The organism is Caulobacter sp. GW821-FHT09A05, assembly GCF_059418465.1.
This window is the reverse complement of sequence record NZ_JBWKPX010000031.1, coordinates 1-56,005: the sequence shown is the minus strand read 5'-3', so window position 1 is coordinate 56,005 and position 56,005 is coordinate 1. Positions and strand designations below refer to the sequence as shown.

The 56,005-nt window shown below is 69.2% G+C and carries 50 protein-coding genes and 2 pseudogenes; 40 read left to right on the top strand and 12 right to left on the bottom strand.

The features are described 5' to 3' along the window. The 11 genes from infB to AC07NX_RS22025 form a co-directional block, all read left to right on the top strand. The coding region (infB, locus tag AC07NX_RS22075; RefSeq protein ID WP_494644747.1) for a translation initiation factor IF-2 at positions 1-2,603 on the top strand (2,603 nt) is incomplete at its 5' end. 148 nt (positions 2,604-2,751) lie between these two features. Continuing rightward, positions 2,752-3,018, top strand: a complete 267-nt coding sequence (locus AC07NX_RS22070; RefSeq protein WP_494644745.1) for an AbrB/MazE/SpoVT family DNA-binding domain-containing protein — start codon at positions 2,752-2,754, stop codon at positions 3,016-3,018. Beyond that, positions 3,018-3,428: a type II toxin-antitoxin system VapC family toxin gene (locus tag AC07NX_RS22065; RefSeq protein WP_494644743.1), complete on the top strand. Its 411-nt coding sequence runs from the start codon at positions 3,018-3,020 to the stop codon at positions 3,426-3,428. Before AC07NX_RS22070 ends, AC07NX_RS22065 begins: the two co-directional genes overlap by 1 nt. Positions 3,429-3,473: 45 nt before the next feature. Further along, positions 3,474-3,989: a DUF2939 domain-containing protein gene (locus tag AC07NX_RS22060; protein ID WP_494644741.1), complete on the top strand. Its 516-nt coding sequence runs from the start codon at positions 3,474-3,476 to the stop codon at positions 3,987-3,989. An 8-nt stretch (positions 3,990-3,997) separates the two neighbouring features. Continuing rightward, positions 3,998-4,573: a hypothetical protein gene (locus AC07NX_RS22055; RefSeq protein WP_494644740.1), complete on the top strand. Its 576-nt coding sequence runs from the start codon at positions 3,998-4,000 to the stop codon at positions 4,571-4,573. Positions 4,574-4,636: 63 nt separating this feature from the next. Next, positions 4,637-5,437, top strand: coding sequence for a dienelactone hydrolase family protein (locus AC07NX_RS22050; protein ID WP_494644738.1), 801 nt, complete (start codon positions 4,637-4,639; stop codon positions 5,435-5,437). A gap of 110 nt (positions 5,438-5,547) precedes the next feature. Next, positions 5,548-6,051 (top strand): 30S ribosome-binding factor RbfA, encoded by a 504-nt coding sequence (rbfA, locus tag AC07NX_RS22045; RefSeq protein ID WP_494644737.1) that lies wholly within the window; start codon positions 5,548-5,550, stop codon positions 6,049-6,051. 3 nt (positions 6,052-6,054) lie between these two features. After that, positions 6,055-6,987, top strand: coding sequence for a tRNA pseudouridine(55) synthase TruB (gene truB, locus AC07NX_RS22040; protein WP_494644735.1), 933 nt, complete (start codon positions 6,055-6,057; stop codon positions 6,985-6,987). Between the two features lie 14 nt (positions 6,988-7,001). After that, entirely contained in the window at positions 7,002-7,271 is a 270-nt protein-coding gene (gene rpsO / locus AC07NX_RS22035; RefSeq protein ID WP_035081309.1) for a 30S ribosomal protein S15, read from the top strand. Between the two features lie 325 nt (positions 7,272-7,596). Beyond that, on the top strand, positions 7,597-9,747 hold the full coding sequence (pnp, locus tag AC07NX_RS22030) for a polyribonucleotide nucleotidyltransferase (protein ID WP_494644732.1): 2,151 nt from the start codon (positions 7,597-7,599) through the stop codon (positions 9,745-9,747). A gap of 249 nt (positions 9,748-9,996) precedes the next feature. After that, positions 9,997-10,167, top strand: a complete 171-nt coding sequence (locus tag AC07NX_RS22025; protein WP_494644730.1) for a hypothetical protein — start codon at positions 9,997-9,999, stop codon at positions 10,165-10,167. Between the two features lie 260 nt (positions 10,168-10,427). Here the strand turns inward: AC07NX_RS22025 and AC07NX_RS22020 are convergent, their stop codons facing one another. Both AC07NX_RS22020 and AC07NX_RS22015 read right to left on the bottom strand, forming a co-directional pair. Continuing rightward, on the bottom strand, positions 10,428-11,144 hold the full coding sequence (locus AC07NX_RS22020) for a ribonuclease T2 (protein ID WP_494644729.1): 717 nt from the start codon (positions 11,142-11,144) through the stop codon (positions 10,428-10,430). An 88-nt stretch (positions 11,145-11,232) separates the two neighbouring features. Continuing rightward, positions 11,233-11,865 (bottom strand): LysE family translocator, encoded by a 633-nt coding sequence (locus AC07NX_RS22015; protein WP_494644727.1) that lies wholly within the window; start codon positions 11,863-11,865, stop codon positions 11,233-11,235. A gap of 216 nt (positions 11,866-12,081) precedes the next feature. On the opposite strand from AC07NX_RS22015, the gene AC07NX_RS22010 reads away from it, so the two are divergent. The 5 genes and pseudogenes from AC07NX_RS22010 (at position 12,082) to AC07NX_RS21990 (ending at position 20,025) form a co-directional block, all read left to right on the top strand. After that, entirely contained in the window at positions 12,082-14,439 is a 2,358-nt protein-coding gene (locus tag AC07NX_RS22010; protein ID WP_494644726.1) for a TonB-dependent receptor, read from the top strand. A gap of 191 nt (positions 14,440-14,630) precedes the next feature. Further along, positions 14,631-15,314 carry a Fe2+-dependent dioxygenase gene (locus AC07NX_RS22005; protein ID WP_494644725.1) on the top strand — a complete coding sequence of 228 codons (684 nt, stop codon included), beginning with the start codon at positions 14,631-14,633 and terminating at the stop codon, positions 15,312-15,314. 87 nt (positions 15,315-15,401) lie between these two features. Next, entirely contained in the window at positions 15,402-18,089 is a 2,688-nt protein-coding gene (locus tag AC07NX_RS22000; RefSeq protein ID WP_494644723.1) for a PAS domain S-box protein, read from the top strand. A gap of 87 nt (positions 18,090-18,176) precedes the next feature. After that, the gene (locus tag AC07NX_RS21995) at positions 18,177-19,835 is read left to right on the top strand and encodes an MFS transporter (protein ID WP_494644722.1); all 1,659 of its coding nucleotides are present in this window, start codon (positions 18,177-18,179) and stop codon (positions 19,833-19,835) included. A gap of 12 nt (positions 19,836-19,847) precedes the next feature. Then, positions 19,848-20,025: pseudogene (locus AC07NX_RS21990) on the top strand (hypothetical protein). 13 nt (positions 20,026-20,038) lie between these two features. Here AC07NX_RS21990 and AC07NX_RS21985 read toward each other — a convergent pair. Further along, complete coding sequence (locus AC07NX_RS21985) at positions 20,039-20,917, bottom strand: precorrin-2 dehydrogenase/sirohydrochlorin ferrochelatase family protein (protein ID WP_494644721.1); 879 nt, start codon at positions 20,915-20,917, stop codon at positions 20,039-20,041. A 152-nt stretch (positions 20,918-21,069) separates the two neighbouring features. Here AC07NX_RS21985 and AC07NX_RS21980 point away from each other — a divergent pair, with 152 nt between their 5' ends. The 6 genes from AC07NX_RS21980 to AC07NX_RS21955 all read left to right on the top strand — a co-directional run bounded on the left by AC07NX_RS21980 (position 21,070) and on the right by AC07NX_RS21955 (position 25,853). After that, the gene (locus AC07NX_RS21980; RefSeq protein ID WP_494644720.1) at positions 21,070-21,627 is read left to right on the top strand and encodes a (2Fe-2S)-binding protein; all 558 of its coding nucleotides are present in this window, start codon (positions 21,070-21,072) and stop codon (positions 21,625-21,627) included. Next, on the top strand, positions 21,624-23,810 hold the full coding sequence (locus AC07NX_RS21975; protein WP_494644718.1) for a xanthine dehydrogenase family protein molybdopterin-binding subunit: 2,187 nt from the start codon (positions 21,624-21,626) through the stop codon (positions 23,808-23,810). The genes AC07NX_RS21980 and AC07NX_RS21975 overlap by 4 nt, the downstream gene beginning before the upstream one ends. A 134-nt stretch (positions 23,811-23,944) precedes the next feature. Further along, complete coding sequence (locus tag AC07NX_RS21970; protein ID WP_494644717.1) at positions 23,945-24,652, top strand: helix-turn-helix domain-containing protein; 708 nt, start codon at positions 23,945-23,947, stop codon at positions 24,650-24,652. Positions 24,653-24,727: 75 nt separating this feature from the next. Continuing rightward, positions 24,728-25,075 carry a hypothetical protein gene (locus AC07NX_RS21965; protein ID WP_035081333.1) on the top strand — a complete coding sequence of 116 codons (348 nt, stop codon included), beginning with the start codon at positions 24,728-24,730 and terminating at the stop codon, positions 25,073-25,075. A 64-nt stretch (positions 25,076-25,139) separates the two neighbouring features. Continuing rightward, positions 25,140-25,364: a hypothetical protein gene (locus AC07NX_RS21960; protein WP_035081335.1), complete on the top strand. Its 225-nt coding sequence runs from the start codon at positions 25,140-25,142 to the stop codon at positions 25,362-25,364. 72 nt (positions 25,365-25,436) lie between these two features. Continuing rightward, positions 25,437-25,853: a hypothetical protein gene (locus AC07NX_RS21955; RefSeq protein ID WP_494644716.1), complete on the top strand. Its 417-nt coding sequence runs from the start codon at positions 25,437-25,439 to the stop codon at positions 25,851-25,853. A gap of 19 nt (positions 25,854-25,872) precedes the next feature. Here the strand turns inward: AC07NX_RS21955 and AC07NX_RS21950 are convergent, their stop codons facing one another. Next, the gene (locus AC07NX_RS21950) at positions 25,873-26,499 is read right to left on the bottom strand and encodes a nucleotidyltransferase family protein (protein WP_494644714.1); all 627 of its coding nucleotides are present in this window, start codon (positions 26,497-26,499) and stop codon (positions 25,873-25,875) included. Positions 26,500-26,528: 29 nt separating this feature from the next. Here AC07NX_RS21950 and moaA point away from each other — a divergent pair, with 29 nt between their 5' ends. From moaA to AC07NX_RS21920, 6 genes are all read left to right on the top strand, one after another. Then, positions 26,529-27,575, top strand: a complete 1,047-nt coding sequence (gene moaA / locus AC07NX_RS21945) for a GTP 3',8-cyclase MoaA (RefSeq protein ID WP_494644713.1) — start codon at positions 26,529-26,531, stop codon at positions 27,573-27,575. 13 nt (positions 27,576-27,588) lie between these two features. Next, on the top strand, positions 27,589-27,828 hold the full coding sequence (locus AC07NX_RS21940; protein WP_494644711.1) for a MoaD/ThiS family protein: 240 nt from the start codon (positions 27,589-27,591) through the stop codon (positions 27,826-27,828). After that, positions 27,825-28,280, top strand: a complete 456-nt coding sequence (locus AC07NX_RS21935) for a molybdenum cofactor biosynthesis protein MoaE (protein ID WP_494644710.1) — start codon at positions 27,825-27,827, stop codon at positions 28,278-28,280. Before AC07NX_RS21940 ends, AC07NX_RS21935 begins: the two co-directional genes overlap by 4 nt. A 10-nt stretch (positions 28,281-28,290) precedes the next feature. Beyond that, on the top strand, positions 28,291-28,842 hold the full coding sequence (moaB, locus tag AC07NX_RS21930) for a molybdenum cofactor biosynthesis protein B (protein ID WP_494644708.1): 552 nt from the start codon (positions 28,291-28,293) through the stop codon (positions 28,840-28,842). Positions 28,843-28,855: 13 nt separating this feature from the next. Next, on the top strand, positions 28,856-29,326 hold the full coding sequence (gene moaC / locus AC07NX_RS21925) for a cyclic pyranopterin monophosphate synthase MoaC (RefSeq protein ID WP_494644707.1): 471 nt from the start codon (positions 28,856-28,858) through the stop codon (positions 29,324-29,326). A 423-nt stretch (positions 29,327-29,749) separates the two neighbouring features. After that, positions 29,750-30,058 (top strand): hypothetical protein, encoded by a 309-nt coding sequence (locus tag AC07NX_RS21920; RefSeq protein ID WP_494644706.1) that lies wholly within the window; start codon positions 29,750-29,752, stop codon positions 30,056-30,058. Positions 30,059-30,412: 354 nt separating this feature from the next. Here the strand turns inward: AC07NX_RS21920 and AC07NX_RS21915 are convergent, their stop codons facing one another. Together AC07NX_RS21915 and AC07NX_RS21910 are read right to left on the bottom strand one after the other, a co-directional pair. Continuing rightward, entirely contained in the window at positions 30,413-31,417 is a 1,005-nt protein-coding gene (locus AC07NX_RS21915) for a thymidylate synthase (protein WP_494644704.1), read from the bottom strand. Between the two features lie 787 nt (positions 31,418-32,204). After that, the gene (locus AC07NX_RS21910; protein WP_494644703.1) at positions 32,205-33,203 is read right to left on the bottom strand and encodes an XdhC family protein; all 999 of its coding nucleotides are present in this window, start codon (positions 33,201-33,203) and stop codon (positions 32,205-32,207) included. A 100-nt stretch (positions 33,204-33,303) separates the two neighbouring features. Here AC07NX_RS21910 and AC07NX_RS21905 point away from each other — a divergent pair, with 100 nt between their 5' ends. Then, entirely contained in the window at positions 33,304-34,179 is an 876-nt protein-coding gene (locus tag AC07NX_RS21905; protein WP_019847613.1) for a bifunctional regulator KidO, read from the top strand. Positions 34,180-34,244: 65 nt separating this feature from the next. Next, positions 34,245-34,949 carry a glycosyltransferase family protein gene (locus AC07NX_RS21900; RefSeq protein WP_019847614.1) on the top strand — a complete coding sequence of 235 codons (705 nt, stop codon included), beginning with the start codon at positions 34,245-34,247 and terminating at the stop codon, positions 34,947-34,949. A gap of 121 nt (positions 34,950-35,070) precedes the next feature. Here AC07NX_RS21900 and ald read toward each other — a convergent pair whose 3' ends face one another. Then, positions 35,071-36,183 (bottom strand): alanine dehydrogenase, encoded by a 1,113-nt coding sequence (ald, locus tag AC07NX_RS21895; RefSeq protein WP_494644702.1) that lies wholly within the window; start codon positions 36,181-36,183, stop codon positions 35,071-35,073. 120 nt (positions 36,184-36,303) lie between these two features. Here ald and AC07NX_RS21890 point away from each other — a divergent pair, with 120 nt between their 5' ends. The 5 genes from AC07NX_RS21890 to AC07NX_RS21870 all read left to right on the top strand — a co-directional run bounded on the left by AC07NX_RS21890 (position 36,304) and on the right by AC07NX_RS21870 (position 46,092). Then, positions 36,304-36,777, top strand: coding sequence for an Lrp/AsnC family transcriptional regulator (locus tag AC07NX_RS21890; RefSeq protein WP_494644700.1), 474 nt, complete (start codon positions 36,304-36,306; stop codon positions 36,775-36,777). 81 nt (positions 36,778-36,858) lie between these two features. Next, positions 36,859-37,692: a carbonic anhydrase gene (locus AC07NX_RS21885; RefSeq protein ID WP_494644699.1), complete on the top strand. Its 834-nt coding sequence runs from the start codon at positions 36,859-36,861 to the stop codon at positions 37,690-37,692. Between the two features lie 68 nt (positions 37,693-37,760). Further along, positions 37,761-42,794, top strand: a complete 5,034-nt coding sequence (locus tag AC07NX_RS21880; RefSeq protein ID WP_494644698.1) for an alpha-2-macroglobulin family protein — start codon at positions 37,761-37,763, stop codon at positions 42,792-42,794. Between the two features lie 154 nt (positions 42,795-42,948). Beyond that, entirely contained in the window at positions 42,949-44,985 is a 2,037-nt protein-coding gene (pbpC, locus tag AC07NX_RS21875; RefSeq protein ID WP_494644697.1) for a penicillin-binding protein 1C, read from the top strand. A 279-nt stretch (positions 44,986-45,264) separates the two neighbouring features. Then, on the top strand, positions 45,265-46,092 hold the full coding sequence (locus AC07NX_RS21870; RefSeq protein WP_494644695.1) for a flagellin: 828 nt from the start codon (positions 45,265-45,267) through the stop codon (positions 46,090-46,092). Positions 46,093-46,164: 72 nt separating this feature from the next. On the opposite strand, the gene AC07NX_RS21865 is transcribed toward AC07NX_RS21870, so the two are convergent. The 3 genes from AC07NX_RS21865 to AC07NX_RS21855 are packed head-to-tail and all read right to left on the bottom strand — an operon-like array spanning position 46,165 to position 48,113. After that, positions 46,165-46,791, bottom strand: a complete 627-nt coding sequence (locus tag AC07NX_RS21865) for a carbonic anhydrase (RefSeq protein ID WP_494644694.1) — start codon at positions 46,789-46,791, stop codon at positions 46,165-46,167. Beyond that, positions 46,784-47,425, bottom strand: coding sequence for a maleylacetoacetate isomerase (gene maiA, locus AC07NX_RS21860; protein ID WP_494644693.1), 642 nt, complete (start codon positions 47,423-47,425; stop codon positions 46,784-46,786). The genes AC07NX_RS21865 and maiA overlap by 8 nt, the downstream gene beginning before the upstream one ends. Positions 47,426-47,435: 10 nt before the next feature. Next, a complete protein-coding gene (locus AC07NX_RS21855) occupies positions 47,436-48,113 on the bottom strand; it encodes a fumarylacetoacetate hydrolase family protein (protein ID WP_494644692.1) in 678 nt (225 codons plus the stop codon). Positions 48,114-48,303: 190 nt separating this feature from the next. On the opposite strand from AC07NX_RS21855, the gene AC07NX_RS21850 reads away from it, so the two are divergent. From AC07NX_RS21850 to AC07NX_RS21840, 3 genes are read left to right on the top strand one after another with little or no spacing between them, the layout of a single operon-like run. After that, on the top strand, positions 48,304-49,182 hold the full coding sequence (locus tag AC07NX_RS21850; protein WP_494644691.1) for an ABC transporter ATP-binding protein: 879 nt from the start codon (positions 48,304-48,306) through the stop codon (positions 49,180-49,182). Positions 49,183-49,208: 26 nt separating this feature from the next. After that, positions 49,209-52,832, top strand: coding sequence for an ABC transporter permease/M1 family aminopeptidase (locus AC07NX_RS21845; protein WP_494644689.1), 3,624 nt, complete (start codon positions 49,209-49,211; stop codon positions 52,830-52,832). After that, complete coding sequence (locus tag AC07NX_RS21840; protein ID WP_494644688.1) at positions 52,829-53,263, top strand: PaaI family thioesterase; 435 nt, start codon at positions 52,829-52,831, stop codon at positions 53,261-53,263. The genes AC07NX_RS21845 and AC07NX_RS21840 overlap by 4 nt, the downstream gene beginning before the upstream one ends. A 42-nt stretch (positions 53,264-53,305) precedes the next feature. Here the strand turns inward: AC07NX_RS21840 and AC07NX_RS21835 are convergent, their stop codons facing one another. Further along, positions 53,306-53,905, bottom strand: a complete 600-nt coding sequence (locus tag AC07NX_RS21835; RefSeq protein WP_494644686.1) for a DUF4142 domain-containing protein — start codon at positions 53,903-53,905, stop codon at positions 53,306-53,308. Positions 53,906-54,030: 125 nt separating this feature from the next. Here AC07NX_RS21835 and AC07NX_RS21830 point away from each other — a divergent pair, with 125 nt between their 5' ends. Both AC07NX_RS21830 and AC07NX_RS21825 read left to right on the top strand, forming a co-directional pair. Then, complete coding sequence (locus tag AC07NX_RS21830; RefSeq protein WP_494644685.1) at positions 54,031-55,227, top strand: CaiB/BaiF CoA transferase family protein; 1,197 nt, start codon at positions 54,031-54,033, stop codon at positions 55,225-55,227. Further along, entirely contained in the window at positions 55,227-55,637 is a 411-nt protein-coding gene (locus AC07NX_RS21825; RefSeq protein ID WP_494644683.1) for a GFA family protein, read from the top strand. Before AC07NX_RS21830 ends, AC07NX_RS21825 begins: the two co-directional genes overlap by 1 nt. Before the next feature lie 282 nt (positions 55,638-55,919). Here AC07NX_RS21825 and AC07NX_RS21820 read toward each other — a convergent pair. Beyond that, positions 55,920-56,005: pseudogene (locus tag AC07NX_RS21820) on the bottom strand (hypothetical protein); the annotation flags it as partial.

Below are 56,005 nucleotides of genomic sequence, written 5' to 3'. Positions count from 1 at the left end.
CCCCGGCTCCGGTCGCCCAGGCTCCGGTCGCGCCCGCGCCCCAGGCTCCGGCGCCCGTCGCGCCGCCGGTCCGTGCCGAGGCCCCGCGCCCGGCCCCGACCCCGGCCCCCGGCCAGACCCGCACCTACGAGCCCAGCCGCGATCGCCGCGACGACCGCTCGTCGACCACCACCTACCGTCCGGGCCCGAGCGGCGATCGTCCCCAGGGAGACCGTCCGCAAGGCGACCGTCCCCAGGGTGATCGACCCAATTTCGCGGACCGGCCCTTCAACCAGCGCGCCCCGCGCCAGGACGGCCCGTACAACCAGCGCACCCCGCGTCCCGACGCCGGCGGCCCGTCGCGTGGTCCCCGTCCCGAGGGCGGCTTCCGCAACGACCGTCCGCAGGGTGACCGCCCGCAAGGCGATCGTCCCCAGGGCGACCGTCCGCAAGGCGACCGCCCGACCCAGACCGTCCGCTATTCGGCCCTGGCCCCGCGCCCGGCGCCCGGCGCCCGTCCGGGTCCCGGCGGCCCGCGCGGCGCCCGCCCCGGCGTTCCGGCCTCGGCTCCGGCCACTCCCGAGATCCAGCGCGCCACGCGCTCGGCCCCGCGCCCCGGCGGCGACGTCGGCCGCAAGCCGGACGACGAGGATGATCGCCGCAAGGCCGCGGCCCCCGGCAAGGCGGTCAGCCGCGCCAAGGGCGCCCCGCAGCGCCGCGAAGGCCGCCTGACGATCCAGACCGTGGCCGGCGACGGAGACTCCGCCGACCGCATGCGCTCGCTGGCCTCGGTTCGCCGGGCCCGCGAACGCGAGAAGGAAAAGCGCCGCGGCGGCGTGGCCGAACAGGCCCGCGTGGCGCGTGAGGTCGTCATTCCCGACGTCATCACCGTGCAGGAACTGTCCAACCGGATGGCCGTGCGCGGCGTCGACATCATCAAGTTCCTGATGCGTCAGGGCGTGATGCTGAAGATCAACGACGTCATCGACAACGACACCGCCGAGCTGGTGGCCACCGAGTTCGGCCACACCGTCAAGCGCGTGTCGGAAGCCGACGTCGAAGAAGGCTTCATCGGCGCCGAGGACATCGACGATCACCTGGAGCCCCGGCCCCCGGTCGTCACGGTCATGGGTCACGTCGACCACGGCAAGACCAGCCTGCTGGACGCGCTGCGCAAGGCCGACGTGGCCGGCGGCGAGCACGGCGGCATCACCCAGCACATCGGCGCCTACCAGGTGCGTCTGGAAAATGGCCAGAAGGTCACCTTCCTCGACACCCCGGGCCACGCGGCCTTCTCGCAGATGCGGGCGCGCGGCGCCAACATCACCGACCTGGTGATCCTGGTGGTGGCCGGCGACGACGGCGTCATGCCCCAGACGGTCGAGGCGATCAAACACGCCCGGGCCGCCAACGTGCCGATCATCGTGGCCGTCAACAAGATGGACAAGCCCGGCGCCGACCCGACCCGGGTCGTCAATGAGCTGCTGCAACACGAGATCGTCGTCGAAAGCCTGGGTGGCGACACCCAGATCGTCGAGGTCTCGGCCAAGACCGGCCAGGGCCTGGACGAGCTGATCGAGCGCATCCTGCTGCAGGCCGAGGTGCTGGACCTGAAGGCCAACCCCGACCGCACCGCCGACGGCGTGGTGATCGAGGCCAAGCTGGACAAGGGCCGCGGCGCGGTCTCCACCGTCCTGGTCAATCGCGGCACGCTGAAGCGCGGCGACATCGTCGTGGCCGGCAGCCAGTTCGGCCGGGTTCGCGCCCTGCTGAACGAGCGCAACGAGCAACTGACCGAAGCCGGTCCCGCCACCCCGGTCGAGATCCTCGGCCTGGACGGCGTGCCCTCGCCCGGCGACAGCTTCGCCGTCGTCGAGAACGAGGCGCGGGCTCGCGAACTGACCGAGTACCGCATCCGTCTCAAGCGCGAGAAGTCGATGCACCCGGTCGGCGCGGGCGCCACCAGCATGGCCGACATGATGGCCAAGCTGCAGGACAAGAAGCTGCGCGAGCTGCCGCTGGTCATCAAGGCCGACGTGCAGGGCTCGGCCGAGGCGATCATCGGCTCGCTGGAGCAGATGGCCACCGACGAGGTTCGCGCGCGGATCATCCTGTCGGGCGCCGGCGCGATCAGCGAAAGCGACGTGATGCTGGCCAAGGGCGCCGGCGCGCCGCTGATCGGCTTCAACGTCCGGGCTTCGGCCCAGGCGCGGGCGCTGGCCGAGCGCGAGGGCGTCGAGATCCGCTACTACGCGATCATCTACGACCTGCTGGACGACATCAAAGGCGTGCTCTCGGGCATGCTGGCCCCGATCCAGCGCGAAACCTTCCTCGGCAACGCCGAAGTCCTGCAGGCCTTCGACATCTCCAAGGTCGGCAAGGTCGCCGGCTGCCGTGTCACCGAGGGCGTGGTCCGCAAGGGCGCCAAGGTCCGGATCATCCGCAACGACATCGTCGTTCTGGAACTGGGCACGCTGCAGACGCTCAAGCGCTTCAAGGACGAGGTCAACGAGGTCCCGTCCGGCCAGGAGTGCGGCATGATGTTCGCGGGCTTCCAGGACATCAAGGTCGGCGACGTGATCGAGTGCTTCACCGTCGAGGAGATCAAGCGCCAGCTGGACTAAGGTCTGCTGGGGCCTGGGCGAGACGAGGGCGCGGACCGTGAGGTCCGCGCCCTTTTTCATTGGGCGCCGTCAGAGAGTTCGGCCCTTCTGGCTTGGCTCATGTCTCGTTTGAAGATATGCTGGGATATCTCAAATTCGGAGCGCGATGATGAGCCGCGTCACCGTCGGAACCTGGGGCAAGAGCTTGGCCGTCCGCGTGCCTTTGGAAGTCGCCCGCGCCGCCGGCCTGATCTCCGGTGAGCAGGTCGAGGTGGAGGCCAAGGACGGCGATATCGTCATTCGTCGATCAGACGCCCAGGCCCAGGCGCGCGCCAACGCCCTGGCGGCCCTGGAGCGGATCATCGAGAACAGTAAGGGCGTCACCTTGGGCGACGTCACGATCCGTGAATTGATCGACGAGGGCCGGCGAGGGTGATGCTGGTGCTCGACGCGTCTTTGACCATCGCGAGCATCCTGCGCGACGAAACCACCGACGCGGCCCAAGCGATCATGCGCCGCGTGGTCGAGGAGGGCGCTCATGTGCCGTCCCTCTGGCGACTTGAAGTGGCCAACGTCCTTCGCAACGCCGTCAGACGGGGCCGTTGCGATGTGGCGTTCGTTGATCAGGCCCTGAATGATCTGGCGGCTTTTCCGATCACGATCGATTCTCAAACCGATGCGCAGGCTTGGGGCGCAACCTCGGCGCTTTCCCGCGCCGAGGATCTGACCCTCTATGATGCGGCCTATCTCGAACTGGCGATCCGGCTGGAGGCGACCCTGGTTACCGTCGACAAGGCGCTCGTCACGGCTGGACGCCGGCGAAGGCTCGACATCCTCACGGCTTGACGCCCGGACTGGAAATCGCCCGATTTCGGGCCTACGCCTAGAGTCATGCGCATTCGAGCCCTTCTCGCCGTCAGCCTCGCCGCCGTCTCGCTGTCGGCCTGTGCGACCGCCACCCGCTACGACGCGGCCGGCGACGTCCACGCCCTGCTGGTGGCGATCCGCAACAACGACCACGCCGCCTTCGACGCCCGCGTCGACCGCCCGGCCCTGAAAGGCCAGATCGAGAGCGAGCTGGTGCGCAAGGCGCGCGGCTCGACCATGAGCGGCGGCTGGCAGGCGGCGGCCGTCGCCCTGGCCGGACCGGCCGCCGACATCGCCGGCGAGGCCCTGGTCCAGCCCGAGACCTTCCGCTACGCGGCCAACTACTACGGCTACACCCCCGACAAGCCGATCCCCGACCGCCTGACCATCGCCGCCGGCCTGCGCTATATCGGCTCCGACCAGGTCTGCGCGGCCAAGACCAAGAGCGGCCCCTGCCTGCTGACCTTCACGCTGGAGGGCGGCACCTGGCGGCTGTCGGGCTTCGATCCCGAAACGGCGAAGCTGCGTCTGAAGCTGTGAGGCCAGGGGTGTCGGGGACCGCTCGCCGGACGAGCCTGAAGGTCGCGCTGGGGCTTGGGCTGGCGTGCCTGGCGACCGCAGCGGCGGGCGCGGCCCACGCCGAGCGCAAGATGTACTCCTACGATCCGATCTCGGCCGACGCCAAGCGGCTGACCGGCGCGGGCCTGACCGTGCTGTTTGACAAGAAGCTGACGGGCACGCGGGTCGTGAAGGTGCTGGCCACCGGGGTGCCGGTGCAGGGACGATTGATCGACGGCCGCGAGAAGGACCTGGGCCCGGGCGGGCTGAAGGCCATGAGCGGCGCCGACGCCGACGCGGCGCTGTACGAGATCGATCCCAAGTTCGAGCAGGGCAAGATCTACATCCGCGCCTTCTGCCCGGGGGCCAAGCGCCTGTGGCTGAGCTTCAGCCGGCTGGCCGTCCATCGCGACCTGCGCGTCCAGGCGTTCGGCGACGACCCCAAGGGCGGGCAGACCAGGCTGTGCGGCACGCTGGACTTCTCGTACCGGGGCGAGTGGAAGCTGCCGGGCGGAAACCTGCCCGACCCGATGGAAGACTGGACCGGCGGCAACGGGCCGGGCTGACCGGTTTCCTTTGAGAACGGCGTCCGCCCCGTGCCATGCTCCGCGCAAGGACAGGGGGCGGACATGCCGAAAAGCAACGATGGGGCGCTGGCGGGCTTCACGCGGTTCGAGTTCGACGACGGCCGGTGGACGCGGCCGGTCTATCGCGCCGGGTCGGGCCCGGCGGTGATCATCATCCACGAGATCCCCGGCCTGCATCCCGGCGTGCTGGACTTCGCCCGCGACGTGGCGGCCGAGGGCATGACGGTGTTCTGCCCCAGCCTGTTCGGCGAGCCGGGCAGGCCGGTCTCCGACCTCTACATCAACGCCATGATCGTGAGGCTGGCCTGCGTGGGGCGCGAGTTCAGCCTCTGGGCGGCCGGCCGCTCCAGTCCGTTCGTCGACTGGCTGCGGGCGCTGGCCCGCCAGGTCCACGCCGAATGCGGCGGCAAGGGCGTGGGCGCCGTGGGTATGTGCTTCACCGGCGGCTTCGCCCTGGCGATGATGACCGAACCGTCGGTCGTGGCCCCGGTGCTGGCCGAGCCGTCCCTGCCCGCCGGCCGCAAGCGGGGCGCCGACCTGGACTGCTCGCCGGCCGAGCTGGCGGTCGTCAAGGCGCGGATGGAGGCCGAGGACCTGTCGATGATCGCCCTGCGGTTCGCGGACGACAAGCTCTCGCCCTGCGCCCGCTTCCAGACCCTGGAGCGCGAGCTGGGTCGTCGGGCCGAGCTGCACACCCTGGCCGACGCCTCGGCGCGGAAGGGGACCGGCCGCGCGCCCCATTCGGTGCTGACGATCCACCTGGACCGCGACGATCCCGGCGGCGAGACCCTGAAGGCGCATCGGCGGGTGCTGGATTTCTTCAAGGAACGCACCGGCGCCTGAAAACCCGCCGCGCTGGACTTTTCGGTTCCACGCGCCTAGACACCCCGCCTCCCATTTCTCCCCGCGACCCGGCGTTCGATCCGCCGGCCGGGCATCGAGGCGACCGCGCCATGAAGCGCCATTCCGACAACAAGAAGGGCGGGCCCGTCGGCCCGTCGCAACGCCAGCTCCGCGCCGGCGAACTGATCCGCCACGCCCTGGTCGACATCCTGCGCGAGGAGGAACTGGCCGACCCCGCCCTGCAGGGCGTGTCGGTCACGGTCTCGGAAGTGCGCATGAGCCCCGACCTCAAGCACGCCATCTGCTTCGTCGAGCCCTTGGGGGCCGGCGTGGCGCCGGCGGTCGCGCGCGAGCCGTCCTCGCCGTCGCGCACCGTGGTCGCGCCGGGCAGCCCCGACGAGGTGGTCGCGGGCCTGAACCGCGTGGCGCGGTTCCTGCGCGGTCGCCTGGGCAAGTCGATCGACATGAAGTTCACCCCCGACCTGAAGTTCATCCACGACGAGAGCTTCAACTCGGCCGCCTACATGGACCGGCTGTTCGACGATCCCCGGGTGCAGCAGGACGTCCGGCGCCTGTCCGATGTCGTTTCCGACGACCTGGGCGACGAGGACTAGGGCATGGCCCGCCGCAAGAAGGGCGACGCCGTCTCGGGCTGGGTCTGCCTGGACAAGCCCTACGACCTGACCTCGACCAGCGCCGTCTCCCGCGTGCGCCGGGCGTTCAACGCCCAGAAGGCCGGCCATGCGGGCACGCTCGACCCCCTGGCCACCGGGATCCTGCCCCTGGCCCTGGGCGAGGCGACCAAGACGGTTCCGTTCCTGATGGACGCCGACAAGGCCTATCGCTTCATGATCCAGTGGGGGCGCTCGACCACCACCCTGGACCGCGAGGGCGAGACCACGGCCAGCAGCGAGGTGCGCCCGACCCGCGAACAGGTCGAGGCCGCGCTCCCCGCCTTCATCGGCGAGATCGACCAGGTCCCGCCGAACTATTCGGCCATCAAGGTCGACGGCGAGCGGGCCTACGACCTGGCGCGCGAGGGCGTCGAGTTCGAGCTGAAAACCCGCAAGGTCACCGTCCACGGCTTGCGCGTGAGCGCCTGTCCGGACGTCGACCACATCGAACTGGAGATGGAATGCGGCAAGGGCACCTATGTCCGCGCCGTGGTCCGCGACCTGGCCGCGGCGCTCGGCGCCTGCGGTCACGTCGACCAGCTTCGCCGGACGCGAGTCGGCCAGTTCAGCGAGGATTCGGCGATAGGCCTGGAAACCCTCGAGAATTTAAGCTATGAGGCCCGGCTGTCGGAGGCATTGCTTCCGGTCGAGACCGCGCTGGACGACATCCCGGCGCTGGCCGTGACCGATGAAGACGCCTTCCGGCTTGCGCAAGGACGCGCCATCGTTCTGCTCCCAAGGCAGGTGGAATCGCTGAAAGCCGAGCTCGCGCCCGGCGATCGCACCGTTTCCGCCATGTCCGGAGACCGGTTGGTGGCCTTGTGCGAGATGCGCGCCGGAAAGCTCAATCCGGTGCGGGTCTTCCAACTCACCTGAGCGGAGACAACCCGATGTCGATCACTGCCGAGCGCAAGACCGCTCTCATCGCCGAACACGCCCGCTCCGAGGGCGACACCGGCAGCGCCGAAGTCCAGGTCGCGATCCTCTCCGAGCGCATCGCCAACCTGACCGAGCACTTCAAGACCCACAAGAAGGACAACCACAGCCGTCGTGGTCTGTTGATGATGGTTTCCCAGCGTCGCAGCCTCCTCGACCACCTGAAGAAGTCCGACGCCGCCCGTTACGCGGCTCTCATCGAGAAGCTGGGTCTGCGCCGCTAAGACGCAATTCCGCCGCCCTACTCGCGTAGGGCGGCGGAACGCTTTTCAGGATCATGACAGCCGAAGGCGGCTCCGGCTTCGGCGCCCGTCATGATCCAGGCCTAGAACAGGCTTCACGTTTCGAGACAGGCCGAAACGTGCAGTCGATCCGGATCGCTTCCGTTCAAGGATAAGCATCCGAATGTCCGTCCGAGGGTTTCCATCCTCAAACCCGCCTGTCGAACTGGATGAGGATCATCGGGCCGCCCATCGCTTATGAAGGCAGGCCGTCCGCCCCCTGTCCGCCCCCGACGGGAATCCGCCCGCGGGAACCGAAAGAAGAAAAATGTTCGATATCAAACGCAAGACGATCGAGTGGGGCGGCAAGACGCTGGTCCTCGAAACCGGTCGCATCGCCCGTCAGGCCGACGGCGCCGTTCTGGCCACCATGGGCGAAACCGTCGTCCTGGCCACCGCCGTGTTCGCCAAGACCCAGAAGCCGGGCCAGGACTTCTTCCCCCTGACCGTCAACTATCAGGAAAAGACCTTCGCGGCCGGCAAGATCCCCGGCGGCTTCTTCAAGCGCGAAGGCCGCCCTTCGGAAAAGGAAACCCTGGTTTCCCGCCTGATCGACCGTCCGATCCGCCCGCTGTTCGTCAAGGGCTTCAAGAACGAAGTCCAGGTCGTCGTCACGGTGCTGCAGCACGATCTCGAGAACGATCCCGACATCCTGGGCATGGTGGCCGCTTCGGCCGCCCTGGTGCTTTCGGGCGCCCCGTTCATGGGCCCGATCGGCGCCGCCCGCGTCGGCTACGTCAATGACCAGTACGTGCTGAACCCCACGCTCGACGAGCTGAAGGACAGCAAGATGGACCTGGTCGTGGCCGGCACCGCCGAGGCCGTGATGATGGTCGAGTCGGAAATCCAGGAACTCTCGGAAGAGATCGTGCTGGGCGGCGTCAACTTCGCCCACAAGGAAATGCAGACGGTGATCGACGCGATCATCGAACTGGCCGAGCACGCCGCCAAGGAGCCCTTCGAGTTCGAACCCGAAGACACCGACGCGGTGAAGGCCGAGATGAAGAAGCTGGTCGGCGACGACATCATCGCCGGCTACAAGATCCAGAAGAAGCAGGACCGCTACGAAGCCATCGGCGCGGCCAAGAAGAAGGCCATCGCGGCCCTGGGCAAGTCGGACGACCATCCGGCCGGCTATGATCCGCTGAAGCTGGGCGCGGTGTTCAAGGAACTGGAAGCCGACGTCGTGCGTCGCGCGATCCTCGACACCGGCCTGCGCATCGACGGCCGCACCGTCGACAAGGTCCGTCCGATCCTGGGCGAAGTCGGCATCCTGCCGCGCACCCACGGTTCGGCCCTGTTCACCCGCGGCGAGACCCAGGCGATCGTGGTCGCCACCCTGGGCACCGGCGACGACGAGCAGTTCATCGACGCCCTGGAAGGCACCTACAAGGAATCCTTCCTGCTGCACTACAACTTCCCCCCCTACAGCGTCGGCGAAACCGGCCGCATGGGCAGCCCGGGCCGTCGCGAGATCGGCCACGGCAAGCTGGCCTGGCGCGCCCTGCGCCCGATGCTGCCGAGCAAGGAAGACTTCCCCTACACCATCCGCCTGGTCTCCGAGATCACCGAGTCGAACGGCTCGTCCTCGATGGCCACGGTCTGCGGCAGCTCGCTGGCCATGATGGACGCCGGCGTGCCGCTGGTCCGTCCGGTCTCGGGCATCGCCATGGGCCTGATCCTGGAAAAGGACGGCTTCGCGGTCCTCAGCGACATCCTCGGCGACGAGGACCACCTGGGCGACATGGACTTCAAGGTGGCCGGCACCAGCGAGGGCCTGACCTCGCTGCAGATGGACATCAAGATCGCCGGCATCACGCCGGAAATCATGAAGCAGGCCCTGGCCCAGGCCAAGGACGGTCGCGCCCACATCCTGGGCGAGATGAACAAGGCCATGGACGCGCCGCGTGAAGACGTCGGCGACTACGCGCCCAAGATCGAGACCATCACCATCCCGACCGACAAGATCCGCGAAGTGATCGGCACCGGCGGCAAGGTGATCCGCGAGATCGTCGCCACCACCGGCGCCAAGGTCGACATCAACGACGAAGGCACGGTCAAGGTCTCGGCCTCGGACGGCGCCAAGATCAAGGCCGCGATCGACTGGATCAAGTCGATCACCCAGGAAGCGGAAGTCGGCGCGATCTACGACGGCAAGGTCGTCAAGGTCGTCGACTTCGGCGCCTTCGTGAACTTCTTCGGCGCCAAGGACGGCCTGGTCCACGTCAGCCAGATCAGCAACGAACGGGTGGCCAAGCCCTCGGACGTGCTGAAGGAAGGCCAGATCGTGAAGGTCAAGCTGCTGGGCTTCGACGATCGCGGCAAGACCAAGCTGTCGATGAAGGTCGTCGACCAGGAAACCGGCGAAGACCTGTCCAAGAAGACCGAAGTGACCCCGGAGGAAGCCGTCACCACCTGATCGGTGGCCGGCTTCTGAGATGAGCTAAGCGAGCGGGCGGTTCCGAAAGGGGCCGCCCGTTTTGCGTTAGGGAGATACGTCCGACCCCAATTTGACGAGGTGCGCCATCAGCCACACCCCTTGATCCCATCGGTATCCGCAGGGGTCTAAATTGGCTGACAAAGTGAATGGTTCGTCTATCCAAGAGGTCGCAACCCCCCCGTCTGCGACCTGCGCCCAAACTCCCGCTATGACGACGGGAGGCTGATGATGGACGATCAAGAGTGGAATGAGATCACGGCGCTCGATGAAATCGCAGTTGCATTGCGGGTGTTTGGGGAAACGGGACAGCCGCACGAACTTTTGTCTGCGCTGCGTTGGCTTCAGGTATTGATAAAGTTCCACGTGAAGCATTCGCCCGTGGATGCGACCCCGCCTTAATTCCTTGACACGGCCTGACCCCAGAGCAAGCTCGCCTTCAAGGATTTAAAGCGGGGCCTGTCCGCCGAGGGCGGATCAGGACCAACGCACCCGGCCACCTCTCGAATCGTCATTCCCGCCCTTGTGGCGGGAACCTCTCGTTCAGCTGACGGTGAATGGCCTTGGCGCGCTGGCGCGCCACCCCATGGCGCCTGCGGCGGACAGAGGGGTTCCCGCCACAAGGGCGGGAATGACGGTTGAAGAGTGAACGGGCGCGGGTCCTACCCCTTCGACGTCACCCGGACCGTCACCCTGTCCGGCGTTCCGTTCCCGCCTCGGCAGGCGGCCAGCTTGAACTTCAGGTCCATGCAGACCCAGACCTCGGTCAGGCGGTTGTCCTTGTTGACCCGCACGTTCAGCCCGTCGGCCGTCATGCCGCGGTTGCGCTTGAGGAAGGCCGCCCGCACCTCGCCGGCGGTCATGGTCCCGTTCGGGCCGGGCTTCAGGTCCGGGACCTTCAGGCGCTCGCGCACCTCGCGGGCCTTCTTGAAATAGGCCTCGGGGGTGTCCCACTGGCAGGTGCCGTGCGCCTGCCATTCGTGCTGCAGCAGCCAGGGCGAGGGGGTCATGCACAGATTGGCCAGCACCGTGGCGGCGCTGATCGGCGGGCTGGGCTTGCAGTAGCGCGGGTGGACCCTGTCCGGTCCGTTCGGCCACAGGCCATGCACCGTGAAACCGAAATTGTTGTTCCGGCACTGGATCGTCTTGTCCGACTCCGGGATGCCCGCCCGGCAGGCCTCCGGCGACCAGAACAGGGCCAGCAGGTAGGCGGCGGTCGGCACGTCGGTGTGGATCTGGTCGGCGGGCGGGACCTCGGCCGGGGCGGGGATCACGCTGGGCGGGACCGCGCAGGCCTTGAGGCTGGACGCCTGGGCGGCGCCGGCCAGGGCCAGGGCCGCGAGGGCGGCCACGATTGCGGTGATCTTCGACGACGCCATGCCAACCTCGCATCCGCTCGTCCCGCCGAAAGCCGGGACCCAAGCCGAGCTTGTCATTTACGCTCGGCGCCCGCTTCGGCCAAGCCGGCTACCGCCGCGCCTCGGTCGCCATCCGCACCGCCAGGCCGCCCAGCACCGAAGCCATCAGCCAGCGCTGGACCAGGGCGAAGCTGGGGCGGGTGGCCAGGAAGCCGGCGATCGTGCCGGCGGCCAGGCAGATGCAGCCATTCACCGTCAGGCTGATGGCGATCTGGCTGCCGCCCAGCGCCAGGGACTGGCCGAGCACCGCGCCCCGGTGCGGGTCGATGAACTGCGGCAGCAGCGACAGGTACAGCATCGCCGCCTTGGGGTTCAGCAGGTTGGTCAGGAAGCCCATGCTGATCAGCTTGGCCGCGCTGTCCTTGGGCAGGGCGCGCACCTGGAACGGCGAGGCGCCGCCCGGCCGGATCGCCTGCCAGGCCAGCCAGGCCAGGTACAGCGCGCCGCCGAACCGCAGGATGTCGTAGGCGATCGGGGCGGCCATCAGCAGGGCGGTGATGCCCAGGGCCGCGCAGACCAGATAGACCACGAAGCCGGCGGCGGTGCCGGCCAGCGACACGATCCCGGCCCAGCGGCCCTGGCTGATCGAGCGGCTGACCAGATACAGCATGTTCGGCCCCGGGGTCAGGGCCATGCCCAGACAGACCAGGCAGAAGGCGATCCAGGTCTTGGCTTCGGGCATGGGCGGACTCCTCGAGCGAACGGGGCTGTGTACACCGGTCCGCGGCCAAGGTTGAACCAGCTTTCCTGGCCCCGGCGACAGAACCTCGGCGGTGGGTTCCAATCGCGCCGATATTTCTGAGAATGATTATCATTGCATCGCAGCAACGCTCCAGATAAGAACGCCTCGCAATTACGAAAAGGCCGCGCGCACGTGACGGTCCGCTGGGGTTCCAACATGCAAAAGACTTCCAAGCCGGCCGTCGCCGGCGTTCGCAGCCAGGCCCGCGCCGCCCTGGGCGCCGCCGCCGTCGCCGGCCTGGCCGGCCTGACCCTGGTCCCCGCCCTGGCGACCGCCGCCGCCCCTGACGCCGACGCGCCCATGGCCACGGCCGGCCCCGCCGACAGCGCCACCGAGGTGTCGGGCGTCAAGGTCGACGGCAAGCGCGCGACCGCCGAGGTCCAGTCGCCCAAGCTGACCGCCTCGCTGGTCGACACCCCCAAGGCCATCACCGTGATCCCCGAGCGGATCATCCGGCAGACCGCCGCCACCTCGCTGCAGGACATCCTGCGCACCTCGCCGGGTATCACCTTCGGGGCGGGGGAGGGCGGCCAGCCCCTGGCCGACCGTCCGTTCATCCGCGGCCAGGCCTCGGGCAACAACGTCTTCGTGGACGGCATCCGCGACAGCGGCGGCCAGACGCGCGAGGTGTTCAACCTCGAGCAGGTCGAGGTCGTGAAGGGGCCCGACAGCGCCTATAGCGGCCGCGGCTCGGGCGGCGGCAGCATCAACCTGACCTCCAAGAGCCCCAAGGCCGACGATTTCGCCACCGGCTCGCTCGGCGTCGGGACCGACGAATATGTCCGGGCCACGGTCGACCTGAACCACAAGATCAACGACAGCGTCGCGGTGCGGCTGAACCTGCTGGGCACGCAGGGCAATACGCCCGGCCGCAAGGCGGTGGACTTCGACCGTTGGGGGATCGCGCCGTCGATCGCCTTCGGCCTGAACGGCCCGACCCAGCTGGTGGCCAGCTACTATCACCTCGACGGAAACAACATGCCCGACTACGGCGTGCCGCTGTTCACCAAGGTGACCGGCGTGGCGCGCGACGCCTCGGGCATCCTGCCGGTCGACCGCGACAGCTTCTATGGCCTGAAGGCCCGCGACTACCAGAAGACCAAGGCCGACATCGCCACGGTGTCGTTCGACCACCAGATCAGCGAGAACCTCGGCGTCCGCCAGGTGCTGCGTTATTCCAAGACCCTGAACGACTACATCCTGACCAATCCCGGCGACGCCGGCCCGGCCCAGCTGATCGACGGCGTCTGGTGGATGAAGCGGGGCACCAAGACCCGCTGGAACCCGACCACCACGATCGCGGCGGTCACCGACCTGCACGGCAAGGCCATGACCGGCGCCGTCGAGCACAGCTTCGACATCGGCCTGGAGCTGAGCCGCGAGAAGAATCTCAACGCCACCTATACGACCTTCACGACCTCGGGCTCGGCCTGCCCCACCGGCTACAAGTACGCGGCCAGCGGCGCGGTCACGACCCGGGAGGTGCTGGGGGCCGGCGACTGCACCAACGTCTTCGCTCCCAACGCCGGCGACCCCTGGACCGGGATCACCAATCGCGGCCCGGCCAACCGCAACATCGCCAAGACGGCGGCGATCTACGGCTTCGACACGATCAAGTTCGGCGACAAGTGGCTGCTGAACCTGGGCGTCCGCTACGACAACTACCAGAGCCTGGGCCACGACTACGCGACCACCAACGCCAATGGGGTGTTCACCGTCACCGGGATCACCTACCGCAAGGCCGAGTGGAGCTTCACCAACTACCAGGCCGGCCTGGTCTACAAGCCGACCGAAGCCTCCAGCCTCTACATCTCCTACGGCACCGCCTCGACCCCGCCGGGCGTGGCGGGCGGCGACCAGAACAGCAACGGCACGAACGGCACGGGCAACCTGGCCAACCAGACGCTCGAGCCGGAAGACAGCGAAAGCTTCGAGGCCGGCGCCAAGGTCAACGTGTTCAACGACGCCCTGGCCCTGTCGGCGGCCCTGTTCAAGACCACTCGCAAGAACGCCCAGATCCAGGTCGACGCGGGCGTCTACCAGCAGGTCGGCGAGACCCAGGTGAAGGGCTTCGAACTGGGCGTGTCGGGCAACATCACGCCCAAGTGGCAGGCGTTCGGCGGCTATACCTACATGGACAGCGAACTGGTCCGCGGCGCCTATAACGGCGTCAACCAGGGCGACACTCTGGCCAACACGCCCAAGAACACCTTCAGCCTGTTCACGACCTACCGGGTGACGCGGCCGCTGTCGCTGGGCGGCGGAGCCTATTACGTCTCCAAGACCTTCGGCGGCAACCAGGGCGGGGCCGGCGGCGGCGCCAACGGCGTCTACCTGCCGTCCTACTGGCGCTACGACGCCTTCGCCAGCTACACGGTCAACGACCGGGTGGACGTGCAACTCAACGTCCAGAACCTGGCCGACAAGCGTTACTTCACCAAGACCAACGGTGTCCACCACGCCGACCCGGCCCCCGGCCGGCAGGCGATCCTGACCTTGAACGTCAAGTACTGATCCTCTTCCTCCCCGGAGTTGATCGTACCGACGTCCAAGCCTCGCCCGGGAGCGGCCCCTCCCGGGCGAGGCGATATTTTTCTGCCCAACCCTTTATCCGAAGGATAAATAGCCGTATTTCAAAGGTTTAGAGCGCGACGAGCGCCAAAACCGGCTTCCACTTTTGGCTGTCGCGCTCTAGGAGTCGGGCCATGATGATCCAGATCCCCGACGTCCTGACGCCCGACGAGGTCGCCCATTGCCGGGCCGTGCTCGACGCGGCCGAGTGGATCGACGGCAACGCCACCTCGGGCTTCCAGGCGGCGATGGCCAAGACCAACCTGCAACTGCCGCAGGACGGGGCGGCGGCCCGCGAGGTCGGGGCGATCATCGTCCAGGCCCTGCAGGCCAACCCTCTGTTCGTCTCGGCCGCCCTGCCGCGCACCATCCTGCCGCCGCTGTTCAACCGCTACGGTGTCGGCATGGGTTTCGCCGGCCATGTCGACAACGCCATCCGCCGCGATCCCTCCACCGGCCAGCCGCTGCGCACCGACCTGTCGATCACGGTCTTCCTGAGCGAGCCCGACGCCTACGACGGCGGCGAACTGGTGGTCGAGGACGCCTATGGCAGCCACCTGGTCAAGCTGGCGGCGGGCGCGGCGATCCTCTATCCGGCCTCCAGCCTGCACCATGTGACGCCGGTGACGCGCGGCGCGCGGACGGCCAGCTTCTTCTGGATCCAGAGCCTGGTGCGCGACGACGGGCGGCGGGCCCTGCTGCTGGACATGGACGTGGCGATCCAGCGCCTGTCCGGCGCGGTGGGGGCCACCGATCCTTCGGTGCTGTCGCTGACCGGGACCTATCACAATCTTTTGCGGATGTGGGCCGAGGTCTGACACGCGGTCAGCGAACAATGATCGCCGGCGCCAACCATAAGTTTACCCTTCAGCTTCAGCATCGGGCTTCCAATCCCTGGAGCCGCGATGCCCTCGCCCCCGAAGTCCGCACGGTTGAGCGACGCCGAGAGCGCGCGATGGTTCTTCGACCACTCGCATGACCTGTTCGCCGTGGTGTCCCGCGGACGGTTCGCCACGGTCAACGCCGCCTGGACCCGGGTGACCGGCTGGACCCGGCAGGAGCTGATCGGCCAGCCCGCCCTGCGCTTCGTGCATCCGGAGTCGCACCAGGACTTCATCGAGACCGCCGCCTTGATCCGCGCCGCCGGCGAGGCCTTCAACCGCCTGAAGGTGACCTGCAAGGCCGGCGGCTGGGTGTGGCTGGAAGGCCAGTCGCGGCTGGGGCCGAACGGCGAGATGGTCGGCGCCTTCCGGGACGTCACCGCCGACATGGCCCGCCGCGCCGAGATCGCCGCCGCCCGCCAGACCCGCGAGCTGCTGGCCTCCTCGGCCGGCATCGGCATGTGGAGCTACGAGCCGCGCGAGCGGCGTATCGAGTGGTCCCGCGACCTCCTGGAGACCACGGGCCTGGGCCCCGAGACCATCGCCCGTCCCGAGCAGTTCTACGCCCGGCTGGATCCGGCCGAACGCGAGGGCCTGGTCGAGGCGTTCGAGCGCGCGGTGCGCACCGGCGCGGGCGATACGATCGAGCACCGCCTGCGCGGCGCGGGCGGCCAGTGGTTCACCTATCGCGCCACCTTCCGCACCGAGCCGTGCGCCGACGGCCTGTTCGCCCTGAAGGGGATCTCGCAGAACGTCACCGAGGTGGCCCGCACCCGCGACGCGGCCGTCTGGGGCGAGCGCCAGGCCCGGCGGCTGGTCGAGGAAGCCCCGTTCGCCGTGGCGCTCTATGATCGTGACCTGCGCCTGCGGGTGGTCAGCCCGCGCTTCCTGGAGATCTTCCAGGCCGACGAGGCGCGGGTCATCGGCCGCAGCCTGCACGAGCTGACCTCGGGCTCGCGCAAGCGCTTCGTGCGGGCCGTCGAGCGGGCCCTGACCGGCCAGACGGTGGTGCGGCGCGAGGACCAGTTGCACGACGGCCTGGGCCGCAGCCACACCCTGCGCTGGGAGGCCCGTCCCTGGCGCGACGCCGACGGGGCGATCGCCGGCGTCATCACCTACATGGACGACGTCACGGCCCTGTCGGAAGCCCGGCGCGAGGCCCGGGCCAACGCCCGGCGGCTGCGCGTGGCTCTGGGCGCGGCCCAAGCCGGGGTCTACGAGATCGATCACGCGGGCAAGGCCTTCTGGGGTTCGCCCGAGTTCCACCGCATCCTCGGCCGCAAGGTCACCTATGACGACGTGCGCAGCGCCGTCTGGCCGATGATCCACCCCGCCGACGTCGCGGCGGTCTACGCCGCCGCCGAGGCCCGCCGCCGCCCCGACGACGGCGATCGCGAGTCCGCGGGGCGCTCCTTCGACGTGCGCGTGATGACGCCGGACGGCGACGGCAAGTGGATCCGGATCTTCCACGAGGTGCGCACCGACGCCGGCGGCCGCATTCGCAAGGCGTTCGGCCTGATCCTCGACATCGACGACAAGAAGCGCGCCGAGCTGGCCCTGGTCGAGGCCGAACGCGCCGCCCAGGCCGCCAACGACGCCAAGGCCCAGTTCCTGGCCAATATGAGCCACGAGATCCGCACCCCGATGAACGGGGTGCTGGGGGTCATGCACCTGCTCAAGCGCGAGAAGCTGCCGGGCGAGGCGGACCACCTGCTGGGCGAGGCCCTGGCTTGCGGCCGCATGCTGTCGACCCTGCTGGACGACGTGATCGACTTCTCGCGGATCGAGGCCGGACGGCTGGACGTCACCCAGGAGGCCGTCGACCCCTGCGAGCTGGCGATGGGCGTGGCGCGGCTGCTGCGGGCCCAGGCCGAGCACAAGGGACTGGAGCTGAACGTCGACGCGCCCGACATGGGCCTGATCCTCACCGATCCCAGCCGGCTGCGCCAGGCGCTGTTCAACCTGGTGGGCAACGCCGTGAAGTTCACCCTGGCCGGCTCGGTGACCCTGAAGGTGCGCCGCCTCGAGGGGGGCGAGCCGCGCGTGGCCTTCGAGGTGATCGACACCGGCGTCGGCATCGCCGCCGAGGCCCAGGCGCGATTGTTCGAGCGGTTCCAGCAGGCCGACGCCAGCACCACCCGCCGGTTCGGCGGCTCCGGCCTGGGCCTGGCCATCACTCGGCGACTGGCCCAGATGATGGGCGGCGAGGTGGTGTTCACCTCGCGGGAGGGCGTCGGCTCGACCTTCCTGCTGACCATCGCCGCCCCGCCGGCCCAGGCCCGGTCGGCCGAAGCCGAGATGGCCGACAGCCTGTTGCAGGGGCTGAAGATCCTGGTGGTCGAGGACAACGCCACCAACCGCCTGGTCGCCCGCCGCATCCTCGAGCAGCTGGGCGCCAGCGTCGAGACCGCCGAGGACGGGCTGGACGGGGTGACGACGGCGGCGCGGGGCTTCGACCTGATCCTGATGGACGTGCAGATGCCCGGCATCGACGGCCTGGAGGCCGCCCGCCGCATCCGCAACCTGCCCGGCCCCGCCGCCAAGACGCCGATCATCGCCCTGACCGCCAACGTCCTGTCGCACCAGCGGACCGCCTACCTGGCGGCGGGCATGGACGGCGTCGCCGCCAAGCCGATCTCGCCCGAAGCCCTGATCGGCGAGATTGTCCGGCTGGCGGGCGCGGGGGCGGGCGACGAGGCCGCGGTGGCTTAGGTCCTCCCCCACTGGGAGGATCCGCCTTCCCACGCCGCCTGAAACCACGCTAAGCATTCCCCCAAGAAACACCGGGGGAAACCACGCATGACGGCCCAGGCTCAGGGTGAGGACCGCGCCTCGATGCGCACCGTGGTGGCGGCGTCGTCCGCCGGCACGGCCTTCGAGTGGTACGACTTCTTCATCTTCGGCAGCCTGGCCCAGGTGATCTCCAAGACCTTCTTCACGGGCCTGTCCGAGACCGCCGGCTATGTGGCGGCCCTGGCCCTGTTCGGGGTGGGCTTCGCCTTCCGGCCGCTGGGCGCGCTGGTGTTCGGCAAGATCGGCGACCAGGCCGGCCGCAAGGGCGCGTTCCTGGCCACCGTGCTGCTGATGGGCGGGGCGACCTTCGCCATCGCCCTGTTGCCGACCTACCAGCAGGCGGGGATCATCTCGCCGATCCTGCTGATCCTGATGCGCTGCGTGCAGGGCTTCGCCCTGGGCGGCGAATATGGCGGGGCGGCGATCTATGTGGCCGAGCATTCGCCGCCGGACCAGCGCGGCTGGTCGACCTCGTGGGTGCAGACCTCGGCGGCGTTCGGCCTGTTCGGCGCCCTGCTGGTGATCCTGGCGACCCGCTGGGCCCTGGGCCACGCCGTCGGGCCCGACGCCTTCGACGCCTGGGGCTGGCGCATCCCGTTCGCCGTCTCAATCGGCCTGCTGGGCGTGTCGGTCTGGATGCGCCTGAAGCTGACCGAGAGCCCGGCCTTCGCGCGGATGGAGGCCGAGGGCGCGGCCTCCAAGGCCCCCTACGCCGAGGCGTTCGGCCAGTGGAAGAACCTCAAGCTGGTGCTGCTGGCCTTCTTCGCCATGATGTCGGCCCAGGGGGCGGTCTGGTACACCAGCTTCTTCTACGTCCAGACCTTCATGGAGAAGTTCCTCAAGGTCTCGCCCGGCGCGATCAACGGGCTGATGATGGCGGCCACCGCGGTCAGCGCGGTGTTCTACGTCGTGTTCGGCTGGCTGTCGGACCGGATCGGCCGCAAGCCGGTGATGCTGTGCGGCATGACGCTGGCCCTGCTGTTCTACTTCCCCGGCTTCCACCTGCTGGAGCGCGCCGCCAACCCGGCCCTGGCGGAAGCCACGGCCCGCGCGCCGGTCAGCGTCACCGCCGATCCCAAGGACTGCGCCCTGCAATTCGACCCGGTGGGCAAGGCCGCCTTCGTCTCGTCCTGCGACATCGCCAAGAGCGCCCTGGCCAACGCCGGGATCTCCTACGCCAACCACGCCGGCCCCGCCGGCTCGGCGGCGGTGGTCCAGGTCGGCGACGCGCGGATCGTGTCGCAAAGCGCCAAGGGCCTGCCGGCCAAGGAGGCCAAGGCGGTCAAGGCCGGCGGCGAGGCCGCCATCAAGGCCGCCCTGGCCCGGGCCGGCTATCCGACCAAGGCCGATCCGGCGCGGATGAACTGGTGGGGCATGTTCGGCGTGCTGCTGGTCTTCGTGATCGCCGCCACCGCCCTGTTCGGGCCCCTGGCCGCCTGCCTGGTCGAGCTGTTCCCGACGCGGGTGCGCTATACGGCCCTGTCGCTGCCCTATCACATCGGCACGGGCTGGATCGGCGGCTTCGTGCCGTTCAGCGCCTTCGCCATCGTGGCGGCGGTGGGCAACATCTATGCCGGGCTCTGGTATCCGGTGTTCTTCACCCTGATCAGCGTGCTGACGACCCTGTTCCTGCTCCCGGAGACCAAGGACCGCAGCCTGGACTAGGGTCCGGATTCAATTGGATCGTTGATTTTCAGTTGTCATCCCGGCCGAAGGTCCGCCTGGCGGACCGTAGAGCCGGGACCCAGGGGCGACCGTACTGCGCCGGCCCCTGGGTCCCGGACAAGCGCTATGCGCTTTCCGGGATGACAACGAATTGGAGCGCCGATTTCGCTTGGGTATCACCGACACGTAATTGAGGGCGGTCCCTAGATCACCTCGACCGCCACGGCCGCCGCCGCCAGGGCGTGGACGACGGCGGGGTCGACGGGGGCCACGATCAGCCGGACGACCTGCTTGCCCTCCTGGGCCAGGGCCACCAGGGTTTCCGCGGCGACCTGCGCCGGGTCCAGCCGCTGGGCGTCGCGGCGGGCCAGGGTCACGATCTCCGGATCGGCGCCCTCGTCGGCGACCAGCACGTCGGCCGCGCCCAGGGCCCGCAGGGCCCTCAGCGTCAGCAGGTCGGACGGCCCCTTGCCGGCGATGAACCGCACCTTGCCCTCGCGGCCGACGCCCTTGGCCAGGGCCTGGCGGAACAGCTCGGTCGCCTTGTCCATGTCGCCGGCCATGGCGGCCTGGGCGGCCTCGCCGGCCACGGCGTCGCGCAGGAAGGCCCGGCGCTCGTGCAGGACGGGCAGGGCGGCGCGCACCTCGTCCTGGAACCTGCGCAGCAGGGCCGCCACGCGCCCGGCGCCTTCCGGAACCTGGGCTTCGATGTCGTTGCGCAGCTTGGTGGCCAGGGTCGGCGAGCCGCCGCCGGTGCCGACCGCCGCCACCACCTCGCCGCGGTCGATCACCGCCGGGGTGTTGAAATCGCTCATGGCCGGCTTGTCGACGACATTGACCAGCACCCGCGCCGCGCGGGCCGCGCTGGCCGCCGCCTGCAGGAACACCTCGTCGTCGCCGGCCACGAAGGCCAGCACCGCCCCGGCATAGGTCCCCGGCAGGAAGGCGGCGTGGCCGTCCACCCGCACCACGGTCGCCGGCGAGCCGTCGAACAGCCGCGCCTTGTTGTCGGCGGCCTCGCCGCTGCCGGCGATCACGACCCTGCGGCCGGCCAGGGGGAAATAGGCGGGAAAGGAGTCCAAGGGCGCGGGTCCTGAAGGCGAGGCCAAGCGAATGTGCCAGTCAGGCTAGCCTGACTGCAGCGAGATTTCACTGGCGGGATTGGGTCTGAGCAGTGTTAGATTCGCTCAGGTCGGGTCATCGGGCCCCACTTTTCGCTTGGGAGGCGAAAGCCATGACGTCGATGTTGGACATCAACGGCAAGACGGTCAGCGTGAAAGCGGCCCCCGAGACCCCCCTGCTGTGGGTGTTGCGCGACGAGCTGGGCCTGACCGGCACGAAGTTCGGCTGCGGCATGGCCCAGTGCGGGGCCTGTACGGTCCATGTCAACGGCGACCCGGTGCGCTCGTGCGTGACGCCGATCGCGGCCCTGGCGGGCGCCAAGATCGCCACCATCGAGAGCCTGGGCGGAACCCATCCGCTGCAGCAGGCCTGGGTCCGGCACGACGTCCCGCAGTGCGGCTACTGCCAGTCGGGCCAGATCATGTCGGCCGCCGCCCTGCTGGCCCAGACCAAGGCGCCCAGCGACGAGGACATCGACAACGCCATGAGCGGCAACATCTGCCGTTGCGGCACCTACCAGCGCATCCGCGCCGCCATCAAGGACGCCGCCGGCCTGACCGCGGCCCCGATGGTCGCCGCGCCGGCGGCCGCCAAGCCCCTGGCCTCCAACGACGTCGACGACGAGATCGCCGCCGCCTCGGGCTCGACCGGCCGGGGAGTGGGCCAATGAACGGGCCGTTCGAGAAATTGCGCCGCCAGGACGGCGTCAGCCGCCGCGACCTGGTGGTCGGCGCGACCCTGGTCGGCGGCGCCCTGCTGGTCGGCTGCTCGCCGGCCGACCTGATGAGCGCGGGTTCCAAGGTCGAGCCCGGCGCCTTCGGGCCGTTCATCCAGTTCGATCCGGACGGGGCGGTGACGGTGCTGTCCAAGCACATCGAGTTCGGCCAGGGCAACCACGCGGGCCTGGCGGCCATCGTCGCCGAGGAGCTGGACGCCGACTGGAGCCGGGTCAAGGTCGTCCACGCCCCCGCCAACGCCAAGCTCTACGGCAATGCCACGGCCGGCATCCAGCTGACCGGCGGCTCGTCGGCGATCTCCAATTCCTGGGAGCAGCTGCGCAAGGCCGGGGCGGCGGCGCGGGCGATGTTCGTTCAGGCGGCGGCGAGCCGCTGGAACCTCCCGGTCGGCCAGATCACCGTCAAGGACGGGGTCGTCAGCGGCGGCGGCAAGAGCGCCGGGTTCGGCGAGCTGATCGCCGACGCCGCCAAGGTGACGCCGCCCGAGACCCCGGTCCTGAAGGATCCCAAGACCTTCACCCTGATCGGCACGGACCGGGTGCGCCGCAAGGACAGCCTGATCAAGAGCACCGGCGCGGCCCGCTACACCCAGGACGTCCAGCTGCCGAACATGCTGGTGGCGGTGGTCGCCCACCCGCCGCGCTTCGGCGCCGTGGTGAAGAGCTTCAACGCCGACGACGCCAGGAAGGTGGCCGGCGTGGTCGACGTCCACGAGATCCCGACCGGGGTGGCGGTGCTCGCCGACACCACCTACGCCGCCCGCATGGGCCGCGAGGCCCTCAAGGTCGAGTGGGACGAGGGCAAGGCCGAGACCCGAAGCTCGTCGGCGATCGCCCAGCAGTGGCGCGACATCGCCGCCGGCAAGGGCCCCTCCGACCTGAAGTGGGAGGCGTTCGATTCCAAGGGCGACGCGGCGGCGGCCTCGGCCGGCAAGGGGACCTCGGTGTTCGAGACCACCTACGACTTCCCCTATCTGGCCCATGCGACCATGGAGCCGATGAACTGCGTGGCGATCGTCGACGGCAACAAGGTCAAGCTGATCCACGGCTCCCAGGCCCAGACCCTGGACCAGATGAACGCCGCCAAGATCGTCAAGACCCTGCCCGGCTCGGTCGAGGTCGAGACCCTGTTCGCCGGCGGTTCGTTCGGCCGGCGGGCCAACTTCCCGTCCGACTACGTGGCCGAGTGCGTGACCATCGCCCACAAGGTCGGAAAGGGCCGCCCGGTGAAGCTGGTCTGGACCCGGGAGGACGACATGCTGGCCGGCTTCTTCCGGCCGCTGGTCCACCATGCGGTGCGGGTGACGCTGGACAAGGACGGCTATCCGGCCACCTGGCGCCACCGGATCGTCACCCAGTCGATCATGAAGGGCTCGCCCATGCCCATGAAGGGCCCCGACCAGACCGCGATCGAGGGGACGGCCGGCTCGCCCTACCTGAAGGCCACCCCGGTCGTCGACGCCCAGCTGGCCCTGCCCGAGGGCGGCGTGCCGGTCCTGTGGTGGCGGTCGGTGGGCGCGACCCACACCGCCTTCGTCATGGAGCACACGATCGACCAGCTGGCGCTGAAGGCCGGCAAGGACCCCGTCGACTATCGTCGGACGCTCTACGCCAAGGCCGGCGCCCAGCGGCACCTGGCGGCGCTGAACCTGGCGGTCGAGAAAGCCGGCCCGGCGCCGGCCGCGGGCTTCACGCGCGGCGTGGCCGTGCACGAGAGCTTCGGCTCGGTGGTCGCCCAGGTGGCCGAGGTCAAGCTGGTCGACGGCCATCCCCGGGTCGGCCGGGTGGTCACGGCCATCGACTGCGGCGTGGCGGTCTCGCCCGACCAGGTCGCGGCCCAGATGGAGGGCGGGACCTGCTTCGGCCTGTCGGCGGCGCTGTATGGCGAGATCACCCTGACGGACGGCAAGGTCGACCAGAGCAATTTCGACACCTACCGCGTGCTGCGGATGAACGAGGCGCCCACGGTCGAGACCCATATCGTGCCTTCGGGCAATCCGCCCAGCGGCGTCGGCGAGCCGGGCACGCCGGTCATCGCCCCGGCCGTGGCCAACGCGCTCCTGGCCCTGTCCAGGACCCCGACCACCCGCCTGCCGTTCGTGCGGGCCGAGGCCTGAGGGCCGGGCGCGCGACGATGGCGGGGCGTCCGGCGTAGCGAAATTCGATACGGTTTTGACGTGGCGCGCCCTCTGGTGACGTCATCAGTCAAGTCTTGCTGGACGTGAGGCGAGCCGCGAACCATTTTAGCGGCATGGTGGACTCCGGCGACAACCTGGGCTTCGAGCGGCTCACCCCCCGCGAGCGGGAGATTCTGCGGCTGATCGCCCAGCATCGCCAGTCGAAGGAAATCGCCCGCCTGCTGCGGCTGTCGCCCAAGACGGTCGAGATGCACGTGCTCAGCGCGCGGCGCCGACTGGCCGGCCTGAACCGCCGCGACGCCGCCCTGGCGTTCATCGCCTGGGAAACCGACCCCGGTAATGACTACCGTAAGCAATCAGCTGAGCTAGCCACGGCCCAGTTGGAGGGCTCTTCTCGTTTCAACAGCGAGAGCAGCCATGACGAAATCTTCCACGAACAGTCCGAACCCGACCTCGGCCTTTTTCATCGCGAGTTGGCAGTCCCTCGAAGAGGGCCTGACCCTGATGGCGGGAACGCCCGAGCGTGGTCGGCTGGTGGCGGAGACGGTCTCGGCCCTGCGCAAGGCGCAGGCGGCGGGCGATCCTCCGGGCAAGCTGCTCCTGAGGGTCCTGGCCGCGACGGCCTTCCTGGCGGACGACACGCCGCTCCGTATGGAAGGAGTTGGCGCGATGACCTGACTCCCTTGCAATGGCTGGGTCTGATCCTCGCGGTCGCCACCCTGGGCGGAATCCTGCTCGGGACGGTCACGATGGGCGCCCATGAATTCCTCTACGCCCTCCAGCGGTTCCGCGAGGGCTGGAGCCCGCCCCCGGCGCCCTGAGCGCCGAGTTTCCAGAAGCATCTTGATAGACTTGAACGTGCGGGGGGGTACCCGTGCGACCGGGAGAGTCATGCCATGAAACGCACTGAAGCCGCCCGAGCCGGCGCTGAAAAGCTGATGCGCGCCGAGGCCGCGATCGACGCCGCCCTGCGCGAAACCGCCGAACTGATGGGCCTGTTGCCCTCGCTCCGACTGGAAACCAAGCTGTCGGCCGTGATCGGCCAGGAAGCCGTCGCCAACCTGGGCGAGACCCTGGCCCACATCGTTTCGGCCCGCCGGACGATCATCGAGACCCACAGCGCCCTGGCCATCGTGCGGGCCCAGATCGGCTGCGGCGCCATGGCCGGCGGCGACCTGGACAAGGGTCCGGAAGTGCCGCGCACCGGCGGCTTCCACGCCGTACGCGGCGGCCTGGCCGCCTGATCCGCTGTTTCACCTCGTCCGCGCACGGCGCGAACCGTGCGCGACCCAAGAAAGATGATGTGCCATGAGCACCGCCCAAACCCTTCGGCAGCCGCAGGACTCGACGGCCGATGACCTGACGGAATTCCGCCAACACCTGCGCACCCTCGGGCCCGTCGAGCGCCGGATCCTGTCCGTGCTGATGCCCCAGCTGGTCGCCCTCGACCAGGCCGGCGACACCGATGGTGCGCTGAGCATCATCGAGGAGGTGAAAACCATCCTGTGGGAAGGCCGCCGCACGCGGCACTGACTCCAGGTTGCTGTTCGCCGAACCACGCTTGCGGCATGGTGGCGCTCGAACTTGGTTTCGAGCGCCACGGCCGTGCAGACCCACACCATCATTTCCTTGATTCTGGCCGTCCTGATCTGCGGCCTCGCGATGTGGCGCGGTGATCGGAGCGCCCGCTGGATCGGCGCGGCCTTCCTCGCCGACTGGGTTGGCTCCCTGCTGGTCCACCGCCGCCAGACCCTCAACGCCGACTACGGGGTGCTGGCGATCGACATGGTGACGCTGGCGGCGTTCGTCTGGATCTCGATGCGGACCCGGCGCCTCTGGACGATCGTCGCCTCGGCCTTCATGGCGATCATCGTGGCCTCGCACGTGGCGGTGATGATCGATTTCCGGGTGACCATCAACACGCTGAAGGCCAGCATGGCGATCTGGAGCTACGGGGTTCTGGCCTGCATCGCGTTCGGGACCTGGGCCGCCGCGCGTCGGCATGGCCACGCCGCCTCCTGAGCGATCACCCGTCGAGCGATCACCTGTCGCGGGCCAGGTCCTCGGGCCGGTCGACATCGAACAGCACGCCGGCGTCCGCGGCGTCGACCAGCGCCAGCCGCGCGCCCATCCCGGCCAACGTCGCGCGCGCGCCGACGTCGCCCTCCAGGGCGCGCAGGGCTGGAAAGCAGGCGCGGCCGAACAGCACCGGATGCCCGCGCCGTCCCGCGAAGCGCGGCGCGACGGCGTCGACGCCCGGAACCAGCGCGCGGACCAGGTCGCCGGCGAGGCCGGGAGGAACGCGCGGCATGTCGCCCAGGAACACCAGGGCGCCGTCCTCGCCGGGCGCCAGGGCCGCGATCCCCGCCCGCAGCGAGGCGCCCATGCCCTCGGCGGCGTCGGCCGCCACCACGATCTCGAAATCGGCGTCCCGGCCCAGTCCCCGGGCATGATCGGCGGCGAAGGCGGCCAGGTCCGGATCGCCGTCGGTGACCAGCAGAACCCGCCGAACCGGGGCCGCGAAGGCCGCGTCCAGGGCGCCGGCCACCAGCGGACGGCCCTCGAACGGCGCCAGCAGCTTGCGGTCGCCGGGATGTCTGGCGAACCGGCGCCCGGCCCCCGCCGCCAGGACCACGGCGTCGCACCCTGCGCTTTTGCTTTCCGCCATGCCCTCACGCGCCTATTCTGTCCGCAGACATGACGCCCTATGACGCCAGCCCCGCGCAAGCGGCAAGCCATTCCCCGCGCCTGCCCAGCCGCCTGATCGACGGCTTCGGCCGCGCGGTGACCTATCTGCGCGTCTCGGTCACCGACCGCTGCGACCTGCGCTGCACCTATTGCATGGCCGAGCACATGACCTTCCTGCCGAAGGCGGAGGTCCTGTCGCTGGAGGAGCTGGATCGCCTGGCCTCGGCCTTCGTGGACCTGGGCGTGCGCAAGCTGCGGCTGACCGGCGGCGAGCCCTTGGTCCGCAAGGGGATCATGACCCTGGTCGAGGGCCTGTCGCGCCACCTGCGGTCCGGGGCCCTGGACGAGCTGACCCTGACCACCAACGGCACCCAGCTGGCCGGTCACGCCGCCGACCTGGCCCGGCTGGGGGTCCGGCGGATCAATGTCTCGCTCGACACCCTAAAGCCCGACCTGTTCCGCAAGCTGACCCGGGGCGGCGACCTGTCCAAGGTGCTGGCCGGGATCGACGCGGCCCTGGCGGCCGGGATCCAGGTCAAGGTCAACGCCGTGGCCCTCAAGCACGACAACGCCGGCGAACTGCCGGCCCTGATCCAGTGGGCGCACGGCCTGGGCGCCGACATGACCCTGATCGAGACCATGCCGCTGGGCGAGATCGACGAGGACCGCACCGACCAGTACCTGTCGCTGCAGGATGTCCGCCGCGACCTCTCGTCGTTCTGGACCCTGACGGACCTGGCCTACGCCACCGGCGGCCCGGCCCGCTATGTCCGGGTCGAGGAGACCGGCGGGCGGCTGGGCCTGATCACCCCGCTGAGCCACAATTTCTGCGAGGCCTGCAATCGGGTGCGCCTGACCTGCACCGGCACGCTGCACACCTGCCTGGGCCGCGACGACGCCAGCGACCTGCGGGCGGTGATCCGCGGCGGGGCCGACGAGGCGGGTCTGGAGCGGGCGATCTTCGCGGCCATCGGCGCCAAGCCGCAGGGCCACGACTTCCGGATCGACGGCGCGCGGCCGGCGGTGGCCCGCCACATGTCGACGACGGGCGGTTAGGGGGCGGTCGACCGTGGCGCGGGTTCTGCTGTTTGGACGTTTGGCCGACCAGGCCGGCTGGCGCGACCGCACCGTCGAGGCCGGCTCGATCGCCGACCTGCGCCGGGCCCTGGCGGATGGCGACGCCGCCCTGGGCGAGGCCCTGGCCGGTCCGGGCGTGCAGGTGGCGGTCGACAAGGTCCTGGTTCGCGGCGAGGCCAACCTGGCGGCCGGGACCGAGGTGGCGTTCCTGCCGCCGATGAGCGGCGGATGACGATCCTCCCGTCCATCAGCCTGACCGCCCAGGCCTTCGAGCCGGGAACCTTGCTGACGACCTTCTGCGCCGGCCGCGACGAGACCGGCGCGGTGGCCAGCTTCGTGGGCCTGGCGCGGGCCGAGCGGGGCCAGGCCATCGCCCTGGAGCTGGAGGCCTATCCCGGCTTCACCGATGCGGCGATCGCCGCCTTCGCCGAAGAGGCCAAGGCGCGGTTCGAGCTGCAGGACTACCGGATCGTTCATCGCATCGGCCGGATCGCGCCGGGCGAGGCGATCGTCTTCGTGGCCACGGCGGCGGGCCATCGCCGCGCCGCCTTCGAGGCCTGCGACTTCCTGATGGACTATCTGAAGAGCCGCGCGCCGTTCTGGAAGAAGGAGCACGGCCCCGACGGCGACCGCTGGATCGAGCCGACGGCTCGCGATAGGACCGACGCGGAACGCTGGGATTAGGAGAGCATCAATGTCGGCAGGCCTCACCCCGGGCGGCGGGATCAAGCCGGAACTTCCGTTCAAGCCGGTGCGGGTGGCGATCCTGACCGTCTCCGACACCCGCGACGAAACCACCGACACCTCGGGCCAGCTGCTGGTCGACCGCGTCAAGGACGCCGGCCACGACCTGGCCGGCCGGGCGGTGGTTCGCGACGACATCGAGACGATCCGCGGGACGGTGCGCGACTGGATCGCCGGCGGCCAGGTCGACGCGATCGTCACCACCGGCGGCACCGGCCTGACCGGCCGCGACGTCACGGTCGAGGCCCTGGAGCCGCTGTTCGACAAGAGGATCGACGGCTTCTCGGTGGTGTTCCACCTGGTCAGCTACGCCTCGGTGGGCCTGTCGACCCTGCAGAGCCGCGCCACGGCCGGCCTGATCGACGGGGTGTTCGTGTTCTGCCTGCCGGGCAGCAACGGAGCGGTCCGCGACGGCTGGGACAAGGTCATCTCCGCCCAGCTCGACAGCCGCCACAGGCCCTGCAACATGGTCGAACTGATGCCCCGACTCCTGGAACAATAGGGCTGCTGGAACCGTGACCCGCCTGACCCACATCGACGACCAGGGCCGCGCCCGGATGGTGGACGTCTCGGACAAGGCCGAGACGGCCCGCGAGGCGATCGCCGTCGGCTTCGTGCGCATGGCCCCCGAGACCCTGGCCCTGGCGATCTCCGGAACCGGCCGCAAGGGCGACGTCCGCGCCGTGGCCGAGATCGCCGGAGTCATGGCGGCGAAGAAGACCTCGGACCTGATCCCCCTGTGCCACCCCCTGGCCCTGTCCAAGGTCGAGGTCTCGATCGAACCGGCCGAGGGCGGGCTGGCGGTGATGGCCCGCGTCAAGCTGAAGGGCCAGACGGGCGTGGAAATGGAGGCCCTGACCGCCGTCTCGGTGGCCTGCCTGACCATCTACGACATGCTCAAGGCCGCCGAGAAGGGCATGGTCATCGAGACCGTGCGCCTGGTTGAGAAGACCGGCGGGAAATCGGGGGATTGGCGGGCGGAGTAGGGGTTGGCGGGGACGGGGGTGATGGCTCTAGCAGGCTGTTGAAAAAGTCGCTCCGACAGGCCGATTTCCGCGATTTGGCTGGCTTAGCGTGAACTGAAACCAAATCCGCCCATTGAAAACATTGGCCCTTTTGATTCCACTCGGGTGACTTCAGCCTCTTCGAAGGGGTCAAAAATCGAATTTCAACAGCCTGCTAGGTGACGTTGCGAGGTTCTGCTCTCCGGTAGTTGCGTGGCTCAATCTGCAACGCTCCCGCTCAGAGAAACATGACAGGCTTCACTCCGACGTTTCGAAGGCGCGGGCGGAGCACAGCTGAAGTTCAGCATCAAAACCGTGGTCAAGCTAAGCCACTTCGTGCCACAGTCGCATGTAGTCGCGTTGCCCGATTCCGTTGAGAGCGGAGATTATAGCGGTGAGAAGCGGTTGGACCTTGCCTTTGCGGATAAAGCGCTTCGCTACATTTGCGAGAGCCAAGTGAAGGCCCGCAAGGAACTTGGCGATGACGCTGCGGCGCAGCTTCAGGCCCGCCTCGCCGATATTGAGGTGATCGACGCCATCACGGAGCTGACCTGGGTTCCAGTGACTCTTGGGTCGACAGCCATTGATATCGAATTTTACCCGGGTTTTCGCTTGATCGCCGCGGCAAATGAAGCCAATCCGCCGCTCCAAGGAAATGCCGTTGATTGGACCAAGGTGGAACGATTGCTGCTGAAGAAGCTTGAAAGAGCATGAGCGACCATTCTGCCTTTGAACGGGATTGGCGTGTGTCGCCGGGCGCGACCGTTCAAGACATCATGTCAGCCCGCAATCTGCTCCGTGGAGACGTTAGCGCACTCCTGGACCTGTCGCCGGAGGATCTGGACAGCCTTATCAAGGGCGACCGGGTTATCGACCTGGATCTCGCCGAACGGCTAGCTGACGTTTTCGGGACCAGCACGCCCTTTTGGATCAAGCGTGATCAGCTATATCGGCAGGCGCCTGTTAGCGCGGATGGCGATGCCCTAGCCTCCGAACAGGCGCGCTTTCTCGATCAACTGCCTCTACGAGATATGAAAGTCCTCGGTTGGCTGGACGACCTGGACGGGATCAGCAGGCGTGAGGCGGCGCTGCGCTTTTTCGAGGACGACTATGGCGACTGCGTATGTAGGTTCTGTAGTAGATTGACGACATGTCGTTCTGGAGCTTAACGACTTGTCTCAGCTTCTCTGTCTTGCCGTCGTAATCCTTCGTAAGTGCATAGATTGACAGAAGGCGAGCCATGTCGCCCCAAAATGGCGTAAGGGGGGCTGTTGCGGCGATCGCATTTTCAACTCCCGCAGCGCGCTCGGTTCGGATCTGCTTCTCGATGGCTATGAGCTGCCGGATCTCGGGCCATTGATCGCCGGGCGGCATGGCGGGCATAGCCGTTGTCGGCTGGAGGCCCTCTTGGAGATACAAATCCACCTGATCTCTAAATTTGTCATAGATGTGCAGGCTTCCCACTAGGTGTTTGTATTTCCCGAGTTTATATCCAAGCTCGTTGGCGACAATTTCTTGAAGCATAGTGAACGTGAATACGTCGTGGGGGAGGCCCCAGTACGCGTCATTCGATCGCATATGCACGATGAGGTGCAAAAAGCCGTTTCTTTGGAGAAATTGAAGCGTGCAAGTGCATGGAACGTCTTTTCGCTTCTTAAGAATGTCCTTGCGGTCAAAAAGTTGGATTACTGCTTGTCGCGAGGTTGGTTTCTTTCTGAGTGTCGCCAGAACGACGTCATATTGCGATCGTGTTCCGTCGAAAATGCGTGGACCGTAAGCGCCCCAAACTGTGCCATTTTTTTCTGCAAATTTCCTATATTCACTTAGGTAGTACTCCATTTGTACCACGTCATTCGAGCCAGTCGCATACCAGAGGAATTCGCCAAGGCAGCTAAAGATAGTACCCTTAACCTTTGTTCTACTAAGTCGAGCGCGCGGTTGAGTTAACTCAAGGGAGACGCCAGTTATCTCGGCATTGGCACCCTTTGTTGCGGTGAGGTGTACTCCGTTTTTAAGAATCTTCTTAAAAACTCGAACCAAGAGATCATCAAGTGTAGCTGCCTTGAGATACATCGCAAAGTCGCCCGCACCCGCTTCGACTCACATTTGTGAAGGTTGCTTCAAACCCGCGCTGGTTGCGAGTGCCCGCATCCGAGTTCTCGACCTACCAACCGAACGCTTGGCTTCCTGAGGTGCGCCAAGGGCAGCAATTGGCGCCTAGCTGATGTTTGAAACTTCCACTGTCAGACCCTTCATCCGTCCAGATGAGTGACGAGGATTGTCTTTCCATTCTTGATCCGCTCACCCCGCCATTAGACAGGACGACCGGAGCTTTTGGACTTATCCTCCGCGGTCAGCCAATGAACTCCAGCAAAATCAACGTCTTGAAAAATATCGACCCGTTTTCGTCCTCATCTTGCCGGGCGGCCTTATCCTGATCTCACCTGAAGGCATGGGGAGGGCGCACGTACGGCGACCGATGCGGCTTTCGGGGGTGGACGAGCGGGAAGGCCTTGTCCGCCGTGTCTCCTCGGAGACATCCCAGGTTGGTTCGCAGCAGGTTCGCCTCAGTCGCGACGAAGCTTCGGCGCCGGGACAGGCGGATCAGGCCGGCAGGCCCGGGCTGAAATCGCCCGGGCGGACCAGGGTGAGCCAACACCCTGCCCGTCGGGGGCCTCCATCGGAGCGGGTTAAGAATCCGCGACCCGAAGGCTTCCGGATAACGGCTCCACGCGAAGCGCCTGCACTTCGTCGAAACGGTACCCATAACTGCAAATCATCCGGGCGAGGCCCGGGCGCTTCGCACCCTTCCCATCAAGCTCAGCGAGCGATCGCGTGAGGCGGCGAAGCCGCGCGGCCGTCACGTCTCGCGCCGCGCCAGGGCCGGCTGCCCGTGCCGCGTGGCCATGATCTCGCCGATCACCGCCACGGCCACCTCGAACGGCGCCTTGCCGCCCAGGTCGAGACCGATCGGGGCGCGCAGCTTGCGGAGATCCTGTTCGCTCACGCCGTCGGCCCGCAGGCGGTCCAGCCGCGCGCCCAGCCGCCGCCGGGCGCCCAGCAGGCCGACATAGGGCGCGGCCGAGGGCAGGGCGGCCAGCAGGGCCTGGTGGTCGACCGCCTCGTCGTGGCCGCAGATCGCCACCGCCGTCCAGGCGTCCAGGCCGATCGCCGCCGCGGCCCCGGCCACGTCGTCGCGGCGATAGGCCACACCGGCCAGGGGCGGCGGCGCGGTCGGGCCCTTGGGGCGGACCAGGGTGGTCTGGAAACCGGACTGGGCGCCCAGGCTGGCCACCGCCAGGGCGGTGGGATCGCCGCCGAACACCACCAGCCGGGGCGGCGGGTCGAACCGCCGCGAAAAGGCGCCCGGCCAGGCCGGGGCGGCGTCGGGCAGCGGGGCGCACAGGCGCCGCTCGCCGTCGCTGATCCAGGTCGCCGGGACCCGCGCCCGGGTCAGGTCCAACAGGGTCCGCGCCGCCGCGTCGTCCGGGGCGATCCGTTCGACCAGGATCTCGATTCGCGCCCCGCACAGCAGGCGGATATCGGGCCAGGGGCTGCCTTCGCCATAGACCAGGCGCCGGGGCCGGCCATCGGCGATGCAGGCTTTGGCGTGGGCTTCGACGTCGGCCTCGATGCAGCCGCCCGACAGGAAACCGGCGCGGCCGTTCGTCCCGAACACCATCTGCGTCCCGACCGGGCGCGGGCCGCCGTCGCCGAGGGAAATGATCGTCGCCAGCCCGGCCGGACCCCGCGCCAGGGCCTCGGCCAGGGCGGGCCGCATGTCCTCTGCCAGGCCGTGCAGCGGCCAGTCCCCGGCGGTTTCGGAGGCCTGGTCGAGCGGAGGTTCGGGAAGCTTCATCACCGGCGATGTTAACCCCTCGGCAAGTTTCCAGAAACGCCTTCTTCAAACCTTTGGGCCTAGGCTCGTCGACACTGGTGTTCAATCCGCACGGATTTTCATGTCGCTCTCGGTTTCCAAGCTCGGTCTCGCCGCCGCCCAGTTCGGACTGGACGGCATGAGCGCGTCGCCGCGCGCCCGTTCGCCGGAAACCGAAGCCCGTGACATCCTCAACATCGCCGCCCGCGCCCGCCTGTCGGTGCTGGACGTGTCGGGCAACTACGGCCGGGCCGAACAGGTGCTGGGCGACCTGATCCCGCGTCCCGTGCCGTTCCGCGTCACCCTGTCGGCCGCCCGCGCCGACCGCGGCCCGGACTTCGTCGAGGCCGAGGCCCGCGCCTCGCTGCGCCGCCTGGCCGTGGAGCGCGCCGACGCCATCATCGTGCCTTCGCCCGCCGAGCTGTTCGGTCCGCACGGGGCCGCCGTCTGGGACCGCCTGGCCCGGCTGCGCGACGAGGGCCTGTTCGCCAAGGTCGGCGTCGCCGCCCACGCCAGCGACGATCCGGTGGGCGTGGCCCGCCGCTTCAAGCCCGACATCCTCCAGGCGCCCGCCAGCCTGCTGGACCAGCGCCTGCTGGCCGACGGCTCGCTGCAGCGCATCGCCGGCATGGGGATCGAGGTGCAGCTGCGCTCGATCTTCCTGAACGGCCTGCTGTTCCTGCCGCCCGACCGCGTGCCCGCCCAGCTGAAGGGGGCCTCGGGCCGCCTGTCGAAGGTGCGGCGGATGATCGCCGAGGGCCGTTCCGACCCGCTGCAGGCCGCCCTGGGCTTCGCCCTGTCGCGCGTCGAGGCCAGCGCCGTCCTGGTGGGCGTCACCTCGGCCGCCGAGCTGTCGGCCGTGGTCGCCGCGGCCTCCAGCCCGCCGCCCGACCTCGACTGGGACGACATGGCCATCGACGATCCGGTGGCCCTGGACCCGCGACGTTGGGTCGCCTGACGCTCAGGCGAATCTGAGCGCAGCCTCAGGACAAGAGCTGGGGAACATAGAGGGAGCCGAACGCCATGATCCTCGCCGTCGTCCAGGCCCGCATGGGCTCCAAGCGTCTGCCCGGCAAGGCCGTGGCCACCCTCCAGGGCCAGCCGATGATCCTGCGCCAGCTGGAGCGGCTGCGCGGCGCCCGGCGCCTGACCAAGATCATCGTCGCCACCAGTAGCGACGCCGCCGACGACGGCCTGGCCGGACTGGTGGTGTCGCGCGGCTACGCCGTGCACCGCGGCGCGGGCAGCGACATCCTCGACCGCATCGCCCGCTGCGCCGAGGCCGCCGGCCCGGTCAGCCACATTGTCCGCATCAAGGGCGACGCGCCGTTCGTCGACCCGGCCGTCATCGACGAGGCCGTCCGCCTGGCCCAGGCCACCGGCGCGGCCTACACCTCCAACCGCGTGGAGCGCACCTTCCCGGCCGGCCTCGAGGTCGAGGTGATCACGGTCGAGGCGCTGCGGATCGCCGCCGCCGAGGTTCGCGACCCGCTGGCCATGATCTCGCCGACCGCCGCCATCCGCGCCCGGCCCGACCGCTTCCGCCAGGCCCACCTGAAGGCCCATCGCGACTGGTCGCACTACGACTGGCGGGTCAAGACCCCGGCGGACCTGGCCTTCGCCCGCTCGATCTACGACGCGCTGTACGCGGCCGATCCGGGCTTCTCGATGCACGACGTGCTGGACCTGGTGGAGAGCCACCAGGACCTGGGCCGGTTCGCGGCCTAGGCCGGAGAGAACCCCCTCCGGCCCTCCAGGCCACCTCCCCCAGAGGGGGAGGATCTCTGTCGTGCGGATGCTCCCCTCTGGGGGAGCTGTCGCGAAGCGACTGAGGGGGGGGGCCGCCCCCCTACTTCCAAGCCCCGTAAGGATCCACCGACGCCTTGCCCAGCGCCTCGGCCACGGCGGGGTGGGTCAGCTGGCCCGCCAGGACGTTGAGGCCCTTGGCCAGGTGCACGTTGCTCTTCAGCGCGTCCAGGCCGTGGTCGGCCAGGGCCAGGCCGAACGGCAGGGTGGCGTTGCCCAGGGCCTCGGACGAGGTGCGCGGCGCGGCGCCGGGCATGTTGGCCACGCAATAGTGCACCACGCCATCGACCGTGTAGGTCGGCTCGGCGTGGGTGGTCGGGTGGCTGGTCTCGAAACAGCCGCCCTGGTCGATCGAGACGTCGACCAGCACCGAGCCGGGCTTCATCTTCGACAGGTGCTCGCGCTTGACCAGCTTGGGCGCCGCGGCCCCGGCCGTCAGCACCGCGCCGATGATCACGTCGGCCTTGAGGATCTCGTCCTCCACGGCCGCCAGGGTCGAATAGCGGGTGAGGATGCGGCCCTGGTACAGGTCGTCCAGCTCGCGCATGCGGGGGATCGAGCGTTCCAGCACCACCACCTCGGCGCCCAGGCCGGCGGCCATGCGCGCGGCGTTGGAGCCGACCACGCCGCCGCCCAGCACCGCCACCCGGGCCGGGGGCACGCCGGGCACGCCGCAGAGCAGCAGGCCCATGCCGCCATTGTGCTTGAGCAGGGTCTCGGCGGCGCTGAACACCGCGATGCGGCCGGCCACCTCCGACATCGGGGCCAGCAGCGGCAGGCCGCCGCGCGCGTCGGTGACGGTCTCGTAGGCGATGGCCGCGCAGCCGCTGTTCAGCAGGCCTTCGGTCTGGGCCGGGTCGGGGGCCAGGTGGAGGTAGGTGAACAGGATGTGGCGAGGCGTCAGGCGCTCCCACTCCACCTTCTGCGGTTCCTTGACCTTGATGATCAGCTCGGCGCCCGCGAACACCGCGTCGGCGTCGGGCGCGATGGTCGCCCCGGCCTTGACGTAGAGGTCGTCGCCATAGCCGGCCCCCAGGCCCGCGCCGGCCTGGACCAGCACCGCGTGGCCATGGCCCACATATTCGCGCACGGCGGTGGGGGTCAGGCCGACCCGGTGTTCGCCCGGTTTGATCTCGGAAGGCACTCCAACGCGCATGATAGTCTCCTCCAGGTGGCTTTTGACGCTGGTTTACGCCCGAGTTCATGCAGGTTCCTGGGGAGTTTCATGCGCCCAGAACCGTGATATGCAGGATTCCATCACGACGGAGCCCTTGTGGTGAAGAAACCTGCGGTCAACCTCGACGCCTTCGACCGCAAGCTGCTGAACCTGCTCCAGAGGCGGGGCCGGGCCAGCTATGTGGAAATGGCCGAGGCGGTGAATCTTTCCGAATCCGCCTGCCTGCGTCGCGTGAAGGCCCTGGAGGAGGCCGGGGTGATCGGGCGCTACGCCGCGGTGATCGACGAGCGGGCGGTGGGGCTGCCGCTCAGCGTCTTCGTCACTGTCACCCTGTCGTCCCAGGCCGAGGCGACGCTCAGCGCGTTCGAGAAGGCCGTCGCCAATGTCCGCGAGGTGGCCGAGTGCTACCTGATGACCGGCGGTTCGGACTATCTGCTGCGGCTGGTGGTGGCCGACGTTGACGACCTGGAGCGGGTGCACGCCCAGGAACTGACGCGGATCCCGGGCGTGGTCCGGGTCAGCTCGTCGATCGCCATGCGCACGGTGGTCAAGCGTGTCGAATTGCCGCTCTGAAGCCAGGCCGGCGTTGCGGCGGGGTTAACCTTCCCCTGGCAGAACTGTAGGCCACTGTCGTTGCGCTCGTCGGGGGATGAGATGGTTTCGAGACGTCTGCTGCTGGGCGCCCTGGCGTCCGGCCTCGCCGCGCCCGCCCTGGCCTGGGCCGAGGGCGACGGATCCGCCACGCCGTCGGTTCTGACCCGCAAGGGCCGCCGCACGCGTCGGGCCCTGAAGACCCAGACCACCGACAAGGCCGCGCTCGACAAGGCCCTGGCCCAGGTCAAGCCGCTGGAGGATCCCCACGCGGTCGAGCCGGCCGAGGTGCATCCGCCCCAGTTGGTCAGTCCGGACGAGGCCCTGGGCCGCCTCAAGCAGGGCAACGCCATCTTCGCCCGCGGCGGGGCCAGCATCGTCCTGCCGTCGATGCTCCGGATCGCCGAACTGTCCAAGGGCCAGAAGCCGTTCGCGGTGGTCGTCGGCTGCAGCGACAGCCGCGTCGGCCCCGAACTGGTCTTCGACTGCAATCTGGGCGAGCTGTTCGTGGTCCGCGTCGCCGGCTCGACCGTCAGCCAGGAGGGGCTGGGCTCGATCGTCTACGCGGTCGAGCACCTGGGCGCCCCGCTGGTCGTGGTGCTGGGCCACAGCAAGTGCGGCGCCGTCGGCGCGGCGGTGGACGTGGCCACCAAGCACGCCGACCTGCATGGCTCGCTGCTGAACATGGTGCTGCCGATCATCCCGGCGGTGCTGGAGGCGCAGGAGAAGCACCCGGCCGACCTGCAGGACGCGGCGATCCACCAGAACGTCCGCGACGTCGCCGCCCGCCTGAAGGTGGCCGACGGGACCCTGGCCGAGAAGCTGGCCGAGGGCCGACTGAAGATCGTCTCGGCCACCTACGACCTGGCCAGCGGCGTGGTGGCGTTCGACGCCTAGACCCGTTGACCCCTCCCCCGGCTTAGGTTCAAGTCCCCCCTGACACGCTAAAGTTGGGGAGGCCCGGGATGTCGACGGACGAGACGCCGCCGGAAGGCGGCCACGAGCCCAAGACGTCCCGTTGGGAAGCCTTCAAGGCCAGGATCCCGTCCGGCCTGAAGTCGCCCCTGGTCGCGGTCGGCGCGGCCGCCCTGGCGGCCGGCTTCGGCGGCGGCTTCGCCGTCGGCAAGGTGGCCGATTTCGGCTGGTTCGGCCACAAGGCGGCGACGGCCGAGGCTCCCAAGGGCCAGGCCTGGTCGCTGTTCGGCAAGCCCCGCTCGGCCAGCGCCCCGCGTCGCGGGATCCCCAAGCCCGAAGGCTTCGCCGTCTGGCGCAGCCGCATCGACAGCTCCGGCGCCGAGCCCATGGCCTGCGTCCAGATGAGCAAGCCGCTGGACCCGTCCAAGGCCTATGCCGACTTCGTGCTGATTTCGCCGGACCTGGGCCGCCAGCCGGCCGTACGGGTCAAGGATGACGAGCTGTGCATCGGCGGCGTCGGCTTCACCGACCACCGCGTCACCCTGCTCAAGGGCCTGCCGGGCCGGGGCGGCGAGACCCTGGCCGCCAATGCCGACGTCGACTTCACCTTCGGCGAGAAGCCGCCCTATGTCGGCTTCGCCGGCGACGGGGTGATCCTGCCGCGCGAGGAGTCCGACGGCGTGGCGCTGGAGACCATGAACGTCTCCAAGCTGGCCATCGAGGTCTGGCGCGTCTCGGACCGCAACCTGGTGCGCAAGTCGATCGGCGCGCCCGATCCGACGGGCGAGGGCGACTACGCCAGCGACTATGGCGACGACAGCCCCGACGACGAGGGTCGCCAGGTCTGGAAGGGCGTGATCAATGTCGACGGCCAGGCCGGCCAGAAGGCCACGACCGTCTTCCCGCTGGGCGCGGTGCTGAAGGAAATGAAGCCGGGCGGCTATGTGATCAAGGCGCGCGACGCGTCGGGCGGCCGCGATCCGGACGGCGAGGGCGACCCGACGCCGGCCCAGGCCCGCCGCTGGATCATGTTCACCGACATGGCGCTGATCGGCTATGACGGCGCGGAGTCGCTGGACGTCGTGGTCCGCTCGCTGAAGACCGCCAAGACCGTGTCCGGCGTCCGCGTGGCCCTGGTGGCCAAGGACGGCGAGGACCTGGCGGTGGCCAAGACCGACGCCGACGGCCGGGCGCGCTTCGCCCACGCCCTGCTCGAGGGCGACGGCGCGGCGCGGGCCAAGATGGTCATGGCCTATGGCGACCAGGGCGACCTGGCCGTGCTGGACCTGGACCGCTCGCCGGTCGACCTGTCCAAGCAGGGCGTCGGCGGCCGCACCGAGTCCGATGGCGGCCGGGCGCTCAGCACCGACATCGACGGCTATCTCTATGCCGACCGCGGCATCTATCGCCCGGGCGAGACCGTGCACCTGACGGCCATGGTCCGCGATCGCCTCGCCAAGGCGGTCAACGACCGCAAGGGCTACATCCTGGTCAAGCGGCCCTCGGGCGTGGAGTTCAAGCGCTACAACTTCAGCCGCGCCGACGCCGGCGCCGTGCTGGCCGACATCGCCCTGCCGCGCAGCGCGCCGCGCGGCCGCTGGACGGCGGTGCTGAAGATGGAGGGGTCGGACGCCGAGGCCGGCTCGTTCAGCTTCAGCGTTGAGGACTTCGCCCCGCAACGGCTGGCGGTCACCGCCACGGGCCAGGAGTCCGTGCCGGTCGCGGCCGGCCAGGAGCGCAAGATCGACGTCTCGGCCCGCTTCCTCTACGGCGCGCCGGGGGCGGGCCTGCAGACCCAGGGCGAGGCGCGGCTGCGCACCGACACCGATCCGTTCCCGCAATACAAGGGCTACGAATGGGGCGACGACCTGACGCCCTTCGACGAGAAGTTCATCGAGCTGGGCACGACCGTCACCGACGGCGACGGCCACGCCGTGCTGAACCTGGCCACGACCGAGGCCGGCGACACCGCCCAGCCGCTGGTGGCGGCGGTGACCGCCTCGGTGTTCGAGCCCGGCGGCCGTCCCGTGCGCGAAGGCATGGAACTGAAGGTGCGCGGCAAGCCGGTCTATTACGGTGTCAAGGTCGAGCAGGGCGACGCCGGGCGCGGCGACCCGCCGGTCAGCCTGGAGATGATCGCGGTCAACGCCGCCGGCGCCCGCATCGCCTCGACCGCCACCTACACCCTGATCAGCGAGAACTGGAACTACGACTGGTTCCAGCAGGACGGCCGCTGGCAATGGCGGCGCACCAGCCGCGACGCGGTGGTGGCCAAGGCCGCGGTCACCATCGGCGCCGGCCAGCCCGCGCGCTTCAACCGCCGCCTCGGCTGGGGCGACTACCGCCTGGTGGTCGAGGGCCCGGACGGGTCCAAGACCGTGACCAAGTTCTCGTCGGGCTGGGGCTCGCCGGCCAAGGAGGGCGAGGCGCCCGACTTCGTGCGGGTCAGCGCCGGGATCAAGGCCTACGCCCAGGGCGACACGGTGGAGATCACCCTGAAGTCGCCCTATGCCGGCCAGGCCCAGGTGGCGGTGGCCACCGACCGGCTGATCGACTTCAAGACCCTGAGCGTCGGCGAGAACGGGACCACCGTGCGCCTGAAGACCTCGGCCGCCTGGGGCGGCGGGGCCTATGTGATGGTCACGGTGATCCAGCCGCGCGACCCGGTCAGCTCGCCCAAGCCCAAGCGGGCCCTGGGGCTGATCTATGTGCCGCTCGATCCCAAGGGCCGCAAGCTGACCGTCGACATCGGCACGCCGGTGAAGCTGGACAGCAAGGCCCCGGTCGACGTGCCGATCAAGGTCCAGGGCCTGGGCTTCGGCCAGAGGGCCAAGGTCACCATCGCGGCCGTGGACGAGGGCATCCTGCGCCTGACCCGCCAGGACAGCCCCGACCCGGCCAAGTGGTACTTCGGCAAGCGGGCCCTGACCCTGAACTATCGCGACGACTACGGCCGCCTGCTCGACCCCAACATGGGCGCGCCGGCCAACGTCAATTTCGGCGCCGACGAGCTGGGCGGCGAGGGGCTGACGGTGACGCCGATCAAGACCGTGGCCCTGTGGTCGGGGATCGTCGAGACCGGCCTGGACGGCAAGGCGACAGTCAAGCTGCCGGCCGCCGACTTCAACGGCGAACTGCGGATCATGGCCGTGGCCTGGACCGACACCGCCGTCGGCTCGGGCTCCAAGGCCATGACCGTGCGCCAGCCGGTGGTCGCCGACCTCAACCTGCCGCGCTTCCTGGCCCCCGGCGACAAGCCGATGGCCACGCTGGAGCTGCACAATGTCGAGGGCAAGGCCGGGGCCTATACGGTGGAAGCCAACGCCACCAACGGCATCGCCGTGGCGTTCCGCAAGGTGATCACCCTGGTCCTGGGCCAGCGGATCGCCGAGAAGATCCCGTTCCTGGCCCCCACCGTCACGGGGATCGGCAAGGTCGGCTTCAAGGTGATCGGACCGGACTTCCAGACCGCCAAGGACTATCCGATCCAGACCCGCCTGGGCTGGGGCGACGTGGTGCGCACCACCACCGAGCTGCAGCAGCCGGGCATGAGCTACACGCCCAACGCCCAGCTGCTGTCGGGCCTGGCGGCCGGCGACATCACCCTGCAGGTCAGCTATTCGCCGTTCCGGGGCTTCGACCCCTCGGCGATCGCGGTGGCCCTGCAGCGCTATCCCTACGGCTGCACCGAGCAGCTGGTCTCGACCGCCTATCCGCTGCTGTACGCCCAGGGCGTGTCCAGCGATCCCAAGCTCAAGCGCAATCCGGCGATCCTGGCCGGGGCGGTGGGCAAGCTGCTGGACCGCCAGACCCTGGACGGGGCCTTCGGCCTCTGGCGGGTCGGCGACGGTGAGGCCGACGCCTGGCTGGGCGCCTACGCCACCGATTTCCTGATCGACGCCAAGGCCCAGGGGATCGCCGTGCCGGACGAGGCGATGGACAAGGCGTTGAACGCCATGCGCCAGATCAGTCGCCCCGACGGCTGGAGCTCGGTGTCCTACCGCCTGGAATATCCCGAATGGTGGGGCCGCTCGCCCGACGATTCCAAGAAGGCGACCGAGCGCATGCGCCGCCGGGCCAGCGCCTACGCCCTCTATGTGATGGCCAAGGCCGGGCGCGGCGACCTGGCGCGGCTGCGCTGGTGGCACGACGTGCAGATGAAGGACGAGGACCAGCCCCTGGCCAAGGCCCAGGTGGCGGCGGGCCTGGCCCTGATGGGCGATCAGGCCCGGGCGCGGTCGGCCATGCGCCAGGCGGTCCGTTCGCTGGGCTGGCGCGACGACGCCGACTGGTACCAGAGCCCGCTGCGCGACGTGGCCGCCGTCACCGCCTTGGCGGTCCAGGCCGGCCAGGGCGACATCGCCCGCCAGCTGCAGGGCCGGCTGGAGAACGTGGTCAAGGATCCCGACGCCCTGAACACCCAGGAGCAGGCGGCGGTGCTGTCGGCGGCCTACCAGCTGCTGAAGGCCGCCGGGCCGATCAGCATCGACGCCCAGGGGGTGACGGCCCTGCCGCCCGCCGGGGGCGCGCCGCGCTGGGCGGTGGGCAAGCTGGCCGACGCCCGCTTCGTCAACACCGGCAAGGGCGCCCTGTGGCGGACGGTCAGCGTCCGCGGCACGCCGGTCGCCGCTCCGGGGGGCGAGGCCAACGGCCTGTCGGTATCCAAGCGGCTGTTCTCGATGAACGGCGGGGCGATCGACCCGGCCCAGATCCACCAGGGCGACCGGGTGATCGTGCTGGTCTCCGGCCGCTCGATGCAGGCCCGCTCGACCGCCCTGGTGGTCGACGACGCCCTGCCGGCCGGCTTCGAGATCGAGACCACCCTGGGCGCCGACGACGCCCAGAACGGGCCGTTCAAGTTCCTGGGCGAGCTGACCAATCCGGACGTCCAGGAAAGCCGCGACGACCGCTACATCGCCGCGCTCGACCTGGGCGGCGAGAAGCCGTTCGCCATGGCCTATGTGGCGCGGGCCGTGACGCCGGGCGAGTTCTTCCTGCCCGGGGCGGTCGCCAAGGACATGTACCGGCCCAGCCTGAACGCCCGGTCGGACGCGGGGCGGATCACCGTGGCGCCGGGGCAGTAGCTCTTGAACCGCGGATGCAGATAGTCGTCATCCCCCGCTTTATGCGGGGGACCCAAGCGGCGGATCAGTGCGACCACCTCAGCTTGGGTCCCCCGAACAAGTCGGGAGATGACGGCGGTTAGAGGGTCTGGCGAGACCGAAACAGTATGAACCCATGATCCCCCGCCTCACCCGCGTTCTCGTCGCCTTCGTCGCCGTCCAGGTCGGGCTCTACGCGCTGAGCGCCGCCTTCCCGCCCGACATGGCCCGGGCCCGGCGCTCGTCTCCCGTGGTCCTGGACCATCGCGGGACATGGCTGCGCGCCCTGCCGGTCGAGGACGGGCGCTGGCGGGTGCGGGCCGACCTGGCGCGGACCGATCCCACGTTTCAGAAGCGGCTGATCGCAGTGGAGGACGCGCGGTTCCACGGCCACCTGGGCGTCGACCCGCTGGCCCTGGTTCGCGCCGTCGGCTCGGCGGTGGTCCATGGCCGGGCCACCTCCGGCGCCTCGACCCTGACCATGCAGACCGCCCGCCTGCTGGAGCCCCGGCCGCGCAACCTCGGCTCCAAGCTGATCGAGATGGTCCGCGCGGTTCAGCTGGAGGCCCGGCTGACCAAGACGGAGACCCTGGCCCTCTACCTGACCCTGGCTCCCTATGGCGGCAACCTGGAGGGGGTGCGGGCCGCCAGCCTGGCCTATTTCGGTCACGAGCCGACCAGCCTGACCGACGGCGAGCAGGCCCTGCTGATCGCCCTGCCGCAGTCGCCCGAGGCCCGCCGCCCGGATCGCCGGCCCGAGGCCGCCCGCCGCGCCCGCCGCGCCGTTCTGGACAAGATGGTCCGCGCCCATGTCCTGACCGAGGCCGCCGCCAGCGAGGCCGAGGGCGAGCCCCTGCCCCGGCGCGGGGCCTTCCCGACCCTGGCCTGGCACGCGGCCGGCGAGCTGGCCCTGGCCGCCCCGGCCAGCCAGCCCAGCGTGGTCTCGACGATCGACGCGGACCTGCAGACCCGGCTGGAGCCGATGGCCGCCGCCGTCGCCGCATCCCAGGGGCCGGACGTCACAGCCGCCATCCTGGTGGTCCAGATCAAGGGCCGGGCGGTGCGGGCCCTGGTCGGCTCGGCCGGGCGCGAGCGGCCCGGCGGCTGGATCGACCTGACCCGCGCCATCCGCTCGCCCGGCTCGGCCCTGAAGCCGTTCATCTACGCCTTCGCCTTCGACGACGGCGCCCTGGCCCCCGACACCCAGATCGACGACGCCGCCACCCGCTTCTCCGACTACCAGCCCGAGAACTTCGACCACGTGTTCCACGACAAGGTCACGGCCCGCGAGGCCCTGGCCTATTCGCTGAACGTGCCGGCCGTCGCCACCCTGGAGAAGATCGGCCCCGACGCCTTCGCCGCCCGGCTGGAGAGCGCGGGGGTGCGGCTGGTGCGGCCGAAGACGGCGATCAAGGCGTCCGGCCTGGCCCTGGCCCTGGGCGGGGCGGGGATCACGCCGCGCGACATGGCCGTGCTCTACGCGGCCCTGGGCGACGGTGGCGTGGCCAAGCCGCTAGCCTTCACCGAGGCCGAGGCCCGGCGACGCGAGCATCAGGGCGGGACCCGCATCGTCCGCTCCGAGGCCGCCGCCCAGGTGCTGGACATCCTGCGCGAGGCGCCCGCCCCGCGCGGCCGCGCGCCCTCGGCCCTGACCCGGGGCGGGCCGGCCATGGCCTTCAAGACCGGCACCTCCTACGGCTTCCGCGACGCGGTGGCGGCGGGGGTGGTCGGCGGCTATGCGATCATCGTCTGGACCGGCCGGGCCGACGGCGGCGCCCGCGGCGGCCTAACCGGGCGCGACGCGGCCCTGCCGCTGCTGTTCGACGTCGCCGACGTGATCAACGCCCCGGCCGCCGCCCCGCGCCCGATCGCCCCCAAGGCCGCGCCGGGCGCCCTGCAACGGCTGCAGCAGGCCTCCGAAGGCCCCCGCCTGATCTTCCCGCCCGACGGCGCGACCGTGCAGGTCGACAGCGTCGGCCCCGGCTCGCGCGGCCTGGTCATGGCGGCCGGCGGCGACGACCTGACTTGGTACGTGGCCGGCGCGCCCCTGGCCTCCGACCCGGTCAGCGGCAAGGTGATCTGGCGCCCCGCCGCGCCGGGCTTCTATCGGTTGAAGGTCGTGGACGGCCAGGGGCGGTCGGTCTCGGCCCGGGTGCGGATCAAGGGCGGCTGAGGTCTTTATTGGCCCCGAGGCCGAGGCCGAGCCCGCTATTCCTTGGGAAGTAAATTTGAGAAATGACGGTTTCATTTTCGCGACGTATCGTCACATGGTTAGAATTTATCCCGTCATCCTAGAATAAATATATGGATGTGCTGAAATAGCGCGGGTCGCATTTTTCTTAAGAATGAGGCGATTCATTCTTCATAAAGACAAGTGGTTCGTTGCTAAGGTTGGGCAAAAAGCTCTCGGCCGTCAAAATGACGTCGGAACCTTGAACGAGGACTTTCCGCAATGGCTTTGAATAGCATCAACACCAACACGGGGGCGATGATCGCCCTGCAGAACCTGAACACGACCAGCGCCGAGCTGATGATCGTCCAGCAACGGATCAACACCGGCAAGAAGGTCGGTAACGCCAAGGACAACGGCGCGATCTGGGCGATGGCCAAGAACCAGTCGACCACCGCCAATTCGCTGAACGCCGTGAAGGACTCGCTGCAACGCGGCCAGTCGACCATCGACGTGGCCCTGGCCGCCGGCGACACCGTCACCGACCTGCTGGGCAAGATGAAGGAAAAGGCCCTGGCCGCTTCCGACACCTCGCTGAACACCGCTTCGTTCAACGCCCTGAAGTCGGACTTCAACAGCCTGCGCGACCAGATCACCAAGGCCGTCACCAACGCCAAGTTCAACGGCGTCAGCATCGCCGACGGCAGCACCACCAAGCTGACCTTCCTGGCCAATACCGACGGCTCGGGCTTCACCGTCTCGTCCAAGACCCTGTCGCTGGTCGGCCTGGGTCTGACCGCCGGTTCGACCTTCGCCACGGCGGCGGCCGCCAAGACGATGATTACGACGGTCAGCAACGCGATCGGCACGGCGACCAGTAAACTGGCCTCGCTGGGCACCAGCTCGACCGGCCTGGACACCCACCTGACCTTCGTCGGCAAGCTGCAAGACAGCCTCGACGCCGGCGTGGGCAACCTGGTCGACGCCGACCTGGCCAAGGAAAGCGCCCGGCTGCAATCGCTGCAAACCAAGCAGCAACTGGGCATCCAGGCCCTGTCGATCGCCAACCAGTCGTCCGCGTCGATCCTCAGCCTGTTCCGCACGGCCTAACGGTTTCAGCGGTTCTTGAGCCTGAGAGGGGGCGGGTCGCCAGGCTCGCCCCCCCCTTTTCGCGTGACGGTTTCAGCCCGCCCCGCTGGCGACCCGCTCATAATCCTCCAGGCTCGAAATCCCGACGTTCAGGTCCGTCACCAGGCCGTTGCCCAGCGAATAGACCCAGCCGTGGACGGACAGTTGCTGGCCGCGCGCCCAGGCGTCCTGGACGAAGACGTCGGAGGCCACGTTGCGCACCTGGCGGATGACGTTCAGCTCGCACAGGCGGTTGAGCTTGTCCTTCTGGGTCGGCAGGGCGTCCAGCTCGTGCCGGTGCTCGGCATGGACCTCGCGGATCGGGTGCAGCCAGTGGTCGACCAGGCCGCGTCGCTGGCCGTCGATGGCCGCCGCCACGCCGCCGCAGCCATAGTGGCCCACGACCATGATGTGCTTGACCTTGATCACGTCGACCGCGAACTGCAGCACCGACAGGTAGTTGGCGTCCTGCGGCGGGGCCAGGTTGGCGACGTTGCGGTGGACGAACAGCTCGCCCGGATCCAGGCCGACGATCTCGTTGGCCGGCACCCGGCTGTCGCTGCAGCCGATCCACAGATATTCCGGGCTCTGCTGGCCCTCCAGACGCTTGAAGAACTGCGGGTCGGCCTCGGTCTTGCGCAGCGACCAGGCCAGGTTGTTGCTCTTCAGGTCTTCAAGCATGGATGGCGTCCGGCTGTTGGTTGGGATGGGCGGCGGCGAAGGCCGGGTGCGCGCGGGCGCGCTCGGCGACGGCGCGGAGGGCGGGGAACGGCGTCAGGTCGGTCCTGAACCGCTCGGCGTTATAGACCTGCGGGACCAGGCAGCAATCGGCCAGGGTCGGGGCGTCGCCGAAGGCGTAGTCGCCGCCATGGCGGACGATCATCGGTTCCAGCGCGGAAAAGCCGTCGGTGATCCAGCGCCCGATCCAGGCCTCGCGCCCCGGCTCGTCGACACCCAATTCGGTCAGGGCCCGCAGGATGCGCAGGTTATTCACCGGATGAATGTCGCTGGCCACGATCTGGGCCATGGCGCGCACCCGGGCGCGGTCGAACGGATCGGCCGGCAGCAGGGCTGGGTCCGGCACGGTCTCGTCCAGCCACTCCAGGATCGCCAGGCTCTGGGTCAGGACCTGGCCGTCGACCTCCAGGGCCGGCACCAGCCGTTGGGGATTGAGGGCGGCGAAGGCCGGCGCCTGGTGCTGGTTGGCCACCAGGTTCAGCGGGGCGGTCTCATAGGCCAGGCCCTTGAGGTTCAGGCCGATCCGCACGCGGTAGGCCGCGCTGGACCGCCAGGCGCCGTGAAGGATGAGGTGCATGGCCCAGGCCTCAGACCACGGTGAAGGCGAGCTTGCCGACGCCCTCGACGGCGCCTTCGATCCGGTCGCCCCGGCCGATGGCGGCCACGCCCTCGGGGGTGCCGGTGAAGATCAGGTCGCCCGCCGCCAGGGTCCACAGCTTGGAGGCCTCGGCGATGATCTCGGGAACCGTCCAGATCATGGCGGCGACCTGGCCGCTCTGGCGAAGCTGGCCGTTGACCGACAGGGTGATCGCGCCGTCGGGATGGGCCCGGTCGGCCGGGATGATGGCGCCGATCGGGGCGCTGGCGTCGAAGCCCTTGGCGGCGTCCCAGGGGTGGCTCTTGGCCTTGGCGGCGGCCTGCAGATCGCGCCGGGTCAGGTCGACGCCGACCGCGTAGCCGAACACGTGGCCCATCGCCGCCTCGACGGCGATGTTGGCGCCGCCCGACTTCAGGGCGACCACCAGTTCGATCTCGTGGTGCAGCTCGTGGGTGGCGACCGGGTAGGGGACCTGGTCGCCGATCACCACGGCGTCGGCCGGCTTGGCGAAGAAGAACGGCGGATCGCGGGTGTCGGCCCCCATCTCGCGCGCGTGGGCGGCGTAGTTGCGGCCCACGCAGAGGATCCGCCGCACGGGAAAGACGGAGTCGCCGCCTTCGACCGGAACCGTGGATTGGGCGGGCGGGGGAAAGGCGAAGTGCGTCATGGCGCCTGATTAGACCCAAACCCGGTCCGCCAAAAGTCACCTTCGTCAGGACATGATCCTGCAACATGCTGGCGATCACGCCCGCCTAAACGTTCTTTCACTTGCCCCCACCGGCGGCGACAAGGCATGACGGGAAGGCAATTGTGGCGAAAACCCGCCATGCCGACGTCGAAGGGGCTTCGGACCGACGATGCTGATCATCGAGAACCTGACTCACGTCTACGCCAACGGCGTGAAGGCCCTCGACGAGGTCAACCTGACGATCCAGCGCGGGATGTACGGTCTGCTGGGCCCGAACGGCGCGGGCAAGTCGACCCTGATGCGCACCGTCGCCACCCTGCAGTCCCCGACCTCGGGCCATATCCGCTTCGGCGACATCGACGTGCTCAAGTCGCCCGACCAGCTGCGGCGGATCCTGGGCTACCTGCCGCAGGACTTCGGCGTCTATCCGCGGGTGTCGGCCTACGACATGCTGGACCACATGGCGGTGCTGAAGGGGATCGCCGGGGCCAAGGCGCGCAAGGACGTCGTCGAGAGCCTGCTCAACCAGGTCAATCTCTGGAACGTCCGCAAGAAGGCCATCGCCGGCTTCTCGGGCGGCATGCGTCAGCGGTTCGGCATCGCCCAGGCCCTGATCGGCGACCCGCGCCTGATCATCGTCGACGAACCCACCGCGGGCCTCGACCCCGAGGAACGCAACCGCTTCCTGAACCTGCTGGCCGAGATCGGCGAGAACGTGGTGGTGATCCTGTCGACCCACATCGTCGAGGACGTCTCCGACCTCTGCCCGGCCATGGCGATCATCTGCGACGGCCGCATCGTCAAGGAGGGCGCGCCCGCCGACCTGGTCCGCCAGCTTGACGGCCGCATCTGGAAGAAGGTCATCGACAAGGCCGAACTCGAGGCCGCCAAGGCCCGGCACCAGGTGATCTCGACCCGCCTGCTGGCCGGCCGCACGGTGATCCACGTCCTGGCCGACCAGGATCCCGGCGACGGCTTCGGCCGGGTCGAAGGCGGGCTGGAGGACGTCTATTTCTCCACCCTGTCCAGCACCCGGTGCGCGGCCTGATGGGCAAGGGGACGGGGCGCGCGGGGATGTTCGGAAAAGTCGCCGCCTTCGAATTCCGCTACCAGGCGCGCCAGCCCGTCTTCTGGGTCGGGGTGATCATCTTCTTCCTGCTGGCCTTCGCGGCGGTCGCCGCGCCGAACATCGTCCAGCTGGGCTCCACGGCCAACGTGCACAAGAACGCGGCGACGGTGATCGCCAACGCCAACCTGTTCTTCGCCCTGGTCTACATGTTCATCACGGCCGCCTTCGTGGCCAACATCATCGTGCGCGACGAGGACACCGGATTCGACGGCATCCTGCGCTCCACGCCGCTGACCAAGTTCGACTATCTGTACGGCCGGTTCGCCGGCGCCTTCGCCGCGACGGCCCTGTCGTTCCTGGCGGTCCCGGCCGGCATGGTCCTGGGCGCGGTGATGTGGTGGGTCGATCCCGACAGCGTCGGCCCGTTCGTGCTGAACCACTACCTATTCGCCTATTTCGTCCTGGCCCTGCCGTCGCTGCTGTTGACCTCGGCCGTGTTCTTCGCCGTGACCACCGTCACGCGGTCGATGATGTGGACCTATGTCGGCGTCATCGCCTTCATGATCGCCACCTTCATCAGCGGCTCCATGCTCAGCCAGCCGGGCCTGGAGAAGGTGGCGGCGCTGTGGGAGCCGCTCGGCGGCGGCGCCTACGGCCTAGCGGTGCGCTACTGGACGGCGGCCGAGCGCAATACGGGGATCCCGCCCCTGGCCGGCTACCTGCTGGCCAACCGCCTGATCTGGATCGGCATTTCCCTGGCGATCATCGCCTCGGCCTACTGGCTGTTCGACCTGCGCAAGGGCGACGGCGCGACCCGGGTCAAGCGCGAGAAGCCCGGCGCCGTCGCGGCGCCGCGCCCGACCGAGGTCGTCCACGGGGTCCCCAGCTTCGCGGCGCCGTCCCGCTGGGCCCAGCTGTGGGCCCGCACCCGGCTCGACGCCCGCCAGGTGTTCGTCAGCCCGGCCTATCTGGTGCTGGTCGGCCTGGCCGCCGCCCTGTCGATCTTCAACCTGTGGCGGGTGGCCGACGACAGCCTCTATGGCGGCGCCATCTATCCCGTGACCCGCGCCATGATCCGGGCCCTGAACGGCATCTTCCCGTTCATCTCGCTGATCATCGCCGCCTTCTACGCCGGCGAGCTGGTCTGGCGCGAGCAGGACCGCAAGACCCACGAGCTGATCGACGTCACCCCGATCCCCGACTGGGCCTTCGTGGTCCCCAAGACCCTGGCCATCAGCCTGGTGCTGCTGTCGACCTTCCTGGCCGGGGTGGTGGTGGCGGTGATCATCCAGCTGATCAAGGGCTACACCCACCTGGAGCTGGTCAACTACCTGGTCTGGTGGGTGCTGCCCCAGGCCGCCGACTGCGTCCTGCTGGCGGCGCTGGCGGTGTTCATCCAGGTGCTGTCGCCGCACAAGTTCGTCGGCTGGGGCCTGATGGTGCTCTACATCATCGGCACGATCGTCGCCTCCAGCTGGGGGCTGGAGCACAACCTCTATCTCTATGACGGCGCGCCGGGCGTGCCGATCTCCGACTTCAACGGCCTGAGCCGGTTCTGGGTCGGGGCCTGGTGGTTCCGCCTCTACTGGGCGGCGTTCGCCGTGGTGCTGCTGGTGCTGTGCCACGTCCTGTGGCGGCGCGGGACCGAGAGCCGGCTGTGGCCGCGCCTGGCCGCCCTGCCGCGCCGGCTGATGGGGCCGCCGGGCCTGATCGCCGCCGGCGCCCTGCTGATCTTCGCCGGCGTCGGCGTCTTCATCTACATGAACACCAACGTCTGGAACGAATACCGCACCACGATCAGCAACGAGCGCTGGACGGCCGACTACGAGAAGGCCCTGCTGCCGTTCGAGAACACGCCCCAGCCCAAGATCACCGCGGTCAAGCTGGACGTCGACATCCATCCCTGCGCCCCGCGCATCGACACCAAGGGCGTCTACGAGATCGAGAACCGCACCGACAAGCCGCTGCGCGAGATCCACGTCCGCTTCGACCGCGACCTGAAGGTGCTGGCCCTGTCGATCGAGGGCGCCCGGCCCAAGCGGACCTTCGAGCGCTTCAACTACCGGATCTTCGCCTTCGACACGCCGATGCAGCCGGGCGAGCGGCGCTCGATGTCGTTCAGCACCGCCCGCGTGGCCCTGGGCTTCCCCAACAGCGGCCCCGACACCCGCATGGTCGACAACGGCACCTTCATCAACGACCAGCAACTGGCCCCGTCGCTGGGCATGGACCGGGGCGGCCTGCTGACCGACCGCACCAAGCGGCGCAAGTACGGCCTGCCGCCCGAGCTGCGGCCGGCCAGGCTGGGCGACGTCGCGTCGCGCCAGTTCAACGGTCTGCGCCGCGACAGCGACTGGGTGACCTCCGACATCACCGTCACCACCGACGCGGACCAGACGCCGATGGCTCCCGGCTACAAGGTGTCGGAGCGCACCTGGCGCGAGTCGGCCGACATGAGCGGTCCGGTCGGCAAGGCTGGCGACCGGCGCACGGCGCGGTTCGTGACCGAGGCCCCGATCCTGCACTTCTTCTCGATCCAGTCGGCCCGCTACGCGGTGCGGACCGAGCCGTACAAGGGCGTCCAGCTGTCGGTCTACTACAACCCGGCCCATGCCTGGAACGTCGAGCGGATGATCGCCTCGATGAAGCGGTCGCTGGACTACGACCAGGCCCATTTCAGCCCCTACCAGTTCCGCCAGCTGCGCTATCTGGAGTTCCCGGCCTACGAGAATTTCGCCCAGTCGTTCGCCAACACCATCCCGTGGTCCGAGAACCTGGGCTTCGTGTCCAAGTACCAGGACCCGACCAAGATCGACATGGTCACCTATGTCGGGGCCCACGAGGTCGCTCACCAGTGGTGGGCCCACCAGCTGATCGGCGCCGACCAGCAGGGCGGCGCGGCGCTGTCCGAGACCCTGGCCCAGTACTCGGCCCTGATGGTGATGAAGAAGACCTATGGCGAGCCGATGATCCGCAAGTTCCTCAAGTACGAGCTGGACCGTTACCTGCGGGCCCGGGGCGGCGAGGTGATCGAGGAACTGCCGCTGCGCCAGGTCGAGAACCAGCCCTACATCTACTATAACAAGGGCTCGCTGGTGATGTACCGGCTGGCCGACGAGATCGGCGAGGACAAGGTCAACGCCGCCCTGCGCGAGATGCTGGCGGCCTACGCCTTCAAGGGCCCGCCCTATCCGACCGCCCTGGAACTGGTCGCCGCCCTGCGCCGCCACGCCCCGGCCGACAAGCAGGCGCTGATCACCGACCTGTTCGAGAAGATCACCCTCTATGACCTGAAGACCACGATGGCCACGGCCCGCAAGCGGTCCGACGGCCGCTACGACGTGACCCTGACGGTGCAGGCCAAGAAGCTCTACGCCCAGGGCCGGGGGCAGGAGACCGAGGCGCCGATGAGCGAGCCGATGGCGGTCGGCCTGTTCACCCTGGAGCCGGGCAAGAAGGGCTTCGGCGCCGACAAGGTCGTGGCCTTCGAGCGCCGGACGATCCGCTCGGGGACCCAGACCCTGACCTTCGTGACCAGGACCCTGCCCAAGGCGGCGGGGGTGGATCCGTACAACATGGTCATCGACCGCAACGGCGACGACAACACCGCCAAGGTCGAGCTGCGGTGAGCACCGCGCCCGATCCCGCGGCGTTGAGGCTCGACGCGGCGGCGCTCAACGCCTTCCTGGCCAGGGCCTTTCCCGAGGCCGAGACGCATCGTCCTGAGGTGCTCGAGGCCGAGCCCGGCCGGGTGCTGGTGCGCCAGGCCTTCGCCAGCCGGACCCTGAGGCCGGGCGGACTGATCTCCGGGCCGGCCCAGATGGGCCTGGCCGACGTGGCGGCCTACGCCCTGGTCCTGGCCCATATCGGCGAGGTGGCCATGGCGGTGACCTCGTCCCTGACCATCCACTTCCTGCGCGGCGCCCGGCCGGGCGACCTCCACGCCGAGGGGACGCTGCTGAAGCTGGGCCGCCGGGTCGCGACGGCCGAGGTGCTGGTCTGGTCGGAATCGCGCCAGCGCGCCGCCGCCAAGGCGACGGTCGCCTATGCGATCCCGTAAGACAGATGGAGCGCGCCGAGGCGCGCTCCGCTCCAGTCCTGATTAGTGCACGAAGCCCTTCTTCAGGCCTTCGGCCTCGTTCAGGTGCTCCTGCACGGCGGGGGCCGTGGCAGCGGCGAAGGCCTTGAGGGCGGCGGTGTCGCCGTCCTGGGCGTAGCGCTGCATCAGGTTCAGCGCCGCCTGGTGGACGTCGACCTGGTCATCCGCATAGGTCTTGTCGAAGTCCTCGTTGCTGGCCTTGTTCAGGTCGTCCAGCTTGTCCTGCAGGTCGGCCGGCAGGGCGGTCGGCGGGGTCAGCGCCGCGCCCGAGGCGGCGATCGCGGCCTTCAGGTCCTCGGTGGTCTTGGTGTGGGCCTTTTCCATCATCGCGGCGAACTTCTTCACCTCGGCGTTGGTCGAGCGCTTGGCCGCGACCTTGGCGGCCTCGATTTCGTACATGTCGGTGGCGGCGGCCTTCTCGACGAAGGTGGCGGCCTTGGTCTCGTCCGACGGGGTCGGGACGGTGGCCGACGGGTTGGCGTCCGGCGTGGCGGCCTGTTCGGCCGGGGTGGCGGCGCCCTTGGTCTCGTCGGTTTTCTGGCCGCAGGCGGCGACGCTGAGGGCGGCGACGGCGGCGCCGACGATGAGAAGCTTACGGGTCATGGCTTTCTTTCCCTGCGCGGTTTTCTAGAACATTTGATTGTTCGGGGCGCCGCGCTTGCGCCTCGGAGGCCTAAACAACTTCACGCGGCCGTGATGGTTCCGTGATCGCAGGGAGAGAGACGTGCATGGCCGACGCACCGCTGAAGGGCCTGCGGGTCATCGAAATGGGCTCGCTGATCGCCGGCCCGTTCTGCGGCCAGGTGCTGGGCGATTTCGGCGCCGAGGTGATCAAGCTGGAGGACCCCAAGGCCGGCGACCCCATGCGCCAGTGGGGCCGCACCAAGCCCAGGGGCCACTCGCCCTGGTGGCCGGTGATCGGCCGCAACAAGACCTCGGTGACCCTGGACCTGCGCGCGCCGGAGGGCCGCGACGTCGCCCGCGCCCTGATCGCCACGGCCGACGTGGTGGTCGAGAACTTCCGGCCCGGCACCCTGGAGAAGTGGGGCATGGGCTATGAGGATCTGGCCCGGACCAATCCGGGCCTGGTGATGGCCAGGGTCTCGGGCTTCGGCCAGACCGGCCCCTATGCCCACCGGGCCGGCTACGCCCTGATCGGCGAGGCCATGGGCGGCCTGCGCCATATCACCGGCGAGGCCGACCGGCCGCCGGCCCGGGCCGGGATCTCGATCGGCGACAGCCTGGCCGGCCTCAACGCCGCCCTGGGGGTGATGATGGCCCTGCACGCCCGCCAGCGCACCGGCAAGGGCCAGGTGGTCGACGCGGCGATCTACGAAAGCGTGCTGACGGTGATGGAGAACCTGATCACCGAATACGACCTGTCGGGCTATGTCCGCGAACGCTCCGGCGCGATCCTGCCAGGCATCGCCCCGTCCAACGTCTATCCCACCCGGAGTGGCGAGCTGATCCTGATCGGCGCCAACCAGGACACCCTGTTCAAGCGGCTGTGCGAGGCCATGGGCCGGCCGGAGCTGGCGACGGACGAGCGCTACCGCGACCACGCCGCCCGCGGCGTCAACCAGCTGCAGCTGGACGCCACCATCGCCGGCTGGACCGTCGAGCACGACATCGAAACGCTGCTGCCCCTGCTGGAGGACGCCGGCCTGGCCGTCGGCCGGGTCTATCGCGCGCCCGACATGCTGAAGGACCCGCAGTTCGCCGCCCGCCAGTCGATCGTCGAGGTCGCCCACCCCGTGTTCGGCACGGTGAAGATGCAGAACGCCTTTCCCCGGCTGTCCGACACGCCCGGCGGGGTGCGCTGGCCGGGGCCCGCCCTGGGCGAGCATACCGACGCGGTGCTGGGCGCGGTGGCCGGGCTGTCGGCCGAGGCGATCGCCGGCCTGCGGGCCAAGGGAGTGGTGTGATGGACGCGCCCTACACCGGCGGCTGCCTGTGCGGGGCGCTGCGCTACGCGGCGCGGGGCCGGCCGCTGTTCATGGGCCATTGCTACTGTGCCGACTGCCGCAAGGCCTCGGGTTCGGGCTTCATCCCGTTCATGGCCTTCGCCGCCGTCGACCTGACCTTCAGCGCCCCGACCCGGACCTTCACCTGCGTCTCGGCGCGTGGAAGCGACGCGGTGCGCAACAGCTGCCCGACCTGCGCCAGCCTGGTGTTCGGCGGGCCGGTGGGCGAGACCGAGTCGCACACGATCTACGCCGGCTCGCTGGACGACCCGTCGCTGTTCCGGCCGACCGTGGCGATCTTCGTCAGGGGCCGGCCCGACTGGGCGGTGATCCCGGAGGGGCTCGAGGTGTTCGAGGGTTTGCCGGCGTAGCCGGGGACATGCACGCACGGCAAGGCGCCGGCCGATTTGCAGGGCGCTCGCCGTGAGTGCGTGTCCCCAACGGACCCGCCGAGTCCGGCGCCGAAGTCTCACGACGCCGTGGACGACGTTGGGGACACGCACTCACCCCGTGGCCGTGGGTCGATCGGCGCCGCCCTGTCGTGAGAGCATGTCCCCGGCGGCTTATCCTCGGCGTTCAGCACACAAAGACCTACGATTTCAACGCCCTGAACTTTCTCGACCCATTTCTGTCCTCACCCCTTCCAGACCCCCTTATCCTGATCTCACCTCGTCGCGGGGAAAGGGCGCATGGCCAGCGACCGATGCGGCGGCGGGGGGCGATCGAGCGGGACTGGGCT

Bases quoted from the DNA above. Each gene is read 5' to 3' on its own strand.
- AC07NX_RS21975 (WP_494644718.1), top strand. From the start codon at position 21,624: ATGAACGGGCCGTTCGAGAAATTGCGCCGCCAGGACGGCGTCAGCCGC.
- pbpC (WP_494644697.1), top strand. From the start codon at position 42,949: ATGATCCCCCGCCTCACCCGCGTTCTCGTCGCCTTCGTCGCCGTCCAG.
- AC07NX_RS21935 (WP_494644710.1), top strand. From the start codon at position 27,825: ATGACGATCCTCCCGTCCATCAGCCTGACCGCCCAGGCCTTCGAGCCG.
- AC07NX_RS21905 (WP_019847613.1), top strand. From the start codon at position 33,304: ATGTCGCTCTCGGTTTCCAAGCTCGGTCTCGCCGCCGCCCAGTTCGGA.
- AC07NX_RS22020 (WP_494644729.1), bottom strand. From the start codon at position 11,144: ATGGCGTCGTCGAAGATCACCGCAATCGTGGCCGCCCTCGCGGCCCTG.
- AC07NX_RS22005 (WP_494644725.1), top strand. From the start codon at position 14,631: ATGATGATCCAGATCCCCGACGTCCTGACGCCCGACGAGGTCGCCCAT.
- AC07NX_RS22065 (WP_494644743.1), top strand. From the start codon at position 3,018: ATGCTGGTGCTCGACGCGTCTTTGACCATCGCGAGCATCCTGCGCGAC.
- AC07NX_RS22025 (WP_494644730.1), top strand. From the start codon at position 9,997: ATGGACGATCAAGAGTGGAATGAGATCACGGCGCTCGATGAAATCGCA.
- AC07NX_RS22015 (WP_494644727.1), bottom strand. From the start codon at position 11,865: ATGCCCGAAGCCAAGACCTGGATCGCCTTCTGCCTGGTCTGTCTGGGC.
- AC07NX_RS21960 (WP_035081335.1), top strand. From the start codon at position 25,140: ATGAGCACCGCCCAAACCCTTCGGCAGCCGCAGGACTCGACGGCCGAT.
- AC07NX_RS22070 (WP_494644745.1), top strand. From the start codon at position 2,752: ATGAGCCGCGTCACCGTCGGAACCTGGGGCAAGAGCTTGGCCGTCCGC.
- AC07NX_RS21995 (WP_494644722.1), top strand. From the start codon at position 18,177: ATGACGGCCCAGGCTCAGGGTGAGGACCGCGCCTCGATGCGCACCGTG.
- AC07NX_RS21850 (WP_494644691.1), top strand. From the start codon at position 48,304: ATGCTGATCATCGAGAACCTGACTCACGTCTACGCCAACGGCGTGAAG.
- AC07NX_RS21880 (WP_494644698.1), top strand. From the start codon at position 37,761: ATGTCGACGGACGAGACGCCGCCGGAAGGCGGCCACGAGCCCAAGACG.
- AC07NX_RS21870 (WP_494644695.1), top strand. From the start codon at position 45,265: ATGGCTTTGAATAGCATCAACACCAACACGGGGGCGATGATCGCCCTG.
- AC07NX_RS21970 (WP_494644717.1), top strand. From the start codon at position 23,945: ATGGTGGACTCCGGCGACAACCTGGGCTTCGAGCGGCTCACCCCCCGC.
- AC07NX_RS22010 (WP_494644726.1), top strand. From the start codon at position 12,082: ATGCAAAAGACTTCCAAGCCGGCCGTCGCCGGCGTTCGCAGCCAGGCC.
- truB (WP_494644735.1), top strand. From the start codon at position 6,055: ATGGCCCGCCGCAAGAAGGGCGACGCCGTCTCGGGCTGGGTCTGCCTG.
- AC07NX_RS21980 (WP_494644720.1), top strand. From the start codon at position 21,070: ATGACGTCGATGTTGGACATCAACGGCAAGACGGTCAGCGTGAAAGCG.
- AC07NX_RS21900 (WP_019847614.1), top strand. From the start codon at position 34,245: ATGATCCTCGCCGTCGTCCAGGCCCGCATGGGCTCCAAGCGTCTGCCC.
- maiA (WP_494644693.1), bottom strand. From the start codon at position 47,425: ATGCACCTCATCCTTCACGGCGCCTGGCGGTCCAGCGCGGCCTACCGC.
- AC07NX_RS21855 (WP_494644692.1), bottom strand. From the start codon at position 48,113: ATGACGCACTTCGCCTTTCCCCCGCCCGCCCAATCCACGGTTCCGGTC.
- AC07NX_RS21915 (WP_494644704.1), bottom strand. From the start codon at position 31,417: ATGTATCTCAAGGCAGCTACACTTGATGATCTCTTGGTTCGAGTTTTT.
- AC07NX_RS22060 (WP_494644741.1), top strand. From the start codon at position 3,474: ATGCGCATTCGAGCCCTTCTCGCCGTCAGCCTCGCCGCCGTCTCGCTG.
- AC07NX_RS22050 (WP_494644738.1), top strand. From the start codon at position 4,637: ATGCCGAAAAGCAACGATGGGGCGCTGGCGGGCTTCACGCGGTTCGAG.
- AC07NX_RS22000 (WP_494644723.1), top strand. From the start codon at position 15,402: ATGCCCTCGCCCCCGAAGTCCGCACGGTTGAGCGACGCCGAGAGCGCG.
- AC07NX_RS21865 (WP_494644694.1), bottom strand. From the start codon at position 46,791: ATGCTTGAAGACCTGAAGAGCAACAACCTGGCCTGGTCGCTGCGCAAG.
- AC07NX_RS21910 (WP_494644703.1), bottom strand. From the start codon at position 33,203: ATGAAGCTTCCCGAACCTCCGCTCGACCAGGCCTCCGAAACCGCCGGG.
- rpsO (WP_035081309.1), top strand. From the start codon at position 7,002: ATGTCGATCACTGCCGAGCGCAAGACCGCTCTCATCGCCGAACACGCC.
- AC07NX_RS21845 (WP_494644689.1), top strand. From the start codon at position 49,209: ATGTTCGGAAAAGTCGCCGCCTTCGAATTCCGCTACCAGGCGCGCCAG.
- AC07NX_RS21835 (WP_494644686.1), bottom strand. From the start codon at position 53,905: ATGACCCGTAAGCTTCTCATCGTCGGCGCCGCCGTCGCCGCCCTCAGC.
- moaA (WP_494644713.1), top strand. From the start codon at position 26,529: ATGACGCCCTATGACGCCAGCCCCGCGCAAGCGGCAAGCCATTCCCCG.
- ald (WP_494644702.1), bottom strand. From the start codon at position 36,183: ATGCGCGTTGGAGTGCCTTCCGAGATCAAACCGGGCGAACACCGGGTC.
- rbfA (WP_494644737.1), top strand. From the start codon at position 5,548: ATGAAGCGCCATTCCGACAACAAGAAGGGCGGGCCCGTCGGCCCGTCG.
- AC07NX_RS21965 (WP_035081333.1), top strand. From the start codon at position 24,728: ATGAAACGCACTGAAGCCGCCCGAGCCGGCGCTGAAAAGCTGATGCGC.
- AC07NX_RS21950 (WP_494644714.1), bottom strand. From the start codon at position 26,499: ATGGCGGAAAGCAAAAGCGCAGGGTGCGACGCCGTGGTCCTGGCGGCG.
- AC07NX_RS21885 (WP_494644699.1), top strand. From the start codon at position 36,859: ATGGTTTCGAGACGTCTGCTGCTGGGCGCCCTGGCGTCCGGCCTCGCC.
- moaB (WP_494644708.1), top strand. From the start codon at position 28,291: ATGTCGGCAGGCCTCACCCCGGGCGGCGGGATCAAGCCGGAACTTCCG.
- pnp (WP_494644732.1), top strand. From the start codon at position 7,597: ATGTTCGATATCAAACGCAAGACGATCGAGTGGGGCGGCAAGACGCTG.
- AC07NX_RS21830 (WP_494644685.1), top strand. From the start codon at position 54,031: ATGGCCGACGCACCGCTGAAGGGCCTGCGGGTCATCGAAATGGGCTCG.
- AC07NX_RS21825 (WP_494644683.1), top strand. From the start codon at position 55,227: ATGGACGCGCCCTACACCGGCGGCTGCCTGTGCGGGGCGCTGCGCTAC.